56 protein-coding genes and 1 tRNA gene (2 of these 57 running past the window's edge) are annotated in these 57,671 nt (G+C 43.2%); 26 read left to right on the top strand and 31 right to left on the bottom strand.

Annotated features, from left to right (window positions below; all coding sequences use genetic code 11):
- Positions 1–2,095, top strand: the 3' portion of a protein-coding gene (priA, locus tag D0T66_RS08425; RefSeq protein WP_163356833.1) for a primosomal protein N'. The gene continues 338 nt to the left of window position 1, outside the view; 2,095 of the gene's 2,433 nt are visible here — the last part of the coding sequence; its start codon lies beyond the left edge, outside the window; it ends in the stop codon at positions 2,093–2,095.
- A 2-nt stretch (positions 2,096–2,097) separates the two neighbouring features.
- Here priA and queF read toward each other — a convergent pair whose 3' ends face one another.
- Both queF and queC read right to left on the bottom strand, forming a co-directional pair.
- Complete coding sequence (gene queF, locus D0T66_RS08420) at positions 2,098–2,565, bottom strand: preQ(1) synthase (RefSeq protein ID WP_163356832.1); 468 nt, start codon at positions 2,563–2,565, stop codon at positions 2,098–2,100.
- The gene (gene queC, locus D0T66_RS08415) at positions 2,562–3,227 is read right to left on the bottom strand and encodes a 7-cyano-7-deazaguanine synthase QueC (RefSeq protein ID WP_163356831.1); all 666 of its coding nucleotides are present in this window, start codon (positions 3,225–3,227) and stop codon (positions 2,562–2,564) included. The genes queF and queC overlap by 4 nt, the downstream gene beginning before the upstream one ends.
- 148 nt (positions 3,228–3,375) lie before the next feature.
- Here queC and D0T66_RS08410 point away from each other — a divergent pair.
- From D0T66_RS08410 to D0T66_RS08355, 12 genes are all read left to right on the top strand, one after another.
- A tRNA-Lys gene (locus D0T66_RS08410) sits at positions 3,376–3,448 on the top strand.
- 146 nt (positions 3,449–3,594) lie between these two features.
- The gene (locus D0T66_RS08405) at positions 3,595–4,953 is read left to right on the top strand and encodes a site-specific integrase (RefSeq protein ID WP_163356830.1); all 1,359 of its coding nucleotides are present in this window, start codon (positions 3,595–3,597) and stop codon (positions 4,951–4,953) included.
- Between the two features lie 2 nt (positions 4,954–4,955).
- On the top strand, positions 4,956–5,837 hold the full coding sequence (locus tag D0T66_RS08400) for a hypothetical protein (RefSeq protein ID WP_163356829.1): 882 nt from the start codon (positions 4,956–4,958) through the stop codon (positions 5,835–5,837).
- A gap of 112 nt (positions 5,838–5,949) precedes the next feature.
- The gene (locus D0T66_RS08395) at positions 5,950–6,270 is read left to right on the top strand and encodes a helix-turn-helix domain-containing protein (protein WP_163356828.1); all 321 of its coding nucleotides are present in this window, start codon (positions 5,950–5,952) and stop codon (positions 6,268–6,270) included.
- Positions 6,271–6,351: 81 nt separating this feature from the next.
- Positions 6,352–7,059 carry a Lin1244/Lin1753 domain-containing protein gene (locus tag D0T66_RS08390; protein ID WP_163356827.1) on the top strand — a complete coding sequence of 236 codons (708 nt, stop codon included), beginning with the start codon at positions 6,352–6,354 and terminating at the stop codon, positions 7,057–7,059.
- Positions 7,060–7,069: 10 nt separating this feature from the next.
- Positions 7,070–7,327 (top strand): hypothetical protein, encoded by a 258-nt coding sequence (locus D0T66_RS08385; RefSeq protein WP_163356826.1) that lies wholly within the window; start codon positions 7,070–7,072, stop codon positions 7,325–7,327.
- 33 nt (positions 7,328–7,360) lie between these two features.
- Entirely contained in the window at positions 7,361–8,797 is a 1,437-nt protein-coding gene (locus tag D0T66_RS08380) for a hypothetical protein (protein ID WP_163356825.1), read from the top strand.
- A gap of 261 nt (positions 8,798–9,058) precedes the next feature.
- On the top strand, positions 9,059–9,553 hold the full coding sequence (locus D0T66_RS08375) for a BfmA/BtgA family mobilization protein (RefSeq protein ID WP_163356824.1): 495 nt from the start codon (positions 9,059–9,061) through the stop codon (positions 9,551–9,553).
- Complete coding sequence (locus tag D0T66_RS08370) at positions 9,546–10,343, top strand: DUF5712 family protein (RefSeq protein ID WP_163356823.1); 798 nt, start codon at positions 9,546–9,548, stop codon at positions 10,341–10,343. The genes D0T66_RS08375 and D0T66_RS08370 overlap by 8 nt, the downstream gene beginning before the upstream one ends.
- Positions 10,340–12,040, top strand: coding sequence for a type IV secretory system conjugative DNA transfer family protein (locus D0T66_RS08365; protein ID WP_163356822.1), 1,701 nt, complete (start codon positions 10,340–10,342; stop codon positions 12,038–12,040). The genes D0T66_RS08370 and D0T66_RS08365 overlap by 4 nt, the downstream gene beginning before the upstream one ends.
- A gap of 18 nt (positions 12,041–12,058) precedes the next feature.
- A complete protein-coding gene (locus tag D0T66_RS08360) occupies positions 12,059–12,349 on the top strand; it encodes a hypothetical protein (protein WP_163356821.1) in 291 nt (96 codons plus the stop codon).
- Positions 12,350–12,603: 254 nt separating this feature from the next.
- A complete protein-coding gene (locus D0T66_RS08355) occupies positions 12,604–13,239 on the top strand; it encodes a metallophosphatase domain-containing protein (protein WP_163356820.1) in 636 nt (211 codons plus the stop codon).
- A gap of 25 nt (positions 13,240–13,264) precedes the next feature.
- Here D0T66_RS08355 and D0T66_RS08350 read toward each other — a convergent pair whose 3' ends face one another.
- A complete protein-coding gene (locus tag D0T66_RS08350; RefSeq protein WP_163356819.1) occupies positions 13,265–13,978 on the bottom strand; it encodes a hypothetical protein in 714 nt (237 codons plus the stop codon).
- A 623-nt stretch (positions 13,979–14,601) separates the two neighbouring features.
- Between D0T66_RS08350 and D0T66_RS08345 the strand changes: the two genes are divergently transcribed.
- Positions 14,602–15,195, top strand: coding sequence for an ORF6N domain-containing protein (locus D0T66_RS08345; RefSeq protein WP_163356948.1), 594 nt, complete (start codon positions 14,602–14,604; stop codon positions 15,193–15,195).
- A gap of 178 nt (positions 15,196–15,373) precedes the next feature.
- Here the strand turns inward: D0T66_RS08345 and D0T66_RS08340 are convergent, their stop codons facing one another.
- From D0T66_RS08340 to panC, 3 genes are read right to left on the bottom strand one after another with little or no spacing between them, the layout of a single operon-like run.
- Positions 15,374–16,714, bottom strand: coding sequence for an MATE family efflux transporter (locus D0T66_RS08340; RefSeq protein WP_255489778.1), 1,341 nt, complete (start codon positions 16,712–16,714; stop codon positions 15,374–15,376).
- A gap of 36 nt (positions 16,715–16,750) precedes the next feature.
- Positions 16,751–17,104 (bottom strand): aspartate 1-decarboxylase, encoded by a 354-nt coding sequence (panD, locus tag D0T66_RS08335; protein WP_163356818.1) that lies wholly within the window; start codon positions 17,102–17,104, stop codon positions 16,751–16,753.
- A 19-nt stretch (positions 17,105–17,123) separates the two neighbouring features.
- The gene (gene panC / locus D0T66_RS08330) at positions 17,124–17,975 is read right to left on the bottom strand and encodes a pantoate--beta-alanine ligase (RefSeq protein ID WP_163356817.1); all 852 of its coding nucleotides are present in this window, start codon (positions 17,973–17,975) and stop codon (positions 17,124–17,126) included.
- A gap of 208 nt (positions 17,976–18,183) precedes the next feature.
- On the opposite strand from panC, the gene D0T66_RS08325 reads away from it, so the two are divergent.
- From D0T66_RS08325 to D0T66_RS08315, 3 genes are all read left to right on the top strand, one after another.
- Positions 18,184–18,993 carry a glycogen/starch synthase gene (locus D0T66_RS08325; RefSeq protein ID WP_163356816.1) on the top strand — a complete coding sequence of 270 codons (810 nt, stop codon included), beginning with the start codon at positions 18,184–18,186 and terminating at the stop codon, positions 18,991–18,993.
- 99 nt (positions 18,994–19,092) lie between these two features.
- Positions 19,093–20,475, top strand: coding sequence for a DUF4270 domain-containing protein (locus tag D0T66_RS08320; RefSeq protein WP_163356814.1), 1,383 nt, complete (start codon positions 19,093–19,095; stop codon positions 20,473–20,475).
- A gap of 179 nt (positions 20,476–20,654) precedes the next feature.
- Entirely contained in the window at positions 20,655–21,284 is a 630-nt protein-coding gene (locus D0T66_RS08315; RefSeq protein WP_255489777.1) for a LysE family translocator, read from the top strand.
- A gap of 4 nt (positions 21,285–21,288) precedes the next feature.
- Here the strand turns inward: D0T66_RS08315 and D0T66_RS08310 are convergent, their stop codons facing one another.
- From D0T66_RS08310 to lon, 13 genes are all read right to left on the bottom strand, one after another.
- Positions 21,289–22,671 (bottom strand): DUF6056 family protein, encoded by a 1,383-nt coding sequence (locus D0T66_RS08310; RefSeq protein WP_221412195.1) that lies wholly within the window; start codon positions 22,669–22,671, stop codon positions 21,289–21,291.
- A gap of 93 nt (positions 22,672–22,764) precedes the next feature.
- Positions 22,765–24,162: an asparagine--tRNA ligase gene (gene asnS, locus D0T66_RS08305; protein WP_163356812.1), complete on the bottom strand. Its 1,398-nt coding sequence runs from the start codon at positions 24,160–24,162 to the stop codon at positions 22,765–22,767.
- 54 nt (positions 24,163–24,216) lie between these two features.
- Positions 24,217–24,801, bottom strand: a complete 585-nt coding sequence (locus D0T66_RS08300; RefSeq protein ID WP_163356810.1) for a hypothetical protein — start codon at positions 24,799–24,801, stop codon at positions 24,217–24,219.
- A gap of 16 nt (positions 24,802–24,817) precedes the next feature.
- Entirely contained in the window at positions 24,818–26,233 is a 1,416-nt protein-coding gene (locus D0T66_RS08295; RefSeq protein ID WP_163356808.1) for a pseudouridine synthase, read from the bottom strand.
- An 80-nt stretch (positions 26,234–26,313) separates the two neighbouring features.
- Positions 26,314–27,657 (bottom strand): adenylosuccinate lyase, encoded by a 1,344-nt coding sequence (purB, locus tag D0T66_RS08290; protein ID WP_163356806.1) that lies wholly within the window; start codon positions 27,655–27,657, stop codon positions 26,314–26,316.
- Between the two features lie 156 nt (positions 27,658–27,813).
- A complete protein-coding gene (locus D0T66_RS08285; protein ID WP_163356804.1) occupies positions 27,814–28,656 on the bottom strand; it encodes a VanW family protein in 843 nt (280 codons plus the stop codon).
- A 15-nt stretch (positions 28,657–28,671) separates the two neighbouring features.
- Positions 28,672–29,415 (bottom strand): shikimate dehydrogenase, encoded by a 744-nt coding sequence (locus tag D0T66_RS08280; protein ID WP_163356802.1) that lies wholly within the window; start codon positions 29,413–29,415, stop codon positions 28,672–28,674.
- 26 nt (positions 29,416–29,441) lie between these two features.
- Positions 29,442–29,654, bottom strand: coding sequence for a DUF4834 family protein (locus tag D0T66_RS08275; protein WP_163356800.1), 213 nt, complete (start codon positions 29,652–29,654; stop codon positions 29,442–29,444).
- A gap of 99 nt (positions 29,655–29,753) precedes the next feature.
- Positions 29,754–30,350, bottom strand: a complete 597-nt coding sequence (locus tag D0T66_RS08270; RefSeq protein ID WP_163356798.1) for a manganese efflux pump MntP family protein — start codon at positions 30,348–30,350, stop codon at positions 29,754–29,756.
- The gene (locus D0T66_RS08265) at positions 30,341–30,853 is read right to left on the bottom strand and encodes a nitroreductase family protein (protein ID WP_163356797.1); all 513 of its coding nucleotides are present in this window, start codon (positions 30,851–30,853) and stop codon (positions 30,341–30,343) included. The genes D0T66_RS08270 and D0T66_RS08265 overlap by 10 nt, the downstream gene beginning before the upstream one ends.
- A 13-nt stretch (positions 30,854–30,866) precedes the next feature.
- Positions 30,867–31,817, bottom strand: a complete 951-nt coding sequence (locus tag D0T66_RS08260) for a glycosyltransferase family 2 protein (protein WP_163356795.1) — start codon at positions 31,815–31,817, stop codon at positions 30,867–30,869.
- 4 nt (positions 31,818–31,821) lie between these two features.
- On the bottom strand, positions 31,822–32,334 hold the full coding sequence (locus D0T66_RS08255; protein ID WP_163356793.1) for a DUF4199 domain-containing protein: 513 nt from the start codon (positions 32,332–32,334) through the stop codon (positions 31,822–31,824).
- A gap of 102 nt (positions 32,335–32,436) precedes the next feature.
- Positions 32,437–34,926, bottom strand: a complete 2,490-nt coding sequence (gene lon, locus D0T66_RS08250) for an endopeptidase La (protein WP_163356792.1) — start codon at positions 34,924–34,926, stop codon at positions 32,437–32,439.
- Between the two features lie 222 nt (positions 34,927–35,148).
- Here lon and D0T66_RS08245 point away from each other — a divergent pair, with 222 nt between their 5' ends.
- On the top strand, positions 35,149–35,874 hold the full coding sequence (locus D0T66_RS08245; protein ID WP_163356791.1) for a tRNA1(Val) (adenine(37)-N6)-methyltransferase: 726 nt from the start codon (positions 35,149–35,151) through the stop codon (positions 35,872–35,874).
- On the opposite strand, the gene D0T66_RS08240 is transcribed toward D0T66_RS08245, so the two are convergent.
- Positions 35,871–36,977: an FISUMP domain-containing protein gene (locus D0T66_RS08240; protein WP_163356790.1), complete on the bottom strand. Its 1,107-nt coding sequence runs from the start codon at positions 36,975–36,977 to the stop codon at positions 35,871–35,873. The two genes, D0T66_RS08245 and D0T66_RS08240, sit on opposite strands and share 4 nt — an antisense overlap.
- Before the next feature lie 505 nt (positions 36,978–37,482).
- Here D0T66_RS08240 and D0T66_RS08235 point away from each other — a divergent pair.
- The 3 genes from D0T66_RS08235 to D0T66_RS08225 are packed head-to-tail and all read left to right on the top strand — an operon-like array spanning position 37,483 to position 39,907.
- The gene (locus D0T66_RS08235; protein WP_163356944.1) at positions 37,483–38,316 is read left to right on the top strand and encodes a 1-acyl-sn-glycerol-3-phosphate acyltransferase; all 834 of its coding nucleotides are present in this window, start codon (positions 37,483–37,485) and stop codon (positions 38,314–38,316) included.
- 5 nt (positions 38,317–38,321) lie between these two features.
- Positions 38,322–39,323, top strand: coding sequence for a GNAT family N-acetyltransferase (locus tag D0T66_RS08230; RefSeq protein WP_163356789.1), 1,002 nt, complete (start codon positions 38,322–38,324; stop codon positions 39,321–39,323).
- A 5-nt stretch (positions 39,324–39,328) separates the two neighbouring features.
- On the top strand, positions 39,329–39,907 hold the full coding sequence (locus tag D0T66_RS08225) for a Maf-like protein (protein WP_163356788.1): 579 nt from the start codon (positions 39,329–39,331) through the stop codon (positions 39,905–39,907).
- Here the strand turns inward: D0T66_RS08225 and D0T66_RS08220 are convergent.
- Positions 39,899–40,966 (bottom strand): CapA family protein, encoded by a 1,068-nt coding sequence (locus D0T66_RS08220; protein ID WP_163356787.1) that lies wholly within the window; start codon positions 40,964–40,966, stop codon positions 39,899–39,901. The two genes, D0T66_RS08225 and D0T66_RS08220, sit on opposite strands and share 9 nt — an antisense overlap.
- A gap of 313 nt (positions 40,967–41,279) precedes the next feature.
- On the bottom strand, positions 41,280–41,861 hold the full coding sequence (locus D0T66_RS08215; protein ID WP_163356786.1) for a hypothetical protein: 582 nt from the start codon (positions 41,859–41,861) through the stop codon (positions 41,280–41,282).
- Between the two features lie 288 nt (positions 41,862–42,149).
- On the opposite strand from D0T66_RS08215, the gene D0T66_RS08210 reads away from it, so the two are divergent.
- The 4 genes from D0T66_RS08210 to D0T66_RS08195 all read left to right on the top strand — a co-directional run bounded on the left by D0T66_RS08210 (position 42,150) and on the right by D0T66_RS08195 (position 48,048).
- Complete coding sequence (locus tag D0T66_RS08210; RefSeq protein ID WP_163356784.1) at positions 42,150–43,625, top strand: hypothetical protein; 1,476 nt, start codon at positions 42,150–42,152, stop codon at positions 43,623–43,625.
- 148 nt (positions 43,626–43,773) lie between these two features.
- Positions 43,774–46,356, top strand: coding sequence for a DNA mismatch repair protein MutS (mutS, locus tag D0T66_RS08205; protein WP_163356943.1), 2,583 nt, complete (start codon positions 43,774–43,776; stop codon positions 46,354–46,356).
- A 24-nt stretch (positions 46,357–46,380) separates the two neighbouring features.
- Positions 46,381–47,328 (top strand): UDP-glucuronic acid decarboxylase family protein, encoded by a 948-nt coding sequence (locus tag D0T66_RS08200; protein WP_163356783.1) that lies wholly within the window; start codon positions 46,381–46,383, stop codon positions 47,326–47,328.
- A 3-nt stretch (positions 47,329–47,331) separates the two neighbouring features.
- A complete protein-coding gene (locus D0T66_RS08195) occupies positions 47,332–48,048 on the top strand; it encodes a glycosyltransferase family 2 protein (RefSeq protein WP_163356781.1) in 717 nt (238 codons plus the stop codon).
- Between the two features lies 1 nt (position 48,049).
- On the opposite strand, the gene D0T66_RS08190 is transcribed toward D0T66_RS08195, so the two are convergent.
- The 8 genes from D0T66_RS08190 to D0T66_RS08155 form a co-directional block, all read right to left on the bottom strand.
- On the bottom strand, positions 48,050–49,039 hold the full coding sequence (locus D0T66_RS08190) for a glycosyltransferase (RefSeq protein ID WP_163356780.1): 990 nt from the start codon (positions 49,037–49,039) through the stop codon (positions 48,050–48,052).
- A 7-nt stretch (positions 49,040–49,046) separates the two neighbouring features.
- Positions 49,047–50,069: a glycosyltransferase family 9 protein gene (locus tag D0T66_RS08185; protein WP_163356779.1), complete on the bottom strand. Its 1,023-nt coding sequence runs from the start codon at positions 50,067–50,069 to the stop codon at positions 49,047–49,049.
- A gap of 9 nt (positions 50,070–50,078) precedes the next feature.
- Entirely contained in the window at positions 50,079–50,684 is a 606-nt protein-coding gene (locus D0T66_RS08180) for a DUF4254 domain-containing protein (protein ID WP_163356778.1), read from the bottom strand.
- 207 nt (positions 50,685–50,891) lie between these two features.
- The gene (gene sufB, locus D0T66_RS08175) at positions 50,892–52,349 is read right to left on the bottom strand and encodes a Fe-S cluster assembly protein SufB (protein WP_163356776.1); all 1,458 of its coding nucleotides are present in this window, start codon (positions 52,347–52,349) and stop codon (positions 50,892–50,894) included.
- A gap of 164 nt (positions 52,350–52,513) precedes the next feature.
- A complete protein-coding gene (locus tag D0T66_RS08170; RefSeq protein ID WP_163356775.1) occupies positions 52,514–53,536 on the bottom strand; it encodes a nitroreductase in 1,023 nt (340 codons plus the stop codon).
- A 7-nt stretch (positions 53,537–53,543) separates the two neighbouring features.
- Entirely contained in the window at positions 53,544–54,137 is a 594-nt protein-coding gene (locus D0T66_RS08165) for a TetR/AcrR family transcriptional regulator (protein WP_221412194.1), read from the bottom strand.
- A 150-nt stretch (positions 54,138–54,287) separates the two neighbouring features.
- Positions 54,288–54,851 carry an NUDIX hydrolase gene (locus D0T66_RS08160; protein ID WP_163356772.1) on the bottom strand — a complete coding sequence of 188 codons (564 nt, stop codon included), beginning with the start codon at positions 54,849–54,851 and terminating at the stop codon, positions 54,288–54,290.
- 16 nt (positions 54,852–54,867) lie between these two features.
- Entirely contained in the window at positions 54,868–55,440 is a 573-nt protein-coding gene (locus D0T66_RS08155) for a hypothetical protein (RefSeq protein ID WP_163356771.1), read from the bottom strand.
- Positions 55,441–55,564: 124 nt separating this feature from the next.
- Here D0T66_RS08155 and coaA point away from each other — a divergent pair, with 124 nt between their 5' ends.
- A complete protein-coding gene (gene coaA / locus D0T66_RS08150; protein ID WP_163356769.1) occupies positions 55,565–56,506 on the top strand; it encodes a type I pantothenate kinase in 942 nt (313 codons plus the stop codon).
- 57 nt (positions 56,507–56,563) lie between these two features.
- Here the strand turns inward: coaA and D0T66_RS08145 are convergent, their stop codons facing one another.
- Positions 56,564–57,671, bottom strand: the 3' end of a protein-coding gene (locus D0T66_RS08145; protein ID WP_163356767.1) for a putative LPS assembly protein LptD. Its footprint extends 1,742 nt past the window's final position; 1,108 of the gene's 2,850 nt are visible here — the last part of the coding sequence; its start codon lies beyond the right edge, outside the window; its stop codon occupies positions 56,564–56,566.

Genomic DNA, 57,671 nt, shown 5'->3' with positions numbered 1-57,671 from the left:
CCGCAATCCCGATTTCGAAGCAGGCGAGGCGCACCTCACGCCTAACGAGCAAAAAGTCCTCGACACCTTATCTTCGACAAAAGCGTTAAAGATAAGCGAAATAGAAAAAGCTTCGCAAGTACGGGGCGTCATTCAGGCAGTCAAATCCCTGAGTGAAAAGGAGGCAGTATTCCTGAGCGAAACAGTCCATGAAAACTATTCGCCCAAGAAGCAGGCAGCCATACGGCTCGTCAACGAGTGCTGCAATTTAGACGCATTGTTGGACGGTGCACACAAATATCCGAAGCAATATGCTCTATTGAGCACTTTCCGCCAGCTATACCAGACCGAAAAGGTCGTCCTGAAAAAACAGCTGTTGGAAAAAGCCCATGTAACTGCCGCCGTGTTGCAAACCCTTGTCAAAAAGGAGGTACTGCAAGTTTACGATTACGAGGTCAACCGTATAGACTACGGCGCCACCAATATAGATGCCGCCTTCGCACTCAATGCCTATCAGCAGGCAGCTTACGACGAGATAAAGGCATCCTTTGCCGCGAAAGACGTTACGCTGCTGCATGGCGTAACCTCCAGCGGAAAGACGGAGATATACATTCAGCTGATAAAGGAAACAATCGCGCAGGGCGGACAGGTGCTCTACCTGCTACCCGAGATAGCGCTGACTACGCAGATAACTAACCGGCTGAAAGCCGTATTCGGCAACAAACTGGCGGTTTACCATTCCCGCTTCAACGACAACGAACGCGTCGAAGCATGGAATCGCCTGCTGCTCGATGCCGAATGCCAGATTATACTGGGGGCTCGCTCGGCAGTGTTTATGCCTTTTACCGACTTGCGTCTGGTAATTGTGGACGAGGAACACGAGAGCTCGTATAAGCAACAGGAGCCTGCACCCCGCTATCATGCCCGCAATGTGGCTATGGTACTGGCTTCGATGTTCGGCGCCAAAACGTTGTTGGGAACGGCAACGCCCGCTATCGAGAGTTATTACAATGCTCTTTCAGGACGCTACGGATTGGTACAACTCACCAAACGGCATGCCGACATTGCTTTGCCGGAGATACAGGTCGTCAACGTGAAAGAATTGCGGCGCACCAAGCAGATGAAATCAATCCTCTCTCCTCTCCTCATCGCCAATATGGATGCGGCTTTGGAGAAGAAAGAGCAAATCATCCTCTTCCAGAACAGGCGCGGATTCTCGTCGATGCTGGAATGCAAAACCTGCTCGTGGACGCCTCAGTGCAGCAATTGCGATGTAAGCCTGACGTACCATAAAGGGCAGCGGGTACTGGCCTGTCACTATTGCGGAGCGGTGTATTCTGTTCCGCACGAATGCCCAGAATGTAAAACGCCTACGCTCGACACACAAGGCTACGGGACTGAACGCATCGAGGAGGAAGTGAACGTACACTTCCCGCTATCGTCTACGCTGCGTATGGATTTAGACACCACTCGCGGGAAACGGGCTTATGAGCGTATTATCTCCGACTTCGAAAGTCACAAGGCTGATATACTGATTGGCACACAAATGGTATCGAAAGGGCTCGACTTTGAGGGGGTAAGCGTTGTAGGGATTATCAATGCCGACAATCTGCTCAATTATCCCGATTTCAGGGCACACGAACGGGCATTCCAGCTGATTACGCAGGTTAGCGGGCGTGCCGGACGGAAAAACAAACAGGGGTTGGTATTGTTGCAGACAGGACATCCGGCACATCCGGTTATCACTTGCGCTGTCCGCAACGACTACGAGCGATTCTATCACCTGCAACTCGACGAACGGCAGTTATTCCGCTATCCGCCTTTCTACCGCTTGATAGAGATTGTTATACGTGGCAAATACGAGCAAGTGGTGGATAAGGCTGCGCGTCATTTTGCCCAAAGCCTGCGCGCGTCATTCGGCAAGAGGGTGTTAGGCCCTGCCAAGCCTCCCGTAGCCCGTGTGCAGACACTCTATATCCGTAAGATCATCTTGAAAGTCGAGCATCAGGCCTCTATCGCCAAAGTACGGGAAGTAATCCGCCAAAGTGAACAAACCACCTTCGAGAATCCCGACTTCAAGTCGCTGCTACTGCACTACGACGTAGACCCGCTATAAGGCTATTTATACGATTGTTGCGGATTATGGTTTAACAAGCGCTGCTTCGCCATCTGTTCGTACTCCGTTCCCGGGCGTCCGTAATTACAGTATGGATAAATGCTGATGCCACCGCGTGGCGTAAAGATTCCGACCACTTCGATATAGCGCGGGTTCATCAACTTGATAAGGTCTTTCATGATGATATTGACACAATCCTCGTGAAATGCACCGTGGTTGCGGAAACTGAACAGGTATAATTTCAGCGCCTTGCTTTCGACCATCTTCACATCCGGCAAGTAGTTGATGTGGATAGTGGCAAAATCCGGTTGCCCCGTTATCGGGCAAAGGCTTGTAAACTCGGGGCAGTTGAACGTTACCCAGTAATCGTTATCGGGGTGCTTATTGTCGAATGCCTCCAATACTTCGGGAGCATAATCGTCTTTGTATTCCGTTTTACCGCCTAAGTGGCTCAATCCTTCTATAGTCATGGTTGTTGGTTCTTTATATTGAGATAATTATCTAATCCCTGCTTACGCAGTTTGCAGGACGGGCAATGTCCGCATCCATCGGCAATGATACCGTTGTAGCAGGTTAGTGTTTCGTTGCGGATGATGTCGAATGCGCCGAGTTCGTCGGCAAGCTGCCATACAGCAGTTTTGTCGCGCCACATGAGTGGTGTATGAATTTTGAAGTGTTCGTCCATAGCGAGGTTAATACTCGCATTGGCAGAAAGGATGAACGTATCGCGACAATCGGGGTAGCCACTGTAATCGGCTTCGGACACGCCAGTAACAATATCGAATATTCCATGTGAGCGGGCAATGACGGCAGCAAATGTCAGAAACAGCAAATTCCGCCCGGGAACGAATGTATTAGGGTAAGAACCTTCGGGCTGTTCCTCATCCATCTGAATATCGGAAGTCAGGGAATTAACGGACAGATGGCTGATAATGGATGCGTCCAGCAACTGAAAGGGAACGCCGGCTTTTTCGGCAATCGCCTGTGCAACCTCGACCTCTTTGGAATGCCGTTGCCCATAAGTGAAGCAAAGTGTTCTTACTGAATCGAAATGTTCGAGCGCCCAGTAGAGGCACGTCGTAGAATCTTGCCCTCCCGAGAAGAGGACTAATGCGGATGTTTTATTATTCATTTGTTCTTTGTTTTTTACGTGGTTGATCCTAAGCTACACGGAAAGCGGTTCATCCCTCTTTCGGAGGACAAAAATAATGATTTTAGCAGATTCGGGTGAAATTATTTTCTTAAAAAGAATAATTATTATATTTTTGTGCTGTCGAAACGACTCCGTAGCTCAGTTGGTAGAGCAAATGACTCTTAATCATTGGGTCGAGAGTTCGAGCCTCTCCGGGGTCACTAATTACACTTTTAATGGTTTTAAGCTGTTCTTTTGAATACTTAAAACCATTTATTTTTAAAGACTTACCTTTTTTACATTCTTTCCTGTTTTGTTTCGTTTTTCTGTTTTTCGTGTGTATATTTGTGTGCAATACCACACAAATATGAAGATTAAATACAGTATAAATTTTCGTTTAGAAAAACGTAAGGATAAAGAGACCGGCGAGCTCATTACAAAGAATATACCTATTCGTATGGACTTTGCCTATGAGGGTAAACGATTGACTTATTTTACAGGTTATCGTATCGATGCTGAAAAATGGATTGAAGATATTATCGACCCGGAGACAGGATTAAAAGTTAAGATACAGAGAGTAAAGAAGAATACAACGAATCAAGATGGTGTTCAATACAATATCATCAATAAACACCTGGAGGAATTAAAACTCAAAACAGAAGAAATATACAATAAGGCTAAAATTAATCATTTAGATGTTACAAATGAACACTTATCAAAACATCTTAGCCAGGTGTTTAATTCAACCAAAACGACATCTACAGCACAGACAATCTTTTGGGACAAATGGGATGAATTCCTGAAAACACATAAGGTTTCAGACCTTAGGCGTAAGCAGTTGAAAAGCACTAAAAATCATTTGGAACGTTTTGTACAACAAACAAATTATAAACTCTCTTTCGAAACAACAACCCCCAAACTTTTAGCTGATTTTGAGAAGTTTTTGTTAGCCGATTCTCCTGACAAGGAAGAATACAAAGGCTTGAAGAAAAATAAAATACCTCGCAAGAAGTCACAGAACACAGTCACGGGAATACTTAAACGATTCAGGTCATTCCTTTCTTGGTGTGTACTCCCCCAAAATGGGGCTATGCTAAAAGAAAATCCTTTTTCAAATTATCAGCTCAAGGGAGAAATCTATGGAGCTCCTATTTGTATGACCAAGGACGAAAGAGATTACTTATATAGCGTTGATATTGCAGACGAACGATTGTCCCGAGTTCGAGATATATTTTGCTTTCAATGTTTTGTGGGCTGTCGTGTGGGCGATTTGATAACATTTACAAAGGATGATATTATTGATAATACCCTGATATACTATCCTAATAAAACAAAAACAGAGAACCATACTCCAGCGAAAGTACCATTGTCGAATAAAGCCAAAGCTATATTGAAAAAGTATGATTCTCCTGATGGGAAATTATTACCCTTTATTTCCGAGCAAAAATATAATGACTACTTAAAGGAACTGTTTGAGAAAGTAGGATTGAAAAGGATGGTTACCCGGTTTAATCCCCTAACAATGGAAAAAGAGAAAGTTTCTCTTTCTCAAATTGCCAGTTCTCATTTAGCCAGGAGAACATTTATACATATACTCCATCGAAACGTAAAAGATAGTGTTATAGCATCAATGTCCGGGCATGTAAAAGGCTCAAAGGCTTTCGATAGGTATTATGATGTAGACGACGATACAAGGCAAGAAGCGATTAATAAATATTTGGATTGAGCATGATACAACTTGAGAAATATAATGAATTTATAAAAGCATTTGAATATGCTCATTACGAATTATGTAATGATTGGGAATATAATTCTCGACAGGTCATAGGATGGGGTACGGAAGTAGATAAATCATCATCTCTGTTTGGAGATGTGCTTGAATCTCCGATATCTATAATATACCTTTTAATAGAAAGAGAAGATGAAGAAAAAATCATATATTATAATGATAATATGCATAATCTTTTCATAATGGCTAAAATTGAATTGTTAAATAGTATTTTTTCTATTAAAGAAAAAGCAGATAAAGAATTTCTAATAAATCATATCTTATCTTCTTTTTATGAAACTCAGAACCGGTTCTTTTCAATTTTAAACGACGAATCTTTTGATAATATAGTAGGGGAAAAGATTAATCCTTATAATTATAAAATTTATATTGAACATACTTGCTGGAATGCGATAGCCTCTTGGTCTATGTTTATAAAAGGAATAGCCATTAAGTATAAGTTAGATTTATCGTATAAATTACCCTATTTCGACCTTTGGGAAATGAAAGATATGTACAAAAAGAGAATATCTGACATCCCTCTATTGGCTGGACTGAAAAAATATTTTAAAGATCCGATTAAATATGATAAGATAATGTCATTGGAAAGTATGAGAAAGTATTTTAGTAAAGAAGGATATCCATTAGGTAAAACACAGAAAGGCGAATTGAGTAGTTTTTTGCATTTCTTAAATGATAACAATTATTTAAAAGAAAATTATTCTAAAACAAAAGATTTAGTTGCTATTGGCTTCGAAACCTATAATTTAAAGCCTGACATTATGAAAAAACCAAAATGTACAGATTTTTTTCTCTTTATACTAAACGAAATAGAAAACTGAGTAAAATAAGTAAAATAGTTGGTAATATATCCAAGAATATAATTTTCTCATTCTTGTTCTATCCCATTTCTTTGCATTATAGAATAAGCAGAATGCAAAAAACTTTAATAGAATGAAGAATATGAATGCAAAAGAACAACCAACAGTAAATATAGGAGGAACCGTTTACGCTCCTATTGACATCGATGAAATCCGAGAAATGATTCATATTGCAGTAGAATCAGCAGTAAAAAAGAATACCAGATCATCTCCCACTCAGAAGAAATTTATAAAAGGAATACATGAACTTGCAAAGTTCCTAAACGTTTCCCCATCCAAAGCCCAAGAAATCAAAAATTCAGGGATCATACCATATACCCAAAACGGTCGTATAGTCCTCTTCGACCCAGATAGAGTAATAGAAGCTTTAGAAAAGAATAAAGCGCGCCGATAAATTCCTTTTAACGTCAACTTATATGTTAAATAATGCATGAATCCTCATGTGTAAGAGCTCTCTATGCTTAAAAAGAAGATTATGAGTACAAATTATATACGAAAAGACACCTGTTATTTCTCACATGATAGCAATGCAAAAGATGATCCGAAATGCGTACTCCTCATTGAGCAGTTAGGTTGTGAGGGCTATGGGATATTTTGGATTCTTGTAGAGACATTGCGAGAACAGCAGCCTGATTTTAAATATCCTTTGATATTGATTCCCGCTTTGGCCAGGCGATACAATACAACAGCAGAGAAAATGAAAACAGTAATATCCTCTTATGGATTATTTAAAATAGAGAATAACGAGTTTTTCTTTTCTGAAAGCTTAAATCGCCGAATGAAAATATTCCTGGATAAAAAGAAAAAGTTATCTGAAGCAGGGAAGAGAGGAAATGAAAAACGATGGAAAATCGCTACGCAATCGCTAGGCGATAACAAGGCAATCGCAATAAAAAGAAAAGAAATAAAAGAAAAAGAAATTACTCTCTTCGAGAGTAATATAAGCGAAGAGGAAAATCTTTTAGAATTATTCCCTCCGGAAGATAATGTTAATAGAAATTGGGGTGCACTGAAACGAAATCTCTCAACTATCCAAGGGTCGATTGAAGAGAAAAACAAGATTGTCCGGATGTCAAATTTTGGAAAAATAGGCCATCCTATTTGGCAATTATTTGATGAAATTCGGAATAGTAACGGAAAAATACATACCCCAATAGCTTTTATTTTATCAAAATTAAACTAATAAAAACAATATGGAACAATTAAAAGTGAAACTAAGCCTACCAATGAAACTCGCAGAAATTGCACAGTTTACAATCTCGAACGATAACGGATATGCTACTGTTTATGGGAATTTAGCTCCAAGGGAAGAAGAAATAACAAATGCTGATTTCTATTGCATTGCATATTTTGTTGAAGTAGACGGTAGTTATTCTATTTTTCAGACCTTGGATGATGCAACAAATTTCATTTGGCAAATACGTTCAGAAAACGGCTATAATGAAGAGTAACCAATGCAATTAATTAAAATAACAAACAGAATTATGAAAAAACTTATCTTATTTACAACCCTATTCCTCCCATTATTCCTCTTTGCCGATGGAATTATCACGAACACAGGAGAAACGGCAAAATCCATTTCTAACCCGGCGCGATTAGCATCTACCGGAATAGATGCAGTCTATTCCAATCCGGCAGGTTTATCAAGATTAGCAGAAAATGGCTTTTATCTCTCATTATCAAACCAAAGTATTTGGCAAAAGAAAGAGATAACGACTAAGTTCTCGCCACTACCTAATGGAGCAAATAGGTATCAGGACAATCAAACAGAACTACTTAGCCCATCCATTCAAGTAGCATACAAAAAGAATAAATGGGTATTCTCGATAAATATAAATACACTTCGAAACAATGATGTGAAATATGCAGGCTCCCCAGCCTTTGAATCAAACTTTGCTACATTACCATTACTAATAACACAAATCGGACACGCTCTTCCAGCCATACCGGGGATGCAACTTTCAGCTGATGGTTATTCATTGAGCCAACAAATGCAATATTCTTCCAAGATTAATAATGTACAGTTCGGTGCAAGCTACGAAATAAATGACATGCTTTCTGTGTATGGGGGAATAAGATTTGTATCTGTGAGAAACAAATACCAGTTGAATGGGAGCAATTTAAAGGTAGACATTCGATCATCTGGATTAGGTCTTTGGGGAATAGCTGACAATGACGGCAGCTTAACCGATCCTTCCAGTTTTTTAAACTATGCCATAAGTAATAGTTCTATCGAAGAGCAACGAAGGTCTTTAGAATTATTACAAAAGGCAACAACTGAAACAGGGGTACGCCTTGAGACAAAGCAATCAGGACAAAACATTTCTCCGATCATTGGAGTACACTTCAGTTATGAAAAACTGAATATCGGAATGAAGTATGAGTTTAGAACTTCGATCAACTGCAAGAATAGAACGAGTTATGATGATTTTGGGATGTATGCTGATGGGGAAAAGGTTTCCTCTGATGTTCCAGCATTACTTAGCATTGGAGCGTCTTATGAAATTACTCCTAAATTGTCGGGCAGTATCGGTTATTATCATCATTTTGAAAAAGAAGCCCATATAGTAGATAATAGACAAGAACACATCGATGGTGGCACAAACGAATATCTTTTGGGATTGGATTATAAAATCAATAAGATGTTTTCGATTAGTGGAGGTATTCAGATAACCCGGCACAATATCAACAAAGACTATCAGCGAGACTATAATTTCGTACTGAACTCTCAACGCTTCGGAATTGGAGGAACTGCGAAAGTGATGTCTAATATGGAAGTCTATGTCGGTTATTCCTGGACAGATTACTCAAGTAAAAATTACGAATGGGAAGATTATAATCATACCGGTATAACTGGGAGTAATAATTATTCCAAAGGGAAAAAGATTTTTTCGGTGGGGGTCGTATATTCTTTCCGGTAAGCTATTTCCTATCTTCTTTCCTTATGTCCGAAAACACTTCGGAAAAGTGTTTTTCGTTCAAGCGGAGCGAAGAAAGGGTGTTAATCAGTTTTCAACTGATTAAGCAAGAGGGAACTGGACTTTGTCCTGTTCTCCTCTTGACCTGCGGTGCTTTTGCCTAATAATGAATAATATACAAAATAGGAGTACAATTATCCTGTAATTGCATAGTATTTAAGTATCTCAAAGCCAGGATTAAATTTCATTGAAAACGCAATTGTTATGAGAGAACAGACTACAGTCACGATTGATAAAATAACTTTTCGAAAGTTGGAAAAATTAGCAACATCAAGCGGCGTTACGAAGAAAGAATTTCTTGCTCATGCTTGTATTTACTTCGAGCGCTATGGAATTAATCCGGTTATTCATGAATCGCCGGCACAAGAAATGCAGAAATTAATCAAGCGCGTTGATCAGGTCGTTGCTTTCATCCGAACACAAGAGAAAGAAAAGCTCAACCCGATGTTTGAGGCGATCACTACAACTGAAGCAAGATTGTCCGTTGAGATTGATAATTTGGTGAAAGTTCAACACATGAAAGAGATATCCAATGTTTGGAGTTCATTTATCGAAAATCTACAGCAAAAACAATCTCGAGATAAAGAATTATTCAATGGATTGGCCAATGCTATGTTCCTCATTGCTCAGACTTTGGAAAACAATAATGATAAAGCCGGGCTTTCAGAAAAAATCAAAAAACTGTTTACGAATGGCTAATATTAAAATACAAGGTGGTGGCGGTGGTGCTTACAGTAATTCCGGGTCTTCATTTGGTGCAGTTTCGTATCTAAAACACGAAGATGCACAACGTCAGGAACAAGGGCAAGAGGTCGAACCGTTCTTTAACCAGGATAGAAATGTCTCCAGTAAAGAAGTTGTAAAAGATATAGATTCAAACAAAGCAAAACTCTGTAAAGATGATGCGAAATTCTATGTTATGACAGTATCTCCCAGCCAACAAGAACTAAAAGCCATGGGCAAGACTCCCCAGAAACAAAGTGCAGCTATGAAAGAGTGGATTCGCAATGATGTGATGAAAAATTATGCGGAGAATTTCAATAAAGGATTGAATGAGAAAGATATAAAATGGCACGGTAAAATCCATCATGGACGAGGGGAGAATACGGATCATCAGATGCACTGTCATATTCTTATTTCCCGAAAGGATATGAGTAATACAAAGAAACTTTCTCCGCAAACGAATCATAAATCAGCCGAAAGGTCAGGGAAAGTCAAAAGTGGGTTTGACCGGACAGAATTTTACCGAAAATGCGAACAGTCTTTTGATAAGAGATTTAATCATTCCAGGGATTATAAAAATTCCTTTGATTATCAAAATGCAATGAAGAATGGAAATCTTCAAGAAAAACAAGAAGCTATTAAAAAGAAAGTAGAGTATGAGAAAGAAACGCTCAATAAAGCTACCACCAGAGAACAGATACAACCAAAAGAAAAAGAACAAAAGAAAGAAAATAGTAAAACCAAAAAATTAAGTATAGGATTATGAAAGGATGTCTAAAATTTTTATTAATCTCCTGGATAATAGGAGCCATTGGAGCAGTAGTTATTGTTTCTGCTTTTAATATTCATCTTGCCAAGCAAGCTGGAGATCCAGAGGCCGCGACTACGCATGTTGCCGCAATGGTCTTGTTATTACTTATCATTATCGGAATTGGTACTGGTATTTATCTACTGATGAATCGGAAAAAGAAAAAGGCAACACCAATATTTAACCAGTCGCCCTATGCAGTCGAGCTATTCTGTAACAGTCCAAAAGGGAGTTTGATATTAAATAATCCATTCCGGGGAATATTGACTATCGGAGCTGCCGGAAGTGGAAAAAGCGAGAGTGTGGCTATTCCATTGATTTATCAGTTTCTAAACAAAGGTTATTCAGGAGTGGTATATGACTTCAAGTTCCCGAGCCTAGCCAATGAAGTGCAAACAGCCATAGATATTAATCAAAGCGATTTAAAGCACTTTTTTCTCAATTTCAACAATCCCCATCAATCGCATCGGGTAAATCCGCTTAATCCACGTTATTTAATTAATACAAGCTACGCCAGAGAGTATGCACAGGCAATTATCAGCAATCTAATGAAAGAGAGCATAAAGAAACCTGATTTTTGGAGTAGATCTGCAACAGATCTGCTAACTGCTTGCATTTGGTACTTAAGGGAAAAGCATCCTGATAAATGCGATTTGCCCCATGTTTGCGCCATGATTACAAGTAATGATACCGCATTACTGACCAAGTTACAAGAAAATCCAACAAGTGCGCAAATGACTATTAGTATTTACAATGCTATGCAGCGTGGAGCTGACGGACAAACAGCCGGAGTTATTGGCTCGCTTCAGGGAGCCATAGCACAGATAAACACGCCCGAACTCATGTATATTTTTGGTCAAGATGACTTTAGCCTGGATATAAACGATCCTTTAAACCCTATTATTCTGACAGTCGGCACATATCCTACTCTCGTTACAACATTAGCCCCTTTATGCTCCCTCGTTATAACTGTGGCCACTAAACTGATGAATCAGCCAAATAAGGAACAATCTTTTGTTTTGCTTGACGAGGCGCCGACTTGCTATATTCCTAACTTGGAAGTATTACCCAATACAGGGCGCAGCAATAAAATTGCAACTGTTATAATGTGTCAGGATTTATCGCAACTTACAGACGGTTACGGAAAAGAAAAAGCCGATGTATTGTTCTCCTCTTGTAATAATCATTTCTATGGCCGTGTAGCAAGCAGTCATACAAGTGAAGTATTAAGTAAACAATTCGGGAAAGAGGACCGAACATATGTAACCAAGTCGAGCGGAAAATCATTTGGTTTAACTGTCAATCAAAGCAAGGGTACAAATGAAACAGTACAGGAACGCGATGCGATGAAACCGGCACAATTTTTAAAGCTCGATGTCGGGCAATTTGCCGGCATTGCCGTAGAGAGTAATAGTGATGCTTTTTGCTTTCGTTTCAAGCCAGTAGATAGGACTAGTGTTAGTAGTATCACTTTACCTGATCACCGAGATGATATTTATGTTTATTACAACCAGGTGCGAAAAGATATTGATGAAATTCTTGGAGTTGTTAAAGAAGAGCCTGAAAACACGGGGAACTCACCGATATTGAACAATACTCAAACAAATAGTAAGGCTCAAGAAAAAAGCAATATCTTTGATGTCTTTGGAGACTAACAGCTAAATCAGATCCCAATGAAGAAAATAGAAATTATTATAGAAGAATTGAAAAACAGAGGTGCAGAGGAAACTTATTTTGCTTATATAAGGCTATTTCCAAGTATAAAAACAGAAAGAGACACTCCGGATGAATGTATTATGGATATAGCATCTGATTTTTCAGATGGATTGATTTTTAACCCTGAACTATCTTTATCTATTTTCCCTGATTACGAACCGGAGCAATTCGTAGTAGAAGCTGGTGTATATTCAAGAGAGGATCTTCAAGACAATAGTTTATATAGATTGGTTTATAATAGGATATAAGAGATTCAATTCTTAAAAAAGCTATGGCGATATGAAAATAACAACATTTGAGGAACTGGATGCTCTGGTCAACTCAATCAAGAGCGTAGGCATAGTAATTTTTCTGATAGTATTTATTGCGAGCTTACTATTGCTCTATTTCCGATACTTCCGAAAACGGTATTAGATAAAGTTTTATATAAAACAAGCACCCCATCGTTAGCTGTATAGCTGTAACAATGGGGTGCTATTTTAAAAAGATAATATTTTTATTGATGAAGATACTTTTCCTTTCAGATACGCATGAACAGCACGATAAATTAACTAATCTGCCCACAGCTGATATGATCATCCATGGCGGAGACATAAGCAATCGGGGCAAAAAGCAGGAAGTAGATGAATTTATTGATTGGTTTGACGGATTGGATTATAAATATAAAGTCTTTATAGCCGGCAATCATGATTTCTATTTTGAAAACTATACTTGGTATGAAATACAAAAAAGATTACCTGAAGGAATGTATTACTTATGCAATAGCGCCATAGAGATAGAGGGGATAAAGATTTGGGGATCGCCCATAACTCCCTGGTTCCTAAATTGGGCTTTTAATAGGGAGAGAGGCGAAGATATAATGAAGTACTGGAAACAGATACCGGAACAGTTAGATATCCTGGTTACTCATGGTCCTCCAGCTGGGATTCGGGATCGTTGCAAAAATGGAAGTATTGTTGGGTGTGAAGATCTGTTATCGGTTATCCAAAGAATCAAACCAAAATATCATTTATTTGGCCATATTCATGAGGGGTACGGGATTACTGAATCAAAATACACGACTTTCATTAATGGAAGTATCCTAAATGAAAATTATCAACTGGTTAATGAACCAGTAAGGTTTGAGATAGAAAAATAGCGATAAAAATAAATTGTGCTTATTTTTATCCTTGATTTAATTTTATCTCTCTTAGGTATTTTAATATTGAGATTAATTTTTCGTTTCTTTTGTTGGTATGGACAATATATAAATTGTGAAAAGTATTTATTAGAAAGAGAAAGGTAATAGCAACTATTATCACTATTAAATAAAATGCTATATAAACTCTCCAACCTTCATTAGGATAAATATTTCGGATCTCAAATGAGATACTTAAAACAAAGGCAAAGATTAATGAAAAGCTAATAGTTTGTTTTATCTTTTTATAATGATAATTTATTTCGTCTTTTATAATTTCAATATGTTGATCTAAGTCATTAATTATGATATTCTTTTTGAGTTGATTATAGAAGTATATCCTTTTTTTATGATTAAAATTTTGTGATCGCTCTTTTTTCTCTTTCCCCTTTATTTTTAATTTTTTATATCGAATTTTTAGAGCGCGATCTGAAATAGATATAATAATCAATACAATAATTAGTAGCCATAATATACATATGATTGTAAAGATAAATATAAAAGTAAAAGAGGGAGGTTCTTGTTTAATTATTAAAATAGGAGTAAGAGCAAGGAGAAAAATAACAGACAAGAATCCAATAAAAATAGAGTTATTCCACCATTTTTCTACTTTTCCTATATTTTGAGACTCATCATAAATTCTAATATACGTTTCGAGAATATATTCTATCGACTTTTTATTTTTATTTAAAGTATTCATTATATTTTAATTATTGGTTTCACATCAGTCTTCATAGTATATTATACCAAATGCAAATATAAAAGAAGGGAATTTAGAGTATTTATTGATCAGATTTTGCTATTTCAGAGGAGCTATCAAGTATATTTTGCTCAAATGAGTAACAGAATCCCGTATTATTGTCGCCGAATCTCGTATTTTTTTCGTTGAATCCCGTATTTCTTTCCCCAAAATCCCGTAATATCTTCTCCTTAATCCCGTATTTTCCTCTCCCGAACCTCGTATTTCCCTCTCCTTAATCCCGTATTCCTTTCCCCTATTATTTTTCATAAAGTACTATTAATTAAAAGAATAAACCATTAAAACATAGTCTACTAATTATTACTATATATAAATACATAATAAAAAACTCAAAAGAAGATAAATGTCCCAGAATCTTTCCCCAAAAAGGTGTTTTTTTTACAACATTCTATAACTACAAACATTTAAAGAAAAAAAACAACTCATTTACATCCTTCGGATGAATACTTTAGGAAAAACAGAACTCTCTACTATCGTTTTCCCATTTTTGTATTTTTTTTGATATTTAGACTATCTTTGAGGTGCAAAAAAGATAAATACACGTTTAATACCTATAGAAAATAATTATGGAATTATCAGAAATCCAAAATAAAATATACGAAATAAGAGGCACTCGAGTGATGTTAGATCGAGATCTAGCAGAAATGTATGGAGTTGAAACGAGGGTGTTAAAACAAGCAGTAAGACGTAATACTGAACGTTTTCCTGATGATTTTATGTTTGAGTTAACGAAAGCAGAGTCTGATTCTTTAAGATCACAAATTGTGATCTTAAAGAATGAAGGTCGCGGACAACATTCAAAATATTTACCATATGCTTTTACAGAACTTGGTGTAGCCATGTTAAGTAGTGTACTCAACTCTAAAATAGCTATACAAATCAATATGAGTATTATGCGTGCTTTTGTCGCAGTACGGCAGTTATTAGCTAATCCTCCAGCTGATGAAGTTAAGCTATTACAGAAAGAAGTTAAAGAGCTGAAAGAATATATAGAGGAAGTGTTTGCTGACTATAATGACATCAATGAAGATAATCAGAAATCTTTTGATGAAATTTACTATGCATTATCCGAATTAGCCGCCAAGCAAAAACTAAAACAAGATGAGCAAAAAAAGCGTAGACCGGTTGGCTTTATTAAGCCAAAAGAAGAAGACTAATTTTGAGTGTATTTCCGTGTGTTTATTAATTCTTACAAGATTAACCAACTAAATATTAACAAAATAACAAATAAACAAAATCCTCTCCGGGGTCACAGATTAAAAATCAAGCGATTGCAATCAAATGCAGTCGCTTTTTTTTATTCCTACACAAAAAAGATAATTAAGGAAAGGCTCTCTAAACGCGTTTTTGTTGCCACTTGGCATAACGGAGATACAACAGGGAGGAAGTAAGCAAACCGCCCCAATAGACAGCCTCCACCGTCCAGCAGATAGTAAGAGGAGCCTGTTTGTATATTACAATCCAATACATATACAAGACGTAGAGCACCAGCGTAGCTATCTCCAGTTTGAGGGCAGCCTTTGTATTCCCCGTACCCGATATAGCATTGAAGACAACCGTACTGATGCTGCAAACAGGCAATATGGCTACTACCACCATCAGAGGCGCTACCGTCTGAGGGATAAGGGCTACATCGTCCAGCGGGGCGATAAGGGATATCCAGAACTCCGACCCGATAATAGTCGTCGCCATGATGACGGCAATCATCGAAAGGCTCGATAATCCGATACGCTTTATCAGCGGAACGACTTCATGCGTTCGTCCCGCACCCATCGTATTGCCGACGAGGGTATTGGCTGTCGTAGCAAAGGCATTCATCGGGATAAAGAATACCATGTAGAAATTCCGCACAATATTGGTTATCGCCAAGGCGTCGGGCGATTGCTGATAGACGGCAATAAAGAAGATAAACCATGTAGACATGGATATCAGGTATTGTATCATCGTAAAGGTCGATATCTTGAGAATGCTCTTTACGATAGCGAATTGAAAACGCATACGGGCAAAACCGTACTTCTTCAGGTCTACAGTAACGAAGGTGTAGATAAAGAAAAAGAGCACCGATGCTATCTCGGAAAGTACGGATGCGATAGCTGCTCCCGGTACGCCGAGCGCAGGAAATCCCCAGTGTCCGAAGATAAGGACATAGTCGAAGAAGCAGTTGACAAGCCCCATTATCACGGCATTGAGTGTGAGCACAGGCGTCCGCGCAATGCCTACATAGAATGCACGGAACATGACGTTCATAGAGGCAAAGAAGAAACCGAACACACGCCACGAGAGGTAGTCGTCGAAAGCCTCATAAAACCCCTCGGACGAGAGATAACCGGCCAGCAGGTTTGTCGTAACAAGACGAGAAACGATAAACAACACTAAGGCAATCAGCAACAAAAAGGCAAGCCCCTGTATAACAATCGTCCCTATCTTGTGATGATTCCCTTCCCCGTTGCGGCGGCTTATCATAATCTGCGCTCCGATGCTGAATCCGAAGCAGATAGTGAAACAGACAATATAATATACCCCCGCCAGACCGACAGCGCTCTGCGCAACCTTGCCGACATGCCCCAAGAAATAGGTGTCGGTCAGCTGCACGATGGTCTGGGCAAGCAATCCTAACATGATAGGTATGCTTACCTTCCAGATGTCCCGGTAGGAATATAGTAATTTATCTGCCATAAATTTGGTTAGGAATCAAGGGCTGTAAGGCCTTTCTTACTTAACGAGTTTATTGGTTTTCGTATCGGGGAATACCACCCACGGTTTGAATGTCTTAGCTTCTTCAAAATCCATCTGGGCATAAGACATGATGATGACAACATCGCCGGGTTGGGCTTTACGTGCAGCCGCCCCGTTGAGGCAGATACAGCCCGAGCCTCGTTCGCCACGAATGACATACGTTTCGATACGTTCGCCGTTATTGTTGTTTACAATCTGCACCTTTTCGCCCTCTATCAGATTGGCGGCATCCATCAGGTCTTCATCGATAGTGATACTGCCGATGTAGTTGAGGTTTGCCTCGGTAATCGTTACACGGTGCAATTTGGATTTAACAACTTCTATAATCATTTTCATCTTTGTTTAAAAGCTATTCGCCTTTGTATATGATATTGTCTATCAGGCGTACATCGCCGCAAAAGACAGTAATACATCCAACTATATAATCTGCCTCTGTCCAATCGCCGACAGGTTGCAGGGTATTGCCATCCACAATCTCGAAGTATTCGACTTCTAATCCTTCGTGGGAATTCACATCGTTGATTACCTGCCGAATGGTTTCGCCAACAGAAGTACTGTTCATCCGCTCCTTGCTCGCGAACAATGCTTTGGAGATATTCACGGCAATCAGCTTTTGTTCTTCCGTCAGCCGCTCGTTCCGGCTACTCAGCGCTAATCCGCTTGCTTCGCGGACGATTGGCATCGGAACGATTTCGACGCCAAGTCCGAGCCGTTTCACCATCGCCCGGATAATTGCCAACTGCTGGAAGTCTTTCTGACCGAAGTAAGCTCTATCAGGCTTAACAATATCGAACAGGCGGCTTACGACCTGCGCTACCCCATTGAAATGCCCGGGACGGAACTTTCCTTCCATCACTTTGTCCAATTGCCCGAAATCGAACTGGCGTGTATCGGGTTCGGGATATACTTCTTCTACCGAAGGGGAAAAGACGATAACGTCTTCGCTCAACGTGGCTAACAATTCGCAATCGCGCTCCAATGTACGCGGGTACTTCTCCAAATCCTCCTTGTTATTGAACTGGGTAGGGTTGACAAAGACACTTACAACACAGATATCGTTATCGGCGAGTGCCTGTTTCACCAGCGACAAATGTCCGGCATGCAAAGCACCCATCGTAGGGACAAATCCGATGGATACGTCTCCTATTCTTAGCTTTCCAAGCTTTTCCTGCAATTCGCGTATAGTCGTTATCGGTTTCATTCGGTTCGATTAATTAGCGGGTACAAAGCAACAAAATATTTGCGGAAACACGAAACAAACAGTTATTTTTTTGTACCGGAGTGAAGAATGTTTAACAATGATTCGGGGCAAGTGTAAAATCAGATAGCAAAAATGTCAGGTAAAGTTTGCAAAAAAGACGATTTTTTTTTATTATCTTTGTATTCTGAATTAATTGAAAACAACAAGAATGAGTTCAAAAAGAATCTTATTTATTACTCAGGAAATAGTTCCTTACTTACCAGAATCACCAATTGCAACGACCAGCAGATACCTTCCGCAAGCAGTACAGGAAAAGGGCAAAGAAATCAGAACATTTATGCCCCGTTTCGGGAATGTAAACGAACGACGCAACCAGTTGCATGAAGTTATCCGCCTGTCGGGGATGAATATCATTATAGATGATGTGGATCACCCGCTGATTATCAAGGTAGCTTCGATACAAGCTGCACGCATGCAGATCTATTTTATCGACAATGATGACTTTTTCAAACGTAAGCATACAATAGCCGACGACAAAGGAAACGAATTCGAGGACAACGACGAACGTAGCATTTTCTATGTAAGAGGCGTTTTGGAGACAGTGAAGAAATTGCGCTGGATACCGGATATTATACACTGCCACGGATGGATGACCGCCCTGACGCCGTTGTATATCAAAACAGCCTACGCTGACGATCCTTGCTTCAAGGACACGAAAGTTATTTATTCATTATACAACGATGATTTCCAGAAGCCTTTCAATAAAACGTTTACGGATAAATTGAAAATGGATGCTATCAAGGATAAACACCTGGCTTCGCTGAAAGATGTAATAGATTACGAAACTTTATCAAAATTTGCAATAGATAACGCCGATGGTGTGATTCAGCACGAAGAGCATGTAAACACTTCGGTTTTGGATTATGCCAATGCTTCGGGCAAAAAATTCTTGCCTTACCAAGGCAATGATATTGCGTCTATTGTGGACGCAATAGATAATTTTTACGATAATCTTTAGACTATATTAAAATAAATTGAGAAAAATGCTGTTTTATTTTATGCGAACAGCATTTTTCTCGATATTTGAGCCTTTAAAATTATAAAAACGGTTTTATTGATGAATATTAAACCTGTAATATGTATCCTGTTCTCGGTGTTTATGCTGGCTTTCGTAGCTTGCAGCGATACACTGAACTCAATAGGGACCAGCATTCAGCCTGATGGAGATGATATAAATCTCGAAGTTGACACTTTTTATGTGACGGCAGAAACCGTAATGTGGGATTCTATCTATGCCCGCACAACCAATGCCTTGGTGGGGGAATATGACGATCCTGTATTCGGACAGATAAAGTCAGACTACCTATGCGAATTTTTCTGCCCGAAAACAACCTATTTTTCCGATAAACTGACACGTATCGACTCTGTCTATCTCAAAGTCTACACGCACGGATTTGTAGGCGATTCCCTTTCTCCAATGGGACTTTCGGTGTATATGGCTAATCAGAATCTTAACAGGGATTTTTATACGAATGTTAATCCGGCCGATTATTGCGATCTCACAGAAGTTATGGGACGCTCTGTATTTACACTGAGCGAAGTCAAAACATGGAGTACGGTCGACAAAAAACCGCTTAAAGAAATAAGAATACCACTCGATACGATATGGGGAAGAAAGATTTATGATGAATGGATGAATCATCCGTCCACATTTACCAATTCGGACTCATTGCGTAAGTTTATTCCGGGAATCTATGTGACCACAACGCTCGGTCGTGGGACACTATTGAATGTGTATGGAACCACCCTCATGATGAAATATTCTTATACGGGACGAAATCATGACGATACGGTAGACTCTACTTACACAAGCGGAGGATTCGTATTGGATGTTGCTCCCGAAGTTATCCAGTTGAACAGTGTAGAAAATGCAGATTTGGACGGATTAATAACTCCTTCTACAGAAAAGGCTTATATGAAAAGTCCGGCTGGAGTATATACCGAATTGACTATCCCACTGAACGATATTGCCAATATTGTACGTAAAGATACAACTGTCAATTCTGCTGTCTTCAAGCTGACCGGCTTTACGGACGATGAGCAATTCTCCGGCTTCGACAGGCCAACGAATCTGTTATTCATCAATAAAGATTCAATCGATTCTTTCTTCAAGAACAAGGATTTGCCAAACGGTAAAACGAACTTTATCGTCACTTATACTTCATCATCGAATACGTATAACTTCGGCAATATCTCGAAATTAGTCAATTATTATCTGGATAAATTCAGGGAAGAAAATTACGCAACTATCCCCGACCTGAAATATGTATTGATGCCCGTAGAAGTGGAAACCGTCGCCAAAACTGACTATTATGGTAACGTAACATACGAAACCATAGGCATTTCCAACACGATGGCTCCTACATCTGCTGTGTTGAGGATCAATCCCAATTATATGAAATTACCGATAGTCTATAGTAAGTATAACGATCGGTATTAACAAACATTGAGAAAAAAAAGAGAGACAGCTATTAACTTATTTGATAGCTGTTTTGTTTTTAATAGATAGAAATAGTTTTTTTGATGCAGATATTATATCTTTGTTTATTGTAATGAGGTACGTATAGTGCACAGTAATCAAGGTTATTTGCATATTGGCGAACCCGTAAATTAATAGATTTGGAGATCATCATAAAAAGCCTATTTATCGGATTCCTTTCTTCGGCTCCGATGGGTCCTGTAGGGATGCTCTGCGTTCAACGTACGTTGAACGATGGCAGGGGGCATGGCCTGTATACGGGATTGGGAGCTGTAATCGGCGATATCCTTCTGGCTTTTATAGCTATTGCCGCAGCTTACGGATTAGGGCTGTCGAGCGATACGATATATCGCTACGAGGATGAATTCCAAATCTTCGGCAGTGTTATCCTTATCGTTTTCGGGTATATTATTTTCCGGCGCAACCCATCTAAAAACCTGGCCAAACTGAAAGAAAGCAAAATGTCGGTATGGAAAGTCCTCGTTTCGGCTTTCATCCTTACCGTTTCCAATATAGGTACACTCTTCCTCTTCATGGCATTATTCGCCCGCTTCAACATCATCAACTTAGAAAAACCTTTCGCCTTCAATATCCTCATCATGCTGATGATCGGCTTAGGAGCTTTGCTGTGGTGGTTGCTTATTACTTATATCGTGAATAAATTGCGCTCACGGTTTAACCCGCGCGGATTGCAGGTTTTCAACCGTATAGTGGGGGTAATCCTCTTCGTAGTGGGGGTAATCGGTATATTCGACGCCGTTTGGTCGTGATTGCTTATTCTTTGAATCTCACTTCTATATCATAGTAGCCATACATAAATTCGTAAGCCTTCGGATCTTCAGAATGGACAAACTTGCTTTTGGCATTATATCGTTCAAATTCGACATACGACCGTCCCTGTGCCTTCGCCTCATCGGCTAACTGTTCGCGTTCGCTTACAACCTGATGAAGGTTGCATAAATCTTTAAAGGCAGGATAAGCCGAGAAAAGGAAAGCTACTCCGAGTGCAGCGAGTAACAGGTTTCGCATCTGCCTGAAATATATCGCTTTAAAATCCAAGTGATAGAAAAGTATCCCCAATGCTACGATATTGAACGTTATCACTCCAAACCACGCGCGGGGAGGAAAAGACGGCGAAAATATCATGGAATAGACAGCTGCCAGCACTCCGGCAAAGAAGATAAAAGAGAGATTCAACGGCTTATTCCTTGAGCTCCGGGCAAAATAGTAAGCCAACACACCGCATATAATATACAGGATATTCAATACACCGCAGTAATTCACAAAGCTGATGGTATGCATGATGAAGCGATAGGCAATAACCATTGGATCGAGCGTGGAAGCTTCGCCTGCACGCATCTGATTACCCGGCGCAAGTATCATTATCAGGTAGCCTACAATTGCTCCTGCAAGCGCCGAGAATGCCCATGCGGGAATCGCCCATTTATGGGAACGGTAATAGACAAGAAAGAGCGCCGCTATAACAATCATGGCAGCAGCGGTATTCTCGTTTGTCCATCCGGCAATGATGCCGAAAAGGAAGAACAGTATCAGCTTCGCAATACTTAGCGGCAGTTTGTCTTTCGTCCCCTCATACATGCGGTAAGGCAACAGGAACAACAATATCAACACCGAGCCCCAGAGGTAGTTAGCGCTGCCTGTTATCCACAGGATAGTATCGCCAAAGGCTGGCTGCATAAACCATACGGCAATATTTATCAGAATAAAAAGCGACAGGCTGTTTCTGCCCCGCCCTTTGGCAAGAAGATAAATCAGACCGGCATAAGCAAGATACACAAACGTATTGAGTATGTCGATTACCAACGGAGGGAGTAACAGCAAAGCCTGCGCAATAAAGTGCACAACACTCCGCCCACCCCACATGTAATAATGGTTCTTTTGCGAGAGAACAATATCGGACAAGGAAGTGACTTTCGTTTCGAAATCGCCGTAGATAAAGAGATAGCAGAAATCATCCGCTATCATAGGCGTCAGCACGTTCATCAGCAGGATCAACCCGAAAAAGAACAGAACTACCCCACCCCAAAGAACAGCATATTTCGCTTTGTTCTCCGGCAATGATAACGACAACGCATCAAGGCGGTTATAAATCCGCTTTGACAATAAAACAATCTTATTTTCCTTGTTATGCTCCATATTGATTATCAGACACAAAGATACAACAAAAAAGACAGAAGCAGCAAGTTTTGGTTCAACAGGCTGCTTCCGTAATATGTTTCTTATCAGATTTTAGAACTCTGCATTGTTCGGTGTACGCGGGAACGGAATCACATCGCGGATGTTCGCCATACCTGTCACAAAGAGGATAAGGCGCTCAAATCCCAATCCGAATCCGGCATGTGGTGCCGTTCCGAATTTGCGGGTTTCGAGATACCACCATATCGGATCGGTATGCATACCCAACTCGTTTACACGGGTCATCAGCTTGTCGTAATCCGTTTCACGCTCCGAGCCTCCGATGATTTCTCCGATTTTAGGGAAAAGAACATCCATCGCACGCACAGTTTTTCCATCCTCGTTCTGTTTCATATAGAACGATTTGATTTCTTTCGGATAATCAGTCAGGATAACCGGGCATTTGAAATGCTTTTCTACCAGATAGCGCTCGTGTTCCGATTGCAAATCTGCTCCCCAGAATACAGGAAACTCAAATTTGTGTCCGCTCGATTCCAATATCTCAACAGCTTCGGTGTAAGCCAATCGCTTGAAGCTATTAGCTACAACAAATTTCAGGCGGTCTATCAATTCCTTGTCGAACATATCGTTGAGGAACTGAATATCATCCATGCAGTTATCCAATGCATACTGAATCAGGTATTTCAGAAAATCTTCCGCTAAATCCTGGTTATCATCATTGTCATTGAATGCAACTTCCGGCTCAATCATCCAGAATTCAGCCAAGTGGCGCGGCGTATTCGAATTTTCGGCTCTGAAAGTAGGACCAAAAGTATAAATAGCGCCCAGCGCCATAGCTCCCAACTCACCTTCGAGTTGCCCCGATACAGTCAAATTGGTTGCCTGTCCGAAAAAGTCCTGCGAATAATCGACAGCACCGGTTTCGGTATGCGGAAGCTTCTCCATATCTAAGGTTGATACCTGAAACATCGATCCAGCTCCTTCCGTATCAGAAGTCGTGATAATCGGTGTATGGAAATAGTAGAATCCGTGATCGTTGAAGTACTTGTGAATCGCATACGCCATGTGATGACGGATGCGGAACACTGCACCAAACGTATTGGTACGTGGACGCAGATAGGCTATCTCGCGCAAAAACTCGAGTGAGTGCCCTTTCTTTTGCAATGGATATGTCAACGGATCGGCAGTTCCGTATATTTCTATAGTATCGGCTTGCACCTCACATGTCTGACCTTGTCCTTGCGATTCCACCAGTTTACCCACAACATGGATGCATGCTCCTGTGGTGATTTGTTTAAGCAAATCTTCTCCGAATTTTTCTACATCAGCTACTATCTGAATATTATTTATCGTGGAACCGTCATTAAGGTGAATAAAACTCACGTATTTATTACCACGGCTGGTACGTACCCAACCTTTTACATCTACGGTCGATCCGAAATCCTTGCTTTTGAGCAAGTCCACGATTTTTGTTTTATGTCCTATTGCCATTTTTCTAACAATAATTTTTTACTGGTTATAAATAATATTCTTAGCTGTTCTCAATTAGTCGTCTTTACCTATTTTATCTATGTTTTCCGAAGCTTCTAATTCTTTTGTCCGTCCTTCCGTATCGGATTTCAGGCAGAAAATACCCCAGATAATCCCTAATACACCTCCTATAACCTGCGCAATGATACACGACATAGGATAATAGGTCTCTAACAGATCTGGACTTTCATTTACATAAACCATAAGCAAGGTAAGAGCAGCCAATAAAACGAGTGGTATAACTGCCAAAAGTGCGCCCACTTTTGCCTTTCGCTCTCTTTTGACCGGAGCAGCGCCAACCATACCTACCTCGAATGCCATAAACTTAGCCAACGCAACAACCCCTATGACAATCACACTTATAAAATCGATATTCAGCGATTCCATCAATTTGTTGCCAACAAAACCGATCGTAAACTGTACTATCAGAAAGAAAAAGAGCCCCATCGGAATAACCAATAGCCATCGGACGACAGGCGGCCAGTTTTTCAAGAAGATAAAGTCGTTATCTTCATCGATAGCTAACTTGCTTTTCTTTTCCTCTTTCGGTTTGTTCTCTGTACTGTTGTTTTGTGTGCTTGAAAATGAATTTTGTTCCATAACTAAAAAGTTTAGTTTATTCAAATGCTCCCATACGAAGCATGTTAACTTCTCTTTCTGTCAGGTAACGCCATTTGCCACGTCCGAGATTCTTTTTAGTCAGTCCGGCAAAGTATACACGGTCGAGGCGGATAACCTGGTAGCCGAGTTTTTCGAATATACGGCGTACTACACGGTTACGTCCCGAGTGAATTTCGATGCCTACGACATTCAATACATCTTCGGATTGGTATGCGATTGAATCTGCATGGATTTCTCCATCGTCCAATTCCACACCATCGGCTATGGCTTGCATGTCTTCGATAGCAACATTTTTGTCAAGTGTTACCTGATATATCTTCTTCTTCTTGAATTTAGGATGAGTCAGTTTCGAAGCCAAGTCTCCGTCGTTAGTCAATAACAACACTCCTGTTGTATTGCGGTCGAGACGTCCAACCGGATAGATACGCTCAGGGCAAGCACCTTTGACCAAGTCCATAACCGTCAGACGGTTTTCAGGATCGTCCGAAGTTGTTACGCAGTTTTTAGGCTTGTTGAGCAATACATATACTTTGCTTTCGAGGCGTACCGGCTGATCGTGGAATGTAACCAAATCTCCGCGTTTTACCTTTACTCCCAATTCGTTTACTACTTCTCCGTTTACTTTTACCACGCCTGCAGTGATATAGCTATCGGCTTCGCGACGCGAACATACTCCGGCATTAGCGAGATACTTGTTCAAGCGGATTGGTGTTTCAGGATCGATATTCTCCTTGTATTTAACAGGAGCAACGAATTTCTTGACAAATTTTTGTCCCTGAGGCCTTCCGCCACGTTGGTTGTTGTAACCACCGCCATTGTTGTTGCGATAGCCGCCACCATTATTGTTGTAGCCACCACCGTTATTGTTACGGTAACCGCCACCACCATTGTTGTTGTAGCCACCGCCGTTATTATTACGATAGTTGCCACCGCCATTGTTGTTGTAGCCTCCACCGTTATTATTACGATAGTTGCCGCCACCATTGTTGTTGTAACCTCCACCGTTGTTATTACGATAGCCGCCACCACCATTGTTGTTGTAGCCGCCACCGTTGTTATTACGATAGCCGCCACCACCATTGTTGTTGTAGCCGCCGCCGTTGTTATTACGGTAACCGCCACCACCATTGTTGTTGTAGCCGCCGCCGTTATTATTACGATAGCCGCCACCACCATTGTTGTTGTAGCCGCCGCCGTTATTGTTATACGAACGGTTGCTATTATACCCTTCGTTCGATTGAGAGCGGTATGGGTTGCGGTCGTTACCACCACCGTTTATCGGTTGCTTTCTCAACTCACCAACTCTTGGCCGTTTCTTCTTTGCATTGTCTTGCGATCCTTCGCCATTAAAATTTCTTTCAGGGGAAGCGGAACCTTCGCGGTTTTCGCCGTAATTACCTCCGTCTGTCATAGCTTTAATTGTTTAAAAATAAATACTTTAATTGTTTAATTTGTTTTTGTTGTTTAGTAGCCTCTCGGCCGGTTCTGTTTTTATACTCCTGTATATGTATGAGGAGTAATTCGTTTTAGTTCTTCTTTTACTTCTTCTGATACTTTTAATTCGTTAATAAAATTGGTAATAGATCTCTCGGTAATGGCCTCGTTAGTACGAGTCAATTCCTTTAGTGCTTCGTAAGGCTTTGGATATCCCTCACGTCTCAATATGGTTTGAATGGCCTCTGCCACTACTGCCCAGTTATTCTCCAAGTCTGCATGTATCGCATTCCGATTGAGCAGAAGCTTATCTAATCCTTTCAACGTACTTTGTACGGCAATTAGTATATGTCCCATCGGAACGCCTATATTCCGCAACACAGTCGAGTCTGTAAGGTCGCGCTGCAAACGCGACACAGGCAGTTTCGATGCCAGATGCTCCAGTATGGCATTGGCAATGCCCAGATTTCCTTCGGCATTTTCGAAGTCGATAGGATTCACTTTATGCGGCATAGCCGAAGAACCTATTTCGCCTGCTTTTATCTTCTGCTTGAAATATTCCATCGAAATATATTGCCAGAAATCGCGGTTGAGATCTACCATTATGGTATTGATACGTTTCAATCCGTCGAATACGGCTGCCAGATTATCGTAGTTCGAAATCTGGGTAGTATATTCTTCGCGGACTAATCCAAGTCTTTCCGATACAAAGTTATTGCCGAATGTTTTCCAATCATATGCAGGGTAAGCCACCCGGTGAGCGTTGTAGTTTCCTGTCGCTCCTCCGAACTTAGCCGAAAGCGGAACTGATTTCAAGAGGTTGATTTGTCCTTCAATACGGCTCACAAAAACCATTACTTCTTTACCCAAACGGGTAGGAGAAGCCGGCTGACCGTGCGTTTTCGCCAACATCGGAATTTCATCCCATTCGGCGGCATCTTTTTTCAACAAGTCTATTAATTGTTGCATCATCGGATAATAGACCTCTTCCAATGCATCCTTTACGGATAATGGGATAGATGTATTATTGATATCCTGTGATGTCAGCCCGAAATGGATAAATTCTTTGTATGCGTCTAATCCTAACAAGTCGAATTTCTCCTTGATGAAATATTCTACTGCTTTGACGTCGTGGTTCGTCGTTTTCTCTATTTCCTTGATATGAAGCGCATCGTCCTCCGAAAAATCCGTTACGATTGCCTGTAGCTTCGGATACACCGATTTGTCTATTGCCTGCAACTGCGGCAACGGGAGTTCGCACAAAGCAATAAAATATTCGATTTCTACTCTTACGCGGTATTTTATAAGCGCATATTCAGAAAAATATTGTGATAATATTTCCGCTTTATTGCGATAACGTCCATCTATAGGCGAAATGGATGTCAAAGGTGATAACTTCATGTCAGTTGTTTATTTTCTAATTCTAAAATCCAGCTTTATAATATCTAAAAAGTATCGCTACTTAGTTTTCTATCGTGTTTTACCGACTACAAATATACAATTTTTATTCGCTAAAAAACCAACTGTGCGTAACACTTTTTCATCTTTTAAGCAATTTTAGTCTTCTGTCTGTTCCTTATATTCATTGGGGACATAAATGACGCGGGCAAAGTTTTTCATCACCAACTTGCTTTCTACTACTTTTCCGCCCTGATATTTCAACAACTTATTTTGCCAAATCTCATTTTTGCGGTAAAATTCATCGCCTATTTTCAGGAACTCGTGCTCGCGTTCCTCGACATGGTAGGCGTGCTCCAATTCTTTATCGACACGGAGTTCACCTTCGAGGCATTTGTCCGAAAACCAGAGGTTTATCTGAAAGGTATACGGCGTATCATTAGTGAACTGATAATCCCTGTAATTATAAAAGACCGTAGCACCGCTACCGAAAGGCAGCACGCGCCCCTCGTCAGGGAAAGGGTCGAAGGAATGATGATAGCGCTCCGTTACAGTGAGGGGACTATGGATAGCCATCCAATGAATCAGGTTGGAGATTTGGCAAAGTCCGCCTCCGATACCGGCACGCGCCTTTCCGAAAGACAATTCCATCCCTAACAGATAGCCCTTTCGTTTGGTGGGTAACCCGACTAATTTGCAGAAAGAGAAGGTTTCGCCGGGGCGAATGATTATCCCGTCGAGTTGTTTTACGGCAATCTTCAGGTTGGTAACTTTATTGATTTGCAACTGCATATCGCTCTCGCCGAGTTTTTTCAACAGCACCGATTGGTGCTTCTTTACCCGATAGGGCAATTTCTCTTGCGAACGGGCTTTGGCATACTTTTTTCCGCCGAAATACCATTCTCCGTAACGCATAAAGCGCCTTGCCCAGACAGCAACAAAGTAAAGCACAGGATGGCGCTGACTCAATAGCTTTCGTTTATTCCCGGGATGTGTATTCATCGTTCTTATAGCAGGCTACGAATTCCATATATCCCAAGCGGCAAGCGCCTGCAATTCAAGCATTTCATAACCATTTTTAACGGTTGCTCCCTGCTCTTTTCCCAAACGGAGAAATTTCGTCTCTGCCGGATTATATACGAGGTCGTAAAGTAAGTGATTAGTCGTAAGCAGGTTGTATGGTATATCCGGCGCGGTATCTACATCGGGGAAAGTACCCAACGGGGTACAGTTAACGATAACGGTATGTTCCCTCATCACCTGCCCGGATAAATCTTCGTATGCCAGCACGTTATCTTTGCGCTTGCGGGAAACATAGGTCGCTTCTATTCCCAAATTCAGCAATCCTTGCCGGACAGCCTTCGATGCACCTCCTGTCCCTAAAATAAGGGCTTTATGATGTATCTGCGGATTGAGCAGAGGAGAAATGGAATATTGAAAACCTATCACATCGGAATTGTAGCCTGTAAGATAAGGCTTTCCGTCCGTCCACTCTATTTTGATTACGTTGATAGCGCCTATCGCTGCGGCATCAGGCGATATATTGTCCAGATAAGGCATAACCACTTCTTTGTAGGGAATGGTAACATTCAACCCTGACAAATCGGGATTCTCCCGGATAATTCCGGGCAACAAAGCGATGTCGGCTATCTCGAAATTCCGGTAGACAGCATCGATTTGTTCCTGCCGGAACTTATCGGTAAAGAAGCGTTGCGAAAACGAGTGTTTCAGAGGATAGCCTACCAATCCGTATTGTTGCATAGTTATAGAGGTTAACGTATAAAATATCAGTCATTTATTTCTTCGTAGCCCACATATTTTCCCTCGTCGCGGTCAAATATCTTTTTAGGTTTAGAAGAATTAGCCTGCGTATAATTGTTGTTCTGTTGTTGCTGGCTGGAACGGGCATATTCGCGCGAGACCCCTTTGAAGAACGAGAAGACTGTCATCACGCCCCATAATATGGCCATCACAAAAACAAGTAAAAAGATAAATCCCATGTTCAATTGCTTTATATAATTGTACTTTTCTCAAATATAGGAAATATCATGCCACAATGCGAGGGGCTTTCGATTCTTTAACGGGCTTTTAAGCTTTGTTTAGAGTAGCGTCAACATTTCGTCGGAAGCGAATATCGTATGTTCGGCAAGGATAAGAAGTCCTATCAGGATGAGGATAACCCCGCCTATCACATTAATCTTATGATTGTATCGTCCTCCTACTTTGCTTCCTGCCACAACTCCTATCGACGACAAAATCAATGTCACCACGCCGATAACGACAGCCGGTCTGGTGATAGGATAATTGACGATGGACAGTGACAAACCGACAGCCATAGCATCGATACTCGTAGCCAGCGCCAGACTGAACATCGTTTTAAAACTGAGCGGGTTAAAAGTCCTTTTCCCCTCCTCCGTATGCCAATGCCTGATGCCGTCGTATATCATCTTTCCGCCGAGGAATGACAAAATGGCAAAGGCAAACCAATGGTCGTAAAGATTGATATAATCTACAACCGTAGAGCCCAGAAACCATCCGGCAACAGCAAGAGACGCCTGCATCAAAGCAAGCATACCGGCTATTCGCAAAACGTTCAGCGGCTTATGGTTTTTGATGATAGCGCCACTGGTGAGGGCAATAACCATGCTGTCCATCGAAAGCCCGATGGCCAGTACAATGGTCGAGATTATATCCATTTAGTTATTTCGTCAAGTGCTTTTCTGTTTTTCTGCGGCTTTTTGCTCTTTTCCTCATCCACATAGCCGATAGGGAAAATAGCTATCGCCTCCATGTTTGCAGGAATGGCGAGCGCTTTCGTCAGGCGCTCCAAATCGAAGTTGCATATCCAGCACGTACCCAAGCCTGTTTCGTCGGCTGCAAGGCAGATATGCTCTGCCGTGATAGCAGCATCTATGTCGCCCGAATCCTTTCCGTCGGCACGCTTCCACGAAGCTTCGGAATCTTTGCAGACAACAATGAAAACAGGCACATTCTGCACCCAAGGCCTGTCGTAGCTGCCGGCAATCGCCTTTTTCGTATTCTCATCCGTCACTACATAAAAGAACCAAGGCTGTTTGTTGCATGCCGAAGGCGCCAGACGGGCACACTCGAGAATATAGTTCAGTTTTTCATCTTCCACCGCTTTAGGCAAGTAATTGCGCACTGAATAACGGTTTTCGATAAGTTTTAACAATTTCATTTTCAGTCAATCTTTATATCTCTTCGTCTATCTTATAGTTGTTGCGCTCGGAAGAAGAACGCGAAATCATTTCACCCAGAAAGCCGGCGAGAAACAGTTGCGTACCCAAGAGCATCATTGTGAGAGCAATATAGAAATAGGGCGAACTTGTCACCAACGGGTGGGCAATTCCCTGTTGAAGGGCATACAACTTGCTTCCGCCTACGATGAGGATAGCCACAAAGCCGATAAAAAACATCAGCGAGCCCAGCAACCCGAAAAAGTGCATCGGCTTGCGCCCGAAAGTGGAAAGAAACCAGAGCGTCAGCAAATCGAGATACCCGTTGAAGAAACGGCTGATACCCATAAATTTGCTCTTGCCGTATTTGCGTGCCCGATGTTGCACGACCTTCTCCCCTATCCTTACGAATCCTGCATTCTTCGCCAAAACAGGGATATAGCGATGCATATCGTTATACACTTCTATATTCTTCACCACCGCATTCCGGTAAGCTTTCAGTCCGCAGTTGAAATCGTGCAATTTGATGCCCGAAACTTTACGGGCTGTGGCATTGAACAGCTTGGTAGGAATCGTTTTGGAAACAGGGTCGTAGCGTTTCTTCTTCCAACCCGAAACTAAATCATAGCGCTCTTCTTTCACCATTTGGTAGAGTGCCGGAATTTCGTCGGGGCTGTCCTGCAAATCGGCATCCATCGTAATCACCACATCTCCTTTAGCCCGCGCAAAAGCACAATGCAAAGCAGGTGATTTGCCATAATTGCGGCGGAAACGGATAGCATGAATATCGTCTTCCTCCTCTTTCAGTTGGCAGATAATATCCCACGAGCGGTCGGTGCTACCGTCATCGACCAATAGTATTTCGTACGAAAAAGCGTTCTCTTTCATCACCCGCCGTATCCACGATACCAGTTCGGGCAAAGATTCTTCTTCGTTGTACAAAGGGATGACGATAGATATATCCATAGTGTTATTCTTTAACCTGTTTTCGTTTATTATTCGAGAATAAGGCTATTGCCAGTGTAAGGAACGAACCCACAAAGACTTTCCCTATCACATTGGTGATGATATAAAAGCTCTTGGAGCTGACCATACGCATCCAGACAGAGGTTCCCGTTTCATCACCTGTTACCGTTTCCACAAACATCTGCGGTAGGAAGGTGACCTTCGCCGAAAAATATTCGGGATGAATAACCGTATAATGCAACAGCATAACCACACCTTCGACAAGCGAGCCGATAAAGCATATCAGCATCATCATTTTGAGGCACCGCCAAAGGCTGTCTGATATTTTACGCAGCTTGAAGTAGTATATGTATATCAGCAGGAAAGTACCGATGTTCAGGATGTAGTATATGTAGATAAATACATGGTCGGTAAATCCCGAGCCGATAAGGAAAAGATACTTGAAAACCCAGAAAGCCCCTATAATCGCACCATAGCGCAAAAGCAGGTTTCGGATCAAAGTATTCTTTTCTTTCATATCTGGTGATGCTTAAAGATTTATAGTTGAACTACGCAAATGTAAGGGTTTTTATTGTAAAACGAAAGTGCAAACTTTCATCTGCACTTTCCGCTCCCTATTTTATTTCTTCTTGCCGCTTTTCTCCTGCTTTACAGACAAGTCCAGCGGATCTTTCACTTTTTCTTTCAGAAGGGCATAATCCAACACCTCTTTGATATCTTCCACATAGTGGAACTTCAACCCTTTCAGGTAAAGCGATTTGATGTCGTCGATGTCTTTCTTATTCTCTTTGCAAAGGATTATCTCTTTGATTCCGGCACGTTTGGCAGCGAGGATTTTCTCGCGGATACCGCCCACAGGCAATACCTTTCCGCGCAGCGTGATTTCGCCTGTCATAGCCAGATTCGCGCGCACCCGTCGTTGTGTGAAAGCCGATGCCAACGATGTCACCATCGTAATACCGGCCGACGGGCCGTCTTTCGGGATAGCCCCTTCCGGCACGTGAATGTGTACATTCCAGTTTTCGAACACCGATTCGTCGATACCGAAATATTGGCTGTGGGCATGCAGATATTCGAGCGCCAATACGGCAGACTCCTTCATCACATCGCCCAGGTTACCGGTCAACGTCAGCTTATTCGATTTGCCTTTACTCAAAGACGTCTCGATAAAGAGGATTTCGCCCCCTACCGATGTCCACGCCAAACCTGTTACCACACCGGCATAGTCGTTACCCTGATATTGGTCTTTGGTATATTCTACCGGACCGAGGTATTCGTGTAACTCTTCCGGCTCGAGCGTTTTGTTGTATTCCGTTTCGGATGCTACTTTCAACGCCAGCTTGCGCATTATCTTGGCAATCTTCTTATCCAGTTCGCGCACACCCGATTCGCGTGTGTAATCGGTGATGATATGTTCGATTGTCGCTTTCGATATGGTGATAGCCTTTTTAGGCAGACCGTGTATTTCCAACTCTTTCGGAATCAAATGGCGACGGGCTATTTCAACCTTTTCCTCGATGATGTATCCGCTGATTTCGATCATCTCCATGCGGTCGAGCAACGGCTGCGGAATCGTCCCGATATTGTTGGCCGTAGCAAGGAACATGACTTTCGACAGGTCGTAGTCGATATTCAGATAATTATCATGGAATGTCGAGTTCTGCTCGGGATCGAGCACTTCAAGCAAGGCCGAAGACGGATCGCCGCGGAAGTCGTTACCCATCTTATCTATTTCGTCCAACACAAACACAGGATTGGATGATTCGGCTTTTTGTATATTCTGTATGATGCGTCCCGGCATCGCTCCGATGTATGTACGGCGATGTCCGCGAATCTCGGATTCGTCGTGCAATCCGCCCAGCGAAACCCTGACATATTTGCGGTTCAATGCCTGAGCCACCGATTTCCCCAGCGAGGTTTTACCCACTCCGGGAGGGCCATACAAACAGATAATAGGCGATTTCATATCACCTTTCAGTTTCAATACGGCAAGATGTTCGATAATACGCTCTTTCACCTTCTCTAAACCAAAATGGTCGTGGTCGAGTACCTTCTGCGCATTTTTCAGGTCGAAATTATCTTCGGTATATTCGTTCCAAGGCAAGTCCAACACCGTTTGTATATAAGAATATTGTACCGAATAATCAGGCGATTGCGGATGCAAACGCTCCAATTTCTTCAACTCTTTATCAAAGGCGGCAGCAACTTCCTTGCTCCATTTCTTCGATTCGGCACGTTTCTGGAAGTCCTCAATATCAGCTTGCTGCGGATTTCCTCCCAATTCATCCTGAATGGTTTTGAGTTGTTGTTGGAGGAAGTATTCCTTTTGTTGCTGGTTCAACTCATCGCGGGTTTTCATTTGGATGTTCATTTTCATTTCCATCATCTGACTTTCGCGATTGAGAATAATCAGCAATTGGTAGGCACGCGATTTATCTTCGCTCAACTCGAGCAACTGCTGCTTTTCGCCCGCCGGAATCGGCAGGTTCGTACAACAATAGTTGACCAGGATAGTCCCGTCTTTCACGCTGTTGATGCGTTGCACAATGTCTTTCGGCGGATCGCCGTACATACGCAACATGTGCACCATCATTTCGCGGATAGAATCGAGCAGTACCTTATATTCATTGTCCTTTTTCCTTACAGGAATGGTTTTCAGCAATTCATACTTCGTCCGCAGATACGGGCTTTTCTGTGTCAATTCGGTTATACGGAAAGTCTTCTTTCCCTGAAAGATAACCGTTACATTATCACTTTCGGGCAGTTCTACGATACGCAGCACTTCGCCTATCACCCCCACCTCGTACAAGTCTTTCGAAGTAGGATCTTCCGTATCGGATTCTTTCTGGCAAACGAGGCCGACAAAGCGTCCTTTTCGTTTTTCGAGATCGTTGATTAGCTTTACCGACTTCTTACGGGCAATAGCTATCGGCAAACTCGTACCGGGAAAGATGACCGTATTGCGCAAAGGCAGTACGGGCAGATCTTCGGGCAGATCGGCTTCGTCGATATGGCAATCGTTCTCGTCCAAATCGTTTGTAACAATCGAGATAATAGTGTCGCCACCGTCCTCTATGCTGAATATATCGTTGTTCTTCTTACGAAACATATATTTTCTTTTGTTAGTTATTTCCCCTTTCGTAGAGAGGAGTTTGCAAAAATAGCGATTAATAATAAAATTATGGTTATTTTTGGCATAATTATAATACAAATTCTGTGCCGTAAATTCGATATATAAAACGCCAAAAGCATCAGTTGTTTATCATGAAACGATTATACCAGTCCTTTTGTTTTCCCATCATCGGTTCTTTAACCAGATTTCAATTAAGCTATGCCTAACGACTACTTCCAATTTAAGCAATTCACCGTCCGGCACGGACGATGTGCCATGAAGGTAGGCACCGATGGCGTATTGTTGGGAGCTTGGGCTTCTGCTGCGGATGCAAAAAAAATATTGGACATCGGCACAGGCAGCGGTTTGATAGCCTTGATGCTGGCGCAAAGAAATCCGCAGGCATCTGTAACGGCTATCGACATCGATGCGGACGCTATATTGCAAGCTGATGAGAACTTCGAAGCATCTCCTTTCGCCGGCAGGATTGCGTGCAAGCATATTCCGTTAGCTGATTATGCAACTAATACTGCTGAGCGTTTCGACCTGATTGTTTCCAATCCTCCCTTCTTTATCGATTCGTTGAAGTCTCCCGACAACCAACGCTCATTGGCCCGTCATACCGATTCGTTACCTATGGAAGAACTCATCGGGTTATCTTCCCGCCTATTGACTGACAAGGGACGTATAGCGCTGATATACCCATACGAACAAAAGGAAAGGATGATAGCCGCCGCCGAAAGGAACAATCTTTCGGTAAGCCGCATAACAACAGTTTATCCAATCCCAGGTTCCACTCCGAAGAGAGTACTGATGGAATTGGATAAAACCACAACTCTATTGCATAATAATGTACTCAATAATAACCTTATCATAGAAGGACAAAGGCATGTCTATTCGGGTGACTTTGTCCACCTAATTAAAGACTTCTATCTAAGATATTAACTCTTCTTGCATCGTACCGACATAAATGTTGTTGTAGGAGACTGACTACGATTTGCATAAGTCATGCTCTGATACGCAAATCTACACCAGGCATGCTTAGAATCGGAATAGCTTGATGTCCAGAAAAAGCTTTCTTTTCCATATTCTCTGATTGTATATAGCGTACCTAATCCGGTCAAATAGATATTGAGACCTGTTCCGTTTGTATTACTCGAACCACCTGTGGAAGAGAGAGGTGAATTCGACACTACTATCGGAGATTTCATTACATCGCCTCCATCGCGTGCTCCATTCGTTGTATTCCATGAAGAATTCCATGTACTACCAGTTAAGCTACTATATAAATGTGCATTCTCTACTAATTCCTGTTCCAACCGGCTCCACTCCCGGTCGCTTGGCAAATGCCACCCTTTAGGACAAAGCCCTTGCCTTCCTACCGGCTCTTCGTCAACCGATCCATATCCCTGATCTTTATCCGACAAATTCTTTTTATGGGTTGCAGCACGCCAATTGTATAACAAACCATATTCCGGCTTCCAATAGGCAGGCTTTCCCACCGAATAAGCACCATCCATTTTGGGGTATACATATAACATTTCCTCGAAATCGGCATCAGCATGTTCAGGTATCGGCGTGCCACATATTGTCGTTGTCGTCCGCAGGTTCTCGACCATCCATCTCCCTGCGGGACCAAAGAGATGCGTCCGGTACTCATTTCCATCTCTGTCGAAAACAGTATTATGCGTTTCCTGAGCCGGTTCCGGCTCATTAATTTCTACCCAGCGGATACCATCCCAGACATACAATCCCGGGCAACCTCCATCGAATTCTACTGCATTATAAACAACCATTCCTGTATGATCGCCCGTATATGTTCCCGTAGCAACCCCCATCGATTCGGCAAGATCGCCCATAAAATGCATCAATCGCACACGGGGCAAACCAAACCCTTTCGAAGACGAACCATCATCATTTTGTTTCAAATCCAAAAGAGCACCTTTTATGGGCGGATGATGAGATCCGATAGTGACCTGAGCTTGAAGTATCGGAATACTCATGGCCGCTGCGCTGAACAGCACAACTAAATACGTTGAAAATTTCATTCTTTTTATTTAGGTATAATTACTATTTGCTTTTTATATAAACAGATACCACCAACATTATGATATCATTTCCTTTAACACCTTGTGATATTCCTTCTGATGCCCTCAACCATTCTTAGAAAAGGAGCAGCCCATGTCATTCATAATTTATCTACCTTTATTTTGATTTCACACCCTTTCAATGCAAAAGAAATAGAAAAATTTGACATAACAAAGCTCCAAATGTTTAAATATTTTTAAAAATCGAAAATTAACATAATAATTATGTCACAAAGTTGAATTGAAAGAACTGAAAAGAAAACATTTAAATTTTCCGAATAATTATTCAAAAAAAATTGCAGAACAAGATATTTCTATCATAAGCTTATTCCGGTTCATATTTTCACTTTAGGAGCAAAGAATTTCATCCTATCGTTTTCTTTATTGATAATTTTATCCGCACTTGATTAATATATAGTCGAAAAAGCGTAAATTTGTATTGAGAAACAATATGGAAATCCCTCCGATGAGCATCGAGCCGCAATATATTGATCTGGATAAAGTTTTTGCAACCAAAGCTCCCGGCATTTACCGGAAGACGCCGCGCTTTTTGATCAATTGGTTGAAACGTAAAGTTCATGTAGACGAGCTAAACGAGATCCTGCGCCTATATGCCGACAAAGACGGAGTGGATTTTATGGAATCGGTTATCGGCTATTTCAACCTGAAACTGAACGTCTACGGCTTAGAAAATATCCCGCGCGAAGGACGGTTTATATTTACGTCCAATCATCCGTTAGGCGGACTCGACGGCATTTGTCTTTCGGCAATTATCGGCGAGAAGTACGACAAGAAAATCCGTTATCAGGTCAACGATCTGTTGATGAACATCAAGAACCTCCGTTCAATATTCATCCCGATAAACTCGGTCAGCCGTAAACAATCCAAAGACTATGCACGTTTAATCAATGAAGCTTTCGATTCGGAAAACCAGATCATTACCTTTCCCGCAGGACTTTGCTCGCGTAAGCAGAAAGGGAAGATATGCGATCTGGAATGGAAGAAAAGCTTCATCCAAAAGGCTGTGGAATCGGAAAGAGATGTAGTTCCTGTCTATTTTCATGGGCAGAATTCGAAATTCTTTTATAGATTTGCAAATATAAGGAAGGCACTGGGGATAAAGTTCAACCTCGAGATGCTCTTCCTGTCCGACGAATTGTTCAAGCAAAGGAATCAAACCTTCTCTGTCGTATTCGGGACGCCTATACCCTATTCGACATTCGACAAGTCGAGAAGTATAGCGCAATGGGCCGAATATGTGAAAGAGAAGTCGTATGAGCTTGCTAAAACACTGAAATAAGAGACATGGAAAAGATAATACCACCAGTAAACAGACAGATACTAAGAACCGAACTTAGTAGGGACAAGTTTCTGCGGAAGACAAACCGGGCTGATAATGAGATTTACATTATCACGGCACACAACGCGCCGAATGTGATGCAGGAGATAGGGCGCCTGCGCGAAGAGGCTTTCCGTTTCTACGGTGGAGGCACAGGTAAAGCAGTCGACATAGACGAATATGATACGATGGATAACCCATACAAGCAACTTATCGTCTGGAATCCCGAAGCCGAAGAGATCATCGGCGGCTATCGCTTTATCTGTGGGCCGGATATCACCTTCGATTCGAACGGCGAACCCTATTTAGCCACGTCGCACCTGTTCAACTTCTCCGAGAAGTTCATCAAAGAATACCTCCCCAAGACGTTCGAGCTGGGACGCTCTTTCGTGACGCTCGACTACCAATCGACACGTGCCGGAACACGCGCCATCTTTGCGCTCGATAACCTCTGGGACGGACTTGGAGCAATCTGGGTAGCCGACCAGTCGATGGAATACTTCTTCGGCAAGGTAACCATGTACGACACGTACAACGTAGAGGCGCGCGACATGATACTCTACTTCCTCAACAAGCACTTCCCCGATCCCGAACAACTGATATGGCCGAAGCATTCGCTGCTTATCAACTCCAACGAGAAGAAGCTGCAGGAGATGTTCTCGGGCGATTCGTTCAAGGCCGACTACAAGATACTCAACACGGGCGTCCGCAAGTTGGGGCTGAATATCCCGCCGCTGGTAAATGCCTATATGAGCCTCTCGCCACAGATGCGCGTATTCGGGACAGCCATCAACGACGAGTTCGGCAATGTGGAAGAGACAGGCATCCTGATTGCGATGGAAGACATCCTCGAAGAGAAGAAGAAGCGCCATATCGAATCATACCTGCGCGACAACCCTTCCAAGCGCTTCCTCAAGAAGCTGCGCCAAACCATCAACTGGACAGGGAAGAAGAAAGGGAAGCTATAAACCCTATGGCAGACCTCTCGCAATATAACATCATACTCGCTTCCAACTCGCCACGAAGGAAGGAACTCCTTTCGGGACTGGATCTGGACTATACCATCGAGACGCTCCCCGATATAGACGAGTCTTACCCCGATACCTTAGCGGGTGAAGCGATAGCCGAATACATTGCCCGCCAAAAAGCCGATGCCTACAAAGAGCGCCTGCAAACCAACGACCTGCTTATCACAGCAGACACTATTGTCCTGCTCGGCGGAAAGGTCTACGGCAAGCCTGCCGATACGGAAGAGGCGAAGCAGATGCTGCGCGAGCTATCCGGGCATACGCACCGGGTGGTGACGGGAGTATGCATCCTCACGCAAAGGAAGCAGCAGGTATTCAGCGTATCGTCCGAAGTGCGCTTTGCCTATTTGGAAGAAGCCGAGATAAGCTATTACGTGGACAAGTACCAGCCACTCGACAAAGCCGGAGCCTACGGCATACAGGAGTGGATTGGCTATGTGGCGGTCGAATATATGTCAGGTTCGTATTTCAATATCATGGGATTGCCCATTCAGCGGCTCTATCAGGAATTGAAGCTATTCTAATCCCCCGCCGGCAGGGAGAATCAACCCCTCATCACTAATCGATATCACCTCTTTCATCTCCGGGAAGTCCTGCTTCGTGAGGTCTTGTATCACCTTCAGCACGCGCTTGCCCTCGTCGATACGTACAGGCTCGTACTTCGTCTGATAGGTCGATACCACTTCGGCTTTCAGAAACTTACCCTCCTTGTCGGTGTATATCTTGAATATCGGGGCAAGCCCGTTTACGCCGCTGATGTTCACGCGGTCGTACGTACAAAAGTTACCCATACTATAGGTAATGAAGCGGTCTTTGTACACCTCCACAGCGCGCGTCACATGCGGCCCGTGACCGAGCAGGATATCCGCTCCCGCATCAATCATCTTGTGGGCAAACTCGTACACATTTCCCCGGTTCTCACCGACAAAGGTTTCGAGCTTCCGCGTCACATGCTGATACTTCGCCCCTTCAGCTCCGGCATGGAACGAAACGATAACAACATCGCACTCCGCTGCCAGCTTACGTACCAATTCCTGTGCCGCAGGAATATCGCGCACGTCTACCGTTCCGCGGTTTGGGGCAAAAGCACAAAAGCCATATTTCACGCCATCGACGGCGAAAGTGGTAGACACCTGATAATCCTTCAATCCGGCATAGTGGATACCCGCCTTATCCAGCGTCTCCACAGTCGATTTACGCCCCTGCTCGCCAAAGTCGCCCACGTGATTGTTGGCAACACTCAACAAGTTGAAACCGGCATCTTTCAGGCAGTTGACAAAACTCGTAGGCATACCGAAGGTGTAGCAAAGGCGCGGATTATTGCACCGTTTGGCGCTCGCCTTACTATCCGTAAGCACCCCTTCGAGGTTGCCGAAAGTAATATCGCCCGACGCAAGGATATCTTTCACCTCGCTCAACTGCGGCGAACAATCGTTGTTGGGCGGAAGATGCTTACCATCGGGAACAATCGTCCCCATCATAATGTCGCCCACGGCAATCACTTTTATCGTATCCGAACCGGCTGCTTTCAGGCTGCACACGCCGATAAGCGCCAAGGCTATAATCGATAGTATCTTATTCATAATCTTTTGCTTCAAAAATTTCATTTGATTGCAAAAGTAGTAAAAGCAGGCAAATCTTCACAGACTTTTACCTTTTTGTTTTCTCACCATCCTTAGTATGCAAGAATTTGCAACTCTGTCATGCCGAAGCCTGCCTGAAACATCTCGACACGGTTTATGAAGAAAAGTGCCAAGCGTGATGAGATTCCTCGCTTCACCCGGAAAGACAAATCAATTGATTATTTTTAGTATGTATAAATTTCGACTATCTGTTTCGGACTCTTAAAATTAAAAAATAAACAAACTTGACAAATTTGACGCGATACTGTGTTTTTTATACCCGCCTATCCGAAAATCGCGGAGGCGCGGTACACAAGCGGGCATATTCCTCCTTCACCCGCCGGGCCTTTTCTATCGCTTCGGGCGTAAGCTCGTCCCGTTCGCCCCGTTGGAGCTTTTCAAATTCGCGTTTTGTTTCTTCATCAATCACCTCCACAATCATCGGCTGGCGCTGAGGCAACTCTCTCAACTCCTTTTCCGTCTCCTCATACGATTTTTTCAGTATTACATTCAGCGTAGAAGCATCCATGGCATGCTCGCGCTCGGTTACCACCTGTTTTTCTACAACCATCTTTTCGCCGTGAACCTTGCTCGGCACATAAGTCGTCTTCACCGTCACCGTCTTATATCCCTTCAACCTCCGGCGTATCATTTCGCGCCCGAGGCAAAACAATTTCTCGTTCCGTCTCTCCACGGCTTTCTGCAATGCCTCGCGAAACTCTTTCTTTTCGGCCTTCCACAAATAAAAACAATTACGCGTAATCTGAAAAATATTACACAACTCGCTTATCGTTGTTTCACCGTCTTCTATCAACTCACATATCTTCTCTGCTAAATCTTTACTATACTTTGCCATAATGTTTTTTACTTTATAGATAAAGCTATTTTTACCTCATCAATAATATTTATAAAGTATTTTGTATTCCGGCTTGGATATTTGGATGAAAACACATTATTTTTGCAAAAGTTTTTTGAATTATGCTATATTATTTTTTTTCAAAAAAACAATTAACACATATTGCTTTTAACGGAAAGGACAAGTAAATTTTATCGCATATACGACCAAAGCATTCTGTAAATAGTAGTAACAATTTATTAAAATCAGTACCTCCTCTATTGGAGATATTATTAACACGTTATAATTATGAACAAACATCTCACGCAGGCTATCTTATGCATAGCACTTATTTTCTTCTCCGCAACAAATCTTTCCGGGCAAGTAACAATCGGCAGTAAACAACCACCCCTTGCAGGCGCATTGCTCGACCTGAAAGAAGACGGAACAACCACCAAAGGGTTAGGCTTGCCACGCGTCAGCCTGAAAGATCCTTATTCCTTAGACGACGTAGGAGGCGGCTCGTCCACTGCCGAAAAAGAAGCACATACGGGATTGCTGGTATACAACCCCGACGGAGACAACGGATTGTGCATAGGACTATACGTTTGGGATTCGGAACGCTGGCAGATGGTGCCCGGTGACGGACGCGCCCTGAAAGTGAATACCAGCATTCAGGCAAACTCCTTCATCATCCCTCTCGGCCATCACGTAGAAGTGCCCATAACAAAAGCTATCAACATGTGGGCAGCCCACTCTTCGCTGAGTTCGGTAGCAACACTCAATACGGCAGACCTGCTCAACGATGCCGAAGTGGAACTGCTCTGGCAGGACAACCCGAACCTTTTTCGCAAGATAGCCCTTACCCAAAAGGCAAACGGAACTATCGTAATGCGTCTTACGCTCGATTGCCAGGGAGCGCTGCACGAAGCAGGCAATGCCCTTGTCGCCATCCGCATACCCGGCACCGACGGATTGGATGCTCAAGGTAAAACGCCTATCCGCTGGAGCTGGCATTTATGGGTGACAGACTACGATCCCGACACCAAGAAAAACGGAACGACATACGCACACAACAACGGAACACCCGGCGGCGACTACGAATTTATGGATCGCCGGCTGGGAGCGCTTAGCGGAGCCGAAGATAACCCCAAGACAATCGGACTCAGCTATCAATGGGGGCGCAAAGATCCGTTCCCTTCCGCTTCGGATTTCATAGCTACGCCCAGTACGTTGTACGACATCGATGGAACAGCTATTCCGTCTACCAGCGAAACTGTAGATGGAATATCAGTAAAAAACACGCCGACTACAGCCGGAACAGGCAACAACCTTGCTAATTCCATTAAGGAGCCGCAATACCACTACAGTGGAGGAGCCGGGTGGTATGCAACCCATATGTACGGTCAGTCAATGACTGACGGCTTATGGAAACTCTATACCGGACAGGGAGGAAAAACCGAATTCGATCCCTGCCCCGAAGGATGGAGGGTACCTATAGATAAGAATAATCAAAATCCTCACACCAACCTTTCAAATGTTACGCCTGATACATATGGGTCATTACATCCCGACTATGGCTACATCCCCTATACAGGAGGCCGAACCGGAAGTGGTACACATATGTATCCCATAGCTTCCTCTGGCTCCCAAACTTATGAATGGGGTGGATCAGAACAGTGGGGAACCGCATATTACCAAGCGATGGAGGCTGCCGGAGGAGGAGCTTATTCTGTAGCTATGAGTGAACAGTTCGCTATACCCGTCCGCTGCATGAAAGAATAATAAAACAGCAAAGAGCCACTGCAATAGTGGCTCTTTCGATTTTATATCCGGTTATTAGTTTTTTTGCTATCTTTGTCGCACAATATTGTAAACGATAAACAGACTATAAAACGTGGCTAAAAAGACCGAAATCGCGGAAACTCCACTGATGAGGCAATACTTGGAAATCAAGGCAAAACACCCTGATGCTATCTTGCTTTTCCGTGTCGGCGATTTTTACGAAACATTCTCCGAAGATGCCATTGCCACAGCAACCATTCTGGGCATTACGCTCACGCGAAGGGCTAACGGCGCAGCATCCTTTGTCGAACTGGCAGGATTCCCCTATCACGCACTCGATACGTATCTCCCGAAGCTTGTCCGTGCCGGCAAACGGGTAGCCATCTGCGACCAACTGGAAGATCCCAAGCAGACAAAGACACTCGTCAAACGCGGCATTACCGAATTGGTGACGCCCGGTGTTTCGATCCACGACAATGTACTGAACCACAAGGAAAACAACTTTGTCGCAGCTATCCACTTCAACAAAAACCTTTTAGGTGTTTCCTTCCTCGATATTTCTACCGGGGAGTTTATGGTTGCCGAAGGGCCTGCCGACTACATAGACAAACTGCTGACCAACTTCGCACCGAAAGAAATCCTTATCGAGCGCAGCAAACGTAAGCTGTTCAACGAACTATTCGGGGTGCGTTGCTTCGTATTCGAACTCGACGACTGGGTTTTCACCGAAGACACCGCCCGCGGACGCCTGATACAGCATTTCGAAACGAAAAACCTCAAAGGCTTCGGCATCGAACAGATGACCAATGCCATCATAGCAGCGGGAACAATCCTCCACTACCTGGATGTCACGCAGCATAACCAATTGGGGCATATCACCACCCTATCGCGCATAGAGGAAGACAAATATGTCCGCTTGGATAAATTCACCGTTCGCAGCCTCGAACTGCTATCGACGATGAACGAAGGCGGCAAGAGCCTGCTCGACATCCTCGATCGCACCGTTTCGGCGATGGGCGCGCGTATGCTTCGCCGTTGGCTGGTTTTCCCGCTCAAGAATATCGACCAGATAAATAAGCGGCTGTCGGTAGTGGAATACTTCTTCCGCGATCCCGAACTAAAAGACCTGCTCGAAACGCAACTTTCGCTTATCGGAGATTTAGAGCGTATTATCTCCAAGGTCGCCGTCAACCGTGTCAGTCCACGCGAAATTGTACAGCTAAAAGTGGCATTGACCGCCATAGAGCCTATCAAAAACGCTTTCCTGCAATCGGAAGAAGCAAGCCTGCGCGAAATTGGCGAACAGCTGAATCCGTGTACCGAGATACGCGACCGCATACACCGCGAAATCTGCCTCGATCCCCCCGTGTTGATAGCTAAAGGAAATGTTATCAACAAAGGGATAAACAACGAGCTGGACGAGTTACGTGAGATAGCTTTCTCGGGGAAAGATTATTTAGTAAAACTGCAACAGCGCGAAAGCGAAATAACAGGTATCCCTTCGCTCAAAGTGGCGTTCAACAACGTATTCGGTTACTACATCGAAGTGCGCAATACGCACAAGGATAAAGTGCCCGAAGGATGGATTCGCAAACAAACGCTTGTCAATGCCGAACGCTACATCACGCAGGAACTGAAAGAATACGAAGAAAAGATTCTGGGAGCAGAGGAAAAAATCCTTGCCCTCGAAACGCAATTATACAACGATTTGGTTGCCAGCCTTGTGGAATACACAACAGCTATTCAGCAGGATGCGCACCTTATCGCTCAAATCGACTGCCTGCTCTCATACGCCAAGATTGCAGCAGAGAATAAATACATCCGTCCCGTTGTCGAAGATTCGGATGCGATAGATATCCGCAACGGGCGCCACCCGGTGATAGAAAAGCAACTCCCCATCGGCGAGAAGTATATTGCCAACGATGTGATGCTCGACAGCAATTCGCAGCAAATCATCATTATCACAGGGCCTAACATGGCGGGTAAATCGGCGTTGCTGCGCCAGACTGCCCTCATCACACTGATGGCACAGGCGGGAAGTTTTGTCCCTGCCGATTCGGCACAGATAGGATTGGTTGACAAGATTTTCACACGTGTAGGGGCATCGGATAATATTTCGCTGGGTGAGTCTACCTTTATGGTGGAGATGAACGAGGCGGCAGATATACTGAACAACCTGTCATCGAGGAGTTTGGTACTATTCGACGAGTTAGGGCGCGGAACAAGCACCTACGACGGTATTTCGATAGCCTGGTCTATCGTCGAATATATCCACGAACACCCCAAGGCAAGAGCTAAAACGCTCTTTGCCACCCACTACCACGAACTGAACGAAATGGAAAAATCGTTCAAGCGAATAAAGAACTATAACGTTTCTGTAAAAGAAATTGACAATAAAGTTATATTTTTGCGTAAGTTAGTGCGAGGTGGCAGCGAACACAGCTTCGGTATCCATGTTGCCAAAATGGCAGGAATGCCGCAAAGTATTGTAAAAAGAGCCGACGATATACTGAAACAGCTGGAACGGGACAACCGCCAGCAGGATATATCGAAGCCTATTGCCGACATCACAGAGAAGCGGGAAGGTTATCAACTCAACTTTTTCCAGTTGGACGATCCGGTACTTAGTCAGGTAAGAGATGAAATTACGTCTTTGGACATAAACAACCTGACGCCGATGGAAGCATTGAACAAGCTGAATGAAATAAAGAAAATAGTCTCCGGCAAATAGGGAGGCTGCACATTTTTTAGACATATGAATAAAAAGAAAATTTTAGTTACCGGAGGAGCCGGATTTATCGGTTCCCACCTTTGCGAAAGATTGTTGAACGAAGGAAATGAGGTACTTTGCCTTGACAACTACTTTACGGGTTCTAAAGAGAACGTTACACATCTATTGAACAATCCTTATTTCGAATTGATACGTCACGATGTGGTACATCCTTTTCATGTGGATGTAGACGAGATTTATAATCTTGCCTGCCCGGCATCGCCCGTGCATTATCAGCACAACCCCATCAAAACGATCAAAACGTCGGTGATGGGAGCAATCAATATGCTGGGATTGGCTAAACGCGTGAAAGCGAAAATCCTACAAGCTTCGACAAGCGAAGTATATGGCGATCCGCACGTTCATCCGCAACCCGAAGCGTATTGGGGGAATGTGAACCCTATCGGCATACGCTCTTGTTATGACGAGGGTAAGCGTTGCGCCGAAACGTTATTTATGGACTACCACCGCCAGAACAACGTAAAAGTAAAGATTATCCGCATATTCAATACGTATGGTCCTAAGATGAACCCGAACGACGGACGTGTTGTATCCAACTTCATCGTGCAGGCGCTGAAAGGCGAAAACATCACGATATACGGCGATGGGACGCAAACACGCAGTTTTCAGTACGTAGACGATCTGGTGGAAGCGATGGTACGGATGATGAGTACGGACGATTCGTTCGTTGGCCCTGTGAATACAGGTAATCCGGGCGAATTCACAATGATCGAACTGGCGAATTTAGTATTGGAACTGACCGGTTCTAAATCGAAATTGATATTCGAACCGCTTCCGAGCGACGACCCGAAACAACGCAAACCAGATATTTCCTTAGCTAAGGAAAAGTTGGGATGGGAACCTGCCATCCCGTTAAGGGAAGGACTTATCAAAACAATCACTTATTTTGACGAAGTTTTAAAGAAAGGATAAATTATGAAATTATCAATTGTAGTACCTGCATATAACGAAGCCAGAACGATACACCTCATCTTGGACAAAGTACTGGATGTAAACCTAATAGGAGGTTTCGAAAAAGAAGTCATCATTGTAAACGACTGCTCCAAAGACGATACAATCGAAGTCGTAAACAAATACATCGCAGACCATCCTCAAGCGGATATGAAGCTATACGAACAGCCCAAGAATATGGGTAAAGGTGCAGCATTGCACCGTGGTATAGCCGAAGCAACGGGCGATTATGTCATCATTCAGGATGCCGACTTGGAATACGATCCGAAAGAATATAATATCCTGCTGCAACCTATCGTAGACGGGTTTGCCGATGTGGTTTTCGGTTCGCGCTTTATGGGCGGTAATGCGCATCGCATCCTGTTCTTCTGGCACTCGATAGGAAACAAAATGCTGACGACTGTTTCCAACATGTTCACCAACCTGAACCTGACGGATATGGAAACCTGTTACAAGCTTTTCCGTGCCGACATCATCAAATCGCTCAAGCTGAAAGAAAGACGCTTCGGTTTCGAGCCGGAAGTTACAGCCAAAGTAGCACGCATCCCTAAAGTAAGGATTTACGAAGTAGGTATTTCCTATTACGGACGTACGTACGAAGAAGGGAAGAAAATCGGTTGGAGAGACGGCGTGCGCGCCTTTATCTGTATGCTGAAATACGGATTATTCCGTATGCAGTAAACTACTTATAGAAGTTCTTGTCAAAAGCCGAAAATTCGTCTTTACCAAGAATAACCCGCTTCCAGAAAGCGGACAAGAAACCACTTCCGTAGCCAATCAATTGCGTAAAAGAAGCCAATATAGATAAGAGTCCTACATAGGGGCTCTTATTTTGTATCGTAGCATCCAAGAAGATAATCAAGGTATATAGAGAGATACAAGCCATCCCCGCAACGCACCAATAGGCCGTCAGCAAAGACAATATAAGGAATAGCAAAAACGCCGACGGAAAGAGATGCACAATCTTCAACGAATCGGGATATTTTTTATACAGGTTTATGCGGGCTATCCCCGAATTATAGACCTGCTTAAAGAAAGTCTTAAAATTATTCCTGCGCTTGTGGTAAACATATGCCGAGAGGAATAGGGCAACCTTATATCCCGCATTGTAGATACGGATACTGAAATCTATATCCTCGCCGAAGCGCATCTTGGCAAAGCCGCCTAATTTTTCATACACCTCTCTGCGGATACCCATATTGAAGCTACGCGGATAGAACTTCCCTATCTTCTTTTTCTGCCCGCGAATGCCGCCGGTGGTAAAAAGAGACGTCATCGAATAGTTAATCGCCTTCTGCACAGGCGTAAAGGAATCCAGCGCCCTGTCGGGACCTCCGAAAGCATCGGCATTCGTCTCCTGCAATTCGTTGCGGACGGAAGCGATATAAGCAGGGGGAATAATGCAATCCGAATCCAGAATCAACAAATAATCTCCCGAAGCCTGCTTAGCTCCGTAGTTACGCGCCTGTCCCGGCCCGGAATTTTCTATAAGGTAGTAAGCGACGGGCAGTTTACCTGCATATTTCTCTACTACCGTTTTGCAAGCTATCGAAGAGCCGTCTTCCACAATAATCACCTCAAAATCGGTATCCGTCTGCTCGACAAGGCTGCTCAGCAACTCATCGATTTCGTCGGGTCGGTTATAAACGGGGATTATTATCGAAAACAGCATCGTTTGCTTATTTTTTGTTCATCACCTGATGTATTTTGTCTACAACCATTTGTTCGGTTATTCCTTTCATGCAATCCTCATCGCAAGGGGCATCGCCGAAAACCGAGGTAGGACGGTAAGGCAAATCCATCTGTATGGCATTGTCGATATCCTGCCGGAATCCGTAGAAACCGAGCGAAGGATGGGTTGCCCCCCATATCGACACCACAGGCGTATTCACCAACGAGGCAAGGTGCATATTGGCTGAGTCCATCGAAACAACCACGTCCATCATGGACATTACCTGCAACTCTTTCTCCAGATTCAACTGCCCTGTCAGATTAATCGTATGGGCATATTTTGATTGCCATTCATCCAAGACATGCTTTTCCTTGCGCCCTCCTCCCAAGAGGAAAACGGTTGTACCAGCTTCTTTCGAGAGCATTTCTACAACCCGCTCCATCTTTTCCAACGGGTACATCTTTCCTTCGTGGCGGGCAAACGGCGCTATGCCTATCCACTTGCCTTCTTTCTTTCCTGTAATCTTTTCTATAATAGAATAGTCCTGCATCACATAGTCGAGAATACTATTGAACGATATCTCGGCAGGAAAGCCCAGCCTCACAAATGTATCGAGATAGCGGTCTACCGTATGTTTAAGGGGCGGATTGAGGACTTTCGACTCAATCATTTGCTGCTTTTCCTTGCGTCCTTTGTCTATATGGCGCACCTTGCGTCCGGTGAGCATTATCGCCCAGCGGATAAGCTTGGAACGCAACACGTCGTGCTCGTCCACCACATGCGAAAATCCCATAAAGACGGACTTGAAAACGAGCTTCAACAGCCCGAAAAAGCCTTTATGCTTCCCGCGAACGTCTACGGAAATCGTATTTACATTGAACGACAAATTGTTGAACAAAGGAGTAAACGCTACACGCGTCATCACATAAAACCTATCCTGCGGATATCTCTCGGCGACAGAGGCTACAACAGGTACAAGCATCGCCACATCACCCAAAGCCGATAGCCTGATTACCAAAACTCGTGCCATAGGAATGCGCTATTTCTTCCCGTATAAAACAGGATTCAGATTCGGGTCGTTATACATCTTCATCTGCTTGTATACTTTCATATACTTGTTCCCTTGCTCGATATCCTGCAGCAGTTCTTCTATTGCAGTCGACAGGTCGGTGCGTTGTTCGAGCAGCACATCCAGTTTCTTCTGGCATTGCTGACGGTGTTCTTCCGTTGCATCCTTGCGCGTAGCCTCTTCATTCATATGATAGATTTTAAGCGCGAGAATAGACAAACGGTCGATCGCCCAAGCCGGACTTTCGGTATTGATCTGAGCCGATGCTTTCGGCTGTATATCTTTGTATTTATCGAGGAAATAGCTGTCTATCAATTCAACGAGGTCGGTACGCTCCTGATTGGATTTATCGATGCGACGCTTGATACCCAACGCTACTACGGGATCTATGCCCGGTTCGCGGATAATATCCTCCAGATGCCACTGAACAGTATCGATCCAGTTTTTCAGATACAATAGCTGCTCGATTGTCCTTTCTGTATAAGGATTATTGATAGGAGCATCTACATCATTTGTCGTATGATAGTCATTGATTGCTTTTTCGAAAATCGAATTGCAAAGTGAAGTGAAATTCATAGGATTATTCTATTATGTTTGATATTACTATTCTATTATGTTCCCTCTTAATGGAATAACAAATATAAATAATTCTTCTCAACTTTTTATCGTTTTTCCCTTTCTGTTTCATTACATGTATTACTTTCCATAGCAAAAAGGACTGTTTCCATACAAAAAAAGATGCTCCCAAAACTGAAAGCATCTTCGTAAATTATCGTTTAAGCCCTACCCCACACTGCCTTCCAGGCTTATCTGGAGTAGCTTTTGAGCTTCTACGGCAAACTCCATCGGGAGTTTCTGCATCACTTCCTTCGCGTATCCGTTGACGATCAGCCCGACGGCATCTTCGGTGGCAATGCCCCGCTGATTGCAATAGAATATCTGATCCTCGCTTATCTTGGAGGTTGTAGCCTCATGCTCGATAATGGCCGTAGGATTATTGATGTCGGAATAAGGGAAGGTATGCGCACCGCATTTGTCGCCCAGCAACAAGCTGTCGCACTGCGAGTGGTTGCGGGCATTCTCGGCACGAGCCGAAACCTTGACCAGACCACGGTATGAGTTCTGGCTGACACCTGCCGAAATACCTTTCGACACGATACGGCTTTTGGTATTTTTGCCTATATGAATCATCTTCGTACCGGTATCGGCTTGCTGATGGTTATTGGTTACGGCGACCGAATAAAATTCGCCGATGGAATTATCTCCCGCAAGAATGCACGATGGATATTTCCACGTAACAGCCGAGCCTGTCTCGACCTGCGTCCACGATATTTTAGAAGCCACACCTTTGCAGATGCCGCGTTTGGTAACGAAGTTATAGATACCGCCTTTTCCCTCTTTATCGCCCGGATACCAGTTCTGTACGGTCGAATATTTCACCTCCGCACGGTCGAGAGCGATTATTTCCACAATGGCGGCGTGCAGTTGGTTTTCGTCGCGCATAGGAGCTGTACAGCCTTCGAGGTAGCTCACGTAAGCATCATCGTCGGCTACAATCAGTGTCCGCTCAAATTGCCCTGTATTGGCAGCATTGATACGGAAATAGGTCGACAATTCCATCGGGCAGCGTACGCCTTTCGGTATATAAACAAACGACCCGTCGCTGAACACAGCCGAGTTAAGCGCAGCAAAAAAGTTATCGCGGTACGACACCACCGAACCCAGATATTCTTTTACCAAATCGGGGTGTTCCTGCACTGCCTCGCTGAAAGAGCAAAAGATAATCCCCTTCTCTTTCAATGTTTCTTTGAATGTTGTTTTCACCGAAACGCTGTCGACAACGGCATCCACGGCCATCGTCGTCACGCCGGCGAGCATCTCGCGCTCGTGAAGCGGAATACCCAGCTTGTCGAATGTCTTTATCAGTTCGGGATCGACCTCGTCCATGCTTTTGGGTCCGTCTTTCTTTTTGGGGGCGGCGTAGTAGCTTATCGACTGGTAGTCGATTTCGGGTATTTCCAGATGCGCCCAATGGGGCATCTCCATCGTACACCAGTGACGATAGGCTTTCAGGCGGAATTCGAGCATCCATTCGGGCTCGTTTTTCTTTGCCGAAATAATGCGGACAACGTCTTCGTTGAGACCGACCGGTATTACTTCGGTTTCGATGTCGGTGACGAATCCGTATTTGTATTCGCCGCTGGTGATTTCGTCTAATATTTTATCTTGATCTTCCTGCATGGTTATCTGTTGTTTTTAATATGGAGAACAAGCAGCTCGCGCGATTGTTCTATACACAAAGATAAGCAGATTCTATCCATTTGCCGAACAGATATAAATATTTTACATCTTTTATAGATAGAGAAAAATACCCCAACCGGCTTTCTATATTTTCCCCTTATCCGCTATTCATTTAGGATCACCTTTTCCACAGGCATTCTTTTCGAATAAGGCATTTTCTCTCCATAGCCTATCCGCAGCAATATGGTAGGATGTTCATCGGATATATTCAGCGTTTCGGCCATTGCGGCAGACAAGTGGCTGACCTCGTTCGGCTGGTTCATATAAGCATGTATTATCCCCAACCTCGTCGATTTCAACAAAAAGCGCTCCAGTATGATGCCAAGCTTTATCCATTCTTCGCATGTGTTAGATGCTGTGGTCAGCAGGACAAAATGAGAGGACGACGCTATTTTTTTCTTATCTCCCTTATTCTGTGATTTTTCGTTTACAGCTTTCGACAGAATCGGTTTGACGATGAATTTCGGCAAATTAGGAGCACCAAAGACCGCATAACTCAACCCGTCATTCATTTCATCCTGATGCTTCTTATTAAATCGCATCCACGATCTAAGTTCTTTTTTAAATGCCTTATCCTGCATCTGCAATACATTCCCCATCACAACATAATTGGCGATGGAATCGAATTCTGCTGTTCCCTTTTCGTAGAAATAAGCATTAACGGGCGATTCGTCGAAAACTCTTTTCAGCAAGTTGATGGTATCCGCCGAAACCATCTGCCCGTTATATATGCTTCGGTTAGTCTGGCGGACGGCAATCTGCCAAAAAAGGCTATCTACCTCTACAGAAGCATCTTTCGTCAAATTCACGGTAATGATTCCTTCTTCCGAAATATCGAGTGCGGCAGCATATCCTTTGTGCGAGGCTGCAATGCGCAGGTTCTCCGCTGCACATCCCAAACTGATAAATAATTCCCTGTTATCAGGATCGACCACAGGCAGCGATTTATCATAATTGGGAAGTATCTGGATAGCATCATCGCTGATCCTGAAAAGCCAAGGCTGCGTATTATGTCCCGACGGAGCTTTTATCGCCTCTCCGACCATAAACAGATGATCGGCATTTTGCGCATTAATACTTGCCATATAATAAAGAATTATAATGAAGAATAAACTTATTTTTTTCATGCGTATATTATTTTATTATTGTATCTATAAGCGCATCGATTCCTTCAGCAATCTGCGCCCACCCGCTATCACTCTGAATATCGATGCCGTTGTACATCCGGCAATTCTCTTCGAGCATAGCAAGATAAGCGATTCCGGCATCTACAATAGTAGATATAGCTTGTATCTGTGCCTTATCCACTTTGGCGAACCCGGCCATCATATGCAGGAATTGTACACCGTTCTTTTCCCGTTGTGCACGAATCTCCATTACAAAATCCTTATCCGTAGCCAACTCCCAGCGCCTCAACCTTTTCAGCGCGATATTGCCCCTGTACTCGGCCATCTCCCTGCGATAAAAGCCTTTTAAATACCCTTTAACGTCCGACACATCCGGCCGTTCTGTTATGGCATTCACCCAGAAGTCATACTTCTTCATATAGGCATAAATCAACCCGTCCAACGATTCGAAGTACCGGTAGATCAGGTTTTTGGAAAATCCGGCCTTTTTAGCAACCTGATTAATCCCAAGATGCTCGAATCCCGTTTCTTCTATCAATTCTCCAACAGCATTTATCAATTTCTCTTCGGATAACTGCCGATCTCTTTCTTTTGCCATCATTTATTATTTATTTGTGACCAATCGGCTACAAATATAAGTAACCGTTCGGTCACATGCAAATTATTTTGATTTTTTTCGCAAAATGCATCCATAAAAAAAGCCCGCCTTTCCGGGGCGGGACTTTATATCGTTCAAAAAAAACATAGCTGTTTATTCCTGAAACAGATGGCGTGTCGCCATATACTTCCACAAAGGGGCAGTCTGCATAGCTTGCTTCATCAGGTCTTGCTGCAGGACTTCTTTTAGCTGATCCAGCGACAGAAGCACCACCTCTATATCTTCCGTCTCCTCCAGATGCTGGGTGGATATTTTCTCCACATTGGTCGCCAGATAGCAATAGCAAAGGTTGGTATGCGTACCCGAATTAGCTGAAACAACGGTCAGAAGTTGCCACTCGCCACTGCCATATCCGGTTTCTTCATACAACTCTCTTTTGGCTGACTCCATCGGATTGGCATCCGTATCGTCGCACACACCCGCCGGAAGTTCGTACGTCCTGATGCCCAATCCGTGCCGGTATTGCTTGATCATAACAAACTGCTGCTCTTTGGTGATAGCAACAACATTCGTCCAGTTGCTATACTCGAACACATAATAATTCGGTATTTCAACTCCCGACGGCAGCCTCACATGATCCTGCCTGACCGTACACCACGGCTCTTGCAGCAGATATTCGGAGCCCAATGTCTCCCAGTTTTTGTTTTCTTCTTTCATTGAGGTAAAATGCCTATCAGGTTCCGGCAGCTACTTTAAGGAAAGAAAGATGGCACTTAACTTCTTTCACTTTGATCGTATTCACATCGATATGCGTCAGTCCGGCCTCATTCAGTAGCTCTTGCATAAATTGCTTATCCTGATAAGTTTTCGTCAGGTCGAAAGTAAAACTCATTTGTATATTCTCATTATACAATTTAATCGGAATAAGCTCGGTTTCTGACCCGTCATTTATTGCAAGTATATTTTTAGTTACATTGTAAGTAATATTCGTGCGCCCATGCTCATCCAGCAAACCGGAAGTCGAACTAACACCCTGTACACCACTTTCGTCGCCATCAAAATAATAAGCGATGTATTTGCCATCTATTTGTGTAGGCTCAGTTCCAAACATATCTTCAATGGAATTTTTAATCAGCGTCGATATCTGGCTATCACCTACCGATATAGCACTACCCCATCCATTGGCAACCCACAACCCTTCGAGGTCGGCATTTTTGTACGACACTTTGTCATCATCGTCGCTTCCGCAAGAAGCTCCGGCCAGAAGTACGGCTAAAAGCAGGAAAAGAATTTTAACTTGTTTCATCTGTTTCGTGTTATAAAATTTATATCAAAAAAATATCCGGATGCAAACTTATATATAAAACGACAAGGAACAAATAGCCTTATAGAAAATTTCCTATCTTTACAGCCGTAAATGATGACTATCGATGGAAAATAATTCCCTAAGTCCCTATATGACTTTTTTGCGCGAGGAATGGGCTGCTTTGCGCAACTCTGAACCTCTCACGCTGACAGAAAGCGAGATTCACAATCTGAAAGGTATCGACGACGAACTTTCGATGCAGGAAGTAGAAGATATATACCTCCCCCTTTCGCGCCTATTGAGTTATTATGTCAATGCCCGCACGGGAAGGCAAACGGTACTGATGAAATTCCTCAATCAACAACAGCAGAAAATCCCTTTCATCATCGGCATTGCCGGCAGCGTATCGGTAGGGAAAAGCACCACCGCCCGCGTATTGCAAGCCTTGCTGAGCCGCTGGAAGGAGCACACCCGTGTATCGCTAGTCACGACCGATGGCTTCCTGTACCCGAACGAGGTATTGGAGAAAAAGGGAACCATGCTGAAAAAAGGATTTCCCGTATCATACGATATCAAGCGCCTGTTGCAGTTTGTGACAGACATAAAATCCGGCAAGCCCGAAGTGCGCGCGCCGAAATACTCGCACCTGATATACGACGTCGTTCCCGGAGAAGAAACGCTTATCCAGCTGCCCGACATCCTTATACTTGAGGGGCTGAATGTGTTGCAGAGCGGAATGGACTACCCTTCGGAGAAGCCTCGCCGCTTCGTGTCCGACTATGTCGATTTCTCCATCTATGTAGATGCCGAAGAATGCCAGTTGGAGAAATGGTACGTTTCCCGCTTCATGAAGTTCCGCAAAGGAGCGTTTGCCGACGAAAAGTCATACTTCTACAATTACTCGCTATTAGCCGACAACGACGCCGAAAAGATAGCGCACACCATCTGGCGCGAAATCAACCGGAAGAACCTGCGAAAAAACATTGTCCCTACCCGCGAGCGGGCAAGCCTCATCCTGCACAAAGGCGAAAATCACGGAGTAGATTATGTGAGATTGCGGAAATAAGTAAAGTAAGAAATGATATAACAGGCGGTACAATTATATTGATTGTGCCGTTTCTGCTTAATCCCATATAGGGTCGATGCTCGATGCGCGCTTACGCTCTTCCCATTTCAGGTCTTGCAGCAATTGAGAGCTTGCGCTGATTTTGACATAGAAGAACTTGTTCTGTCCCATCGGCGAGAAGCTGGAAGTAATCGTCCAGCAGTGCAGATTACGCGAAAGATTGAAAGAAGAATAAGCTACCCTCTTTGCATCAAAGTCATAGTTGAGACTGAACGAGAAATTCCAGTTCTTGGTGGGCTGTATATTTCCGTTCAGACCGAAAGTATGTCTCAACTTCCGTTTATATTCGAGCTTATCTTTATCTATACGGCTTTGGTCGTACCCGTAATTCATACCATACTGAATACCCAAGCTCCATTTTACTTCATTTTTCAGATAACCGTCATCGTCGTACTCGCCATCGTCATCCTGCTTTTTGGCAAAGAGGCTTTCCTTCGGTTTGTCCGTATCACCTTCCATACTTTCGCCTTCCAGTCCGGAGGGCGAATCGGAATCGCCCGTACCATCCTTGTCTCCTTTCCCGAACCACTTCTTAAAGGTATCCTGATTTATATTCGGGTTGATCGAATAGCTGGTACTCATCAAGCGCCCGATACCTTTGCCATGCGACATACGAAGCCGGTCGGCTTTGCGCAGTCCCTTTATATTACCTACATCGTCGAAAACGGGATCATATAAATAAGGGTCGAACACCCCGCTCAGATTGATCGTCAGGCTTTTGCTCAACTTCAAACGGATATTGGTATTGATATTACTCAACTTCATGGAATCGGCTGCCATATTATAATTGAAGTTGATTCCCAGATTATCAATCAGACTAATCTTTTTCAACGAGTCGGCAGACGTCCGCCACTTCATTTCGAGGTTATTTTCGAAAGAGAAATTCAACGAACTTTGCATACCCTTAGGCGCCGTCCCGAATATTTCCCGTTCGAAAGGCGAATAATATTCTTTTCGCAGGACACCGTTTCCGTCATAATACGAATAGCTCTCGTAAGCACCCCATTGCGGAGAAGCAAAGTTAGGCGCATAAGAATAGGTAACGGACGGCGTGAACACATGCCGGATGGCATCTATCTTTTTCCCTCCTATCAATGGCTTATAC

It is taken from the genome of Dysgonomonas sp. 25, from assembly GCF_010501075.1.
Classification (GTDB): Bacteria; Bacteroidota; Bacteroidia; order Bacteroidales; family Dysgonomonadaceae; genus Dysgonomonas.
The sequence above is the reverse complement of the archived record's forward strand: the minus strand, read 5'-3'. Positions and strand labels throughout refer to the sequence as shown.

Coding starts and splice junctions, on each gene's coding strand:
- D0T66_RS08275 (WP_163356800.1), bottom strand. CDS start 29,654: ATGGGATTTATCTTTTTACTTGTTTTTGTGATGGCCATATTATGGGGC.
- D0T66_RS08210 (WP_163356784.1), top strand. CDS start 42,150: ATGAACAAACATCTCACGCAGGCTATCTTATGCATAGCACTTATTTTC.
- D0T66_RS08285 (WP_163356804.1), bottom strand. CDS start 28,656: ATGAATACACATCCCGGGAATAAACGAAAGCTATTGAGTCAGCGCCAT.
- D0T66_RS08240 (WP_163356790.1), bottom strand. CDS start 36,977: ATGAAATTTTCAACGTATTTAGTTGTGCTGTTCAGCGCAGCGGCCATG.
- D0T66_RS08265 (WP_163356797.1), bottom strand. CDS start 30,853: ATGAAATTGTTAAAACTTATCGAAAACCGTTATTCAGTGCGCAATTAC.
- D0T66_RS08230 (WP_163356789.1), top strand. CDS start 38,322: ATGGAAAAGATAATACCACCAGTAAACAGACAGATACTAAGAACCGAA.
- D0T66_RS08225 (WP_163356788.1), top strand. CDS start 39,329: ATGGCAGACCTCTCGCAATATAACATCATACTCGCTTCCAACTCGCCA.
- D0T66_RS08200 (WP_163356783.1), top strand. CDS start 46,381: ATGAATAAAAAGAAAATTTTAGTTACCGGAGGAGCCGGATTTATCGGT.
- D0T66_RS08300 (WP_163356810.1), bottom strand. CDS start 24,801: ATGGAACAAAATTCATTTTCAAGCACACAAAACAACAGTACAGAGAAC.
- D0T66_RS08320 (WP_163356814.1), top strand. CDS start 19,093: ATGAATATTAAACCTGTAATATGTATCCTGTTCTCGGTGTTTATGCTG.
- D0T66_RS08165 (WP_221412194.1), bottom strand. CDS start 54,137: ATGATGGCAAAAGAAAGAGATCGGCAGTTATCCGAAGAGAAATTGATA.
- D0T66_RS08195 (WP_163356781.1), top strand. CDS start 47,332: ATGAAATTATCAATTGTAGTACCTGCATATAACGAAGCCAGAACGATA.
- D0T66_RS08360 (WP_163356821.1), top strand. CDS start 12,059: ATGAAGAAAATAGAAATTATTATAGAAGAATTGAAAAACAGAGGTGCA.
- D0T66_RS08355 (WP_163356820.1), top strand. CDS start 12,604: ATGAAGATACTTTTCCTTTCAGATACGCATGAACAGCACGATAAATTA.
- D0T66_RS08325 (WP_163356816.1), top strand. CDS start 18,184: ATGAGTTCAAAAAGAATCTTATTTATTACTCAGGAAATAGTTCCTTAC.
- D0T66_RS08280 (WP_163356802.1), bottom strand. CDS start 29,415: ATGCAACAATACGGATTGGTAGGCTATCCTCTGAAACACTCGTTTTCG.
- D0T66_RS08255 (WP_163356793.1), bottom strand. CDS start 32,334: ATGAAAGAAAAGAATACTTTGATCCGAAACCTGCTTTTGCGCTATGGT.
- D0T66_RS08235 (WP_163356944.1), top strand. CDS start 37,483: ATGAGCATCGAGCCGCAATATATTGATCTGGATAAAGTTTTTGCAACC.
- D0T66_RS08215 (WP_163356786.1), bottom strand. CDS start 41,861: ATGGCAAAGTATAGTAAAGATTTAGCAGAGAAGATATGTGAGTTGATA.
- D0T66_RS08190 (WP_163356780.1), bottom strand. CDS start 49,039: ATGCTGTTTTCGATAATAATCCCCGTTTATAACCGACCCGACGAAATC.
- asnS (WP_163356812.1), bottom strand. CDS start 24,162: ATGGCAATAGGACATAAAACAAAAATCGTGGACTTGCTCAAAAGCAAG.
- D0T66_RS08160 (WP_163356772.1), bottom strand. CDS start 54,851: ATGAAAGAAGAAAACAAAAACTGGGAGACATTGGGCTCCGAATATCTG.
- D0T66_RS08390 (WP_163356827.1), top strand. CDS start 6,352: ATGAGTACAAATTATATACGAAAAGACACCTGTTATTTCTCACATGAT.
- D0T66_RS08180 (WP_163356778.1), bottom strand. CDS start 50,684: ATGAATTTCACTTCACTTTGCAATTCGATTTTCGAAAAAGCAATCAAT.
- queC (WP_163356831.1), bottom strand. CDS start 3,227: ATGAATAATAAAACATCCGCATTAGTCCTCTTCTCGGGAGGGCAAGAT.
- D0T66_RS08365 (WP_163356822.1), top strand. CDS start 10,340: ATGAAAGGATGTCTAAAATTTTTATTAATCTCCTGGATAATAGGAGCC.
- D0T66_RS08375 (WP_163356824.1), top strand. CDS start 9,059: ATGAGAGAACAGACTACAGTCACGATTGATAAAATAACTTTTCGAAAG.
- D0T66_RS08310 (WP_221412195.1), bottom strand. CDS start 22,671: ATGGAGCATAACAAGGAAAATAAGATTGTTTTATTGTCAAAGCGGATT.
- purB (WP_163356806.1), bottom strand. CDS start 27,657: ATGAAGTTATCACCTTTGACATCCATTTCGCCTATAGATGGACGTTAT.
- D0T66_RS08400 (WP_163356829.1), top strand. CDS start 4,956: ATGATACAACTTGAGAAATATAATGAATTTATAAAAGCATTTGAATAT.
- queF (WP_163356832.1), bottom strand. CDS start 2,565: ATGACTATAGAAGGATTGAGCCACTTAGGCGGTAAAACGGAATACAAA.
- D0T66_RS08270 (WP_163356798.1), bottom strand. CDS start 30,350: ATGGATATAATCTCGACCATTGTACTGGCCATCGGGCTTTCGATGGAC.
- D0T66_RS08340 (WP_255489778.1), bottom strand. CDS start 16,714: ATGGCAGATAAATTACTATATTCCTACCGGGACATCTGGAAGGTAAGC.
- lon (WP_163356792.1), bottom strand. CDS start 34,926: ATGTTTCGTAAGAAGAACAACGATATATTCAGCATAGAGGACGGTGGC.
- coaA (WP_163356769.1), top strand. CDS start 55,565: ATGGAAAATAATTCCCTAAGTCCCTATATGACTTTTTTGCGCGAGGAA.
- D0T66_RS08155 (WP_163356771.1), bottom strand. CDS start 55,440: ATGAAACAAGTTAAAATTCTTTTCCTGCTTTTAGCCGTACTTCTGGCC.
- D0T66_RS08395 (WP_163356828.1), top strand. CDS start 5,950: ATGAAGAATATGAATGCAAAAGAACAACCAACAGTAAATATAGGAGGA.
- D0T66_RS08350 (WP_163356819.1), bottom strand. CDS start 13,978: ATGAATACTTTAAATAAAAATAAAAAGTCGATAGAATATATTCTCGAA.
- D0T66_RS08380 (WP_163356825.1), top strand. CDS start 7,361: ATGAAAAAACTTATCTTATTTACAACCCTATTCCTCCCATTATTCCTC.
- D0T66_RS08295 (WP_163356808.1), bottom strand. CDS start 26,233: ATGACAGACGGAGGTAATTACGGCGAAAACCGCGAAGGTTCCGCTTCC.
- sufB (WP_163356776.1), bottom strand. CDS start 52,349: ATGCAGGAAGATCAAGATAAAATATTAGACGAAATCACCAGCGGCGAA.
- D0T66_RS08405 (WP_163356830.1), top strand. CDS start 3,595: ATGAAGATTAAATACAGTATAAATTTTCGTTTAGAAAAACGTAAGGAT.
- D0T66_RS08185 (WP_163356779.1), bottom strand. CDS start 50,069: ATGGCACGAGTTTTGGTAATCAGGCTATCGGCTTTGGGTGATGTGGCG.
- D0T66_RS08385 (WP_163356826.1), top strand. CDS start 7,070: ATGGAACAATTAAAAGTGAAACTAAGCCTACCAATGAAACTCGCAGAA.
- D0T66_RS08220 (WP_163356787.1), bottom strand. CDS start 40,966: ATGAATAAGATACTATCGATTATAGCCTTGGCGCTTATCGGCGTGTGC.
- D0T66_RS08245 (WP_163356791.1), top strand. CDS start 35,149: ATGCCTAACGACTACTTCCAATTTAAGCAATTCACCGTCCGGCACGGA.
- mutS (WP_163356943.1), top strand. CDS start 43,774: ATGAGGCAATACTTGGAAATCAAGGCAAAACACCCTGATGCTATCTTG.
- panD (WP_163356818.1), bottom strand. CDS start 17,104: ATGATTATAGAAGTTGTTAAATCCAAATTGCACCGTGTAACGATTACC.
- D0T66_RS08170 (WP_163356775.1), bottom strand. CDS start 53,536: ATGAAAAAAATAAGTTTATTCTTCATTATAATTCTTTATTATATGGCA.
- D0T66_RS08260 (WP_163356795.1), bottom strand. CDS start 31,817: ATGGATATATCTATCGTCATCCCTTTGTACAACGAAGAAGAATCTTTG.
- panC (WP_163356817.1), bottom strand. CDS start 17,975: ATGAAACCGATAACGACTATACGCGAATTGCAGGAAAAGCTTGGAAAG.
- D0T66_RS08370 (WP_163356823.1), top strand. CDS start 9,546: ATGGCTAATATTAAAATACAAGGTGGTGGCGGTGGTGCTTACAGTAAT.